Annotated in this window: 57 protein-coding genes and 1 tRNA gene (1 of these 58 running past the window's edge); 38 read left to right on the top strand and 20 right to left on the bottom strand. The window is 44.1% G+C overall.

All coding sequences use genetic code 11. The annotated features are described in order from the left end of the window. From gltA to amrB, 6 genes are all read right to left on the bottom strand, one after another. On the bottom strand, positions 1-352 hold the beginning of the coding sequence (gene gltA / locus NTX75_15530) for an NADPH-dependent glutamate synthase (GenBank protein ID MCX5817622.1). The gene continues 1,070 nt to the left of window position 1, outside the view; 352 of the gene's 1,422 nt are visible here — the first part of the coding sequence; its start codon is at positions 350-352; the stop codon falls past the left edge of the window. Then, a complete protein-coding gene (locus tag NTX75_15525; GenBank protein ID MCX5817621.1) occupies positions 349-1,206 on the bottom strand; it encodes a sulfide/dihydroorotate dehydrogenase-like FAD/NAD-binding protein in 858 nt (285 codons plus the stop codon). The genes gltA and NTX75_15525 overlap by 4 nt, the downstream gene beginning before the upstream one ends. A 120-nt stretch (positions 1,207-1,326) precedes the next feature. After that, positions 1,327-3,633 (bottom strand): 2Fe-2S iron-sulfur cluster-binding protein, encoded by a 2,307-nt coding sequence (locus NTX75_15520; GenBank protein ID MCX5817620.1) that lies wholly within the window; start codon positions 3,631-3,633, stop codon positions 1,327-1,329. Then, positions 3,630-5,510 carry an NADH-quinone oxidoreductase subunit NuoF gene (locus NTX75_15515; GenBank protein ID MCX5817619.1) on the bottom strand — a complete coding sequence of 627 codons (1,881 nt, stop codon included), beginning with the start codon at positions 5,508-5,510 and terminating at the stop codon, positions 3,630-3,632. Before NTX75_15515 ends, NTX75_15520 begins: the two co-directional genes overlap by 4 nt. Next, positions 5,503-5,952, bottom strand: a complete 450-nt coding sequence (locus NTX75_15510; protein MCX5817618.1) for an NAD(P)H-dependent oxidoreductase subunit E — start codon at positions 5,950-5,952, stop codon at positions 5,503-5,505. The genes NTX75_15515 and NTX75_15510 overlap by 8 nt, the downstream gene beginning before the upstream one ends. Before the next feature lie 257 nt (positions 5,953-6,209). Further along, positions 6,210-7,442, bottom strand: coding sequence for an AmmeMemoRadiSam system protein B (gene amrB, locus NTX75_15505; GenBank protein ID MCX5817617.1), 1,233 nt, complete (start codon positions 7,440-7,442; stop codon positions 6,210-6,212). A 207-nt stretch (positions 7,443-7,649) separates the two neighbouring features. On the opposite strand from amrB, the gene NTX75_15500 reads away from it, so the two are divergent. The 5 genes from NTX75_15500 to NTX75_15480 all read left to right on the top strand — a co-directional run bounded on the left by NTX75_15500 (position 7,650) and on the right by NTX75_15480 (position 11,176). Continuing rightward, positions 7,650-8,867, top strand: a complete 1,218-nt coding sequence (locus tag NTX75_15500) for an MFS transporter (GenBank protein ID MCX5817616.1) — start codon at positions 7,650-7,652, stop codon at positions 8,865-8,867. 86 nt (positions 8,868-8,953) lie between these two features. Continuing rightward, the gene (locus NTX75_15495) at positions 8,954-9,247 is read left to right on the top strand and encodes a hypothetical protein (GenBank protein MCX5817615.1); all 294 of its coding nucleotides are present in this window, start codon (positions 8,954-8,956) and stop codon (positions 9,245-9,247) included. Between the two features lie 91 nt (positions 9,248-9,338). After that, positions 9,339-9,722: a DUF948 domain-containing protein gene (locus NTX75_15490; protein ID MCX5817614.1), complete on the top strand. Its 384-nt coding sequence runs from the start codon at positions 9,339-9,341 to the stop codon at positions 9,720-9,722. Between the two features lie 23 nt (positions 9,723-9,745). Continuing rightward, positions 9,746-10,045 carry a YtxH domain-containing protein gene (locus NTX75_15485; GenBank protein ID MCX5817613.1) on the top strand — a complete coding sequence of 100 codons (300 nt, stop codon included), beginning with the start codon at positions 9,746-9,748 and terminating at the stop codon, positions 10,043-10,045. A gap of 99 nt (positions 10,046-10,144) precedes the next feature. Further along, positions 10,145-11,176: an AI-2E family transporter gene (locus tag NTX75_15480; GenBank protein MCX5817612.1), complete on the top strand. Its 1,032-nt coding sequence runs from the start codon at positions 10,145-10,147 to the stop codon at positions 11,174-11,176. 51 nt (positions 11,177-11,227) lie between these two features. On the opposite strand, the gene NTX75_15475 is transcribed toward NTX75_15480, so the two are convergent. Further along, complete coding sequence (locus NTX75_15475) at positions 11,228-11,938, bottom strand: Crp/Fnr family transcriptional regulator (protein MCX5817611.1); 711 nt, start codon at positions 11,936-11,938, stop codon at positions 11,228-11,230. Positions 11,939-12,060: 122 nt separating this feature from the next. Between NTX75_15475 and purE the strand changes: the two genes are divergently transcribed. The 6 genes from purE to NTX75_15445 all read left to right on the top strand — a co-directional run bounded on the left by purE (position 12,061) and on the right by NTX75_15445 (position 17,782). Further along, the gene (gene purE, locus NTX75_15470; protein MCX5817610.1) at positions 12,061-12,561 is read left to right on the top strand and encodes a 5-(carboxyamino)imidazole ribonucleotide mutase; all 501 of its coding nucleotides are present in this window, start codon (positions 12,061-12,063) and stop codon (positions 12,559-12,561) included. 31 nt (positions 12,562-12,592) lie between these two features. Next, the gene (locus NTX75_15465; protein ID MCX5817609.1) at positions 12,593-13,570 is read left to right on the top strand and encodes a P1 family peptidase; all 978 of its coding nucleotides are present in this window, start codon (positions 12,593-12,595) and stop codon (positions 13,568-13,570) included. A 53-nt stretch (positions 13,571-13,623) separates the two neighbouring features. Continuing rightward, positions 13,624-14,364, top strand: a complete 741-nt coding sequence (locus NTX75_15460) for an NAD-dependent deacylase (GenBank protein MCX5817608.1) — start codon at positions 13,624-13,626, stop codon at positions 14,362-14,364. Positions 14,365-14,421: 57 nt separating this feature from the next. Next, positions 14,422-15,525 carry a mannose-1-phosphate guanylyltransferase gene (locus NTX75_15455; GenBank protein MCX5817607.1) on the top strand — a complete coding sequence of 368 codons (1,104 nt, stop codon included), beginning with the start codon at positions 14,422-14,424 and terminating at the stop codon, positions 15,523-15,525. Positions 15,526-15,616: 91 nt separating this feature from the next. Continuing rightward, positions 15,617-17,152, top strand: coding sequence for a YifB family Mg chelatase-like AAA ATPase (locus NTX75_15450; protein ID MCX5817606.1), 1,536 nt, complete (start codon positions 15,617-15,619; stop codon positions 17,150-17,152). A gap of 126 nt (positions 17,153-17,278) precedes the next feature. Then, the gene (locus NTX75_15445) at positions 17,279-17,782 is read left to right on the top strand and encodes a DUF6125 family protein (protein ID MCX5817605.1); all 504 of its coding nucleotides are present in this window, start codon (positions 17,279-17,281) and stop codon (positions 17,780-17,782) included. Positions 17,783-17,829: 47 nt separating this feature from the next. Here NTX75_15445 and NTX75_15440 read toward each other — a convergent pair whose 3' ends face one another. Both NTX75_15440 and NTX75_15435 read right to left on the bottom strand, forming a co-directional pair. After that, positions 17,830-19,869: a DctP family TRAP transporter solute-binding subunit gene (locus NTX75_15440; GenBank protein ID MCX5817604.1), complete on the bottom strand. Its 2,040-nt coding sequence runs from the start codon at positions 19,867-19,869 to the stop codon at positions 17,830-17,832. Positions 19,870-20,209: 340 nt separating this feature from the next. Then, positions 20,210-20,288, bottom strand: a tRNA-Pro gene (locus tag NTX75_15435). Between the two features lie 94 nt (positions 20,289-20,382). Between NTX75_15435 and NTX75_15430 the strand changes: the two genes are divergently transcribed. Together NTX75_15430 and NTX75_15425 are read left to right on the top strand one after the other, a co-directional pair. Continuing rightward, on the top strand, positions 20,383-21,762 hold the full coding sequence (locus NTX75_15430) for a pyruvate carboxylase subunit B (protein ID MCX5817603.1): 1,380 nt from the start codon (positions 20,383-20,385) through the stop codon (positions 21,760-21,762). 73 nt (positions 21,763-21,835) lie between these two features. Continuing rightward, positions 21,836-22,009: a 4Fe-4S binding protein gene (locus NTX75_15425; protein ID MCX5817602.1), complete on the top strand. Its 174-nt coding sequence runs from the start codon at positions 21,836-21,838 to the stop codon at positions 22,007-22,009. An 85-nt stretch (positions 22,010-22,094) separates the two neighbouring features. Here the strand turns inward: NTX75_15425 and NTX75_15420 are convergent, their stop codons facing one another. Continuing rightward, positions 22,095-24,095, bottom strand: a complete 2,001-nt coding sequence (locus NTX75_15420) for a heterodisulfide reductase-related iron-sulfur binding cluster (protein ID MCX5817601.1) — start codon at positions 24,093-24,095, stop codon at positions 22,095-22,097. 208 nt (positions 24,096-24,303) lie between these two features. Here NTX75_15420 and NTX75_15415 point away from each other — a divergent pair, with 208 nt between their 5' ends. The 4 genes from NTX75_15415 to NTX75_15400 all read left to right on the top strand — a co-directional run bounded on the left by NTX75_15415 (position 24,304) and on the right by NTX75_15400 (position 28,158). Further along, a complete protein-coding gene (locus tag NTX75_15415; protein ID MCX5817600.1) occupies positions 24,304-25,293 on the top strand; it encodes an NlpC/P60 family protein in 990 nt (329 codons plus the stop codon). Between the two features lie 59 nt (positions 25,294-25,352). Continuing rightward, positions 25,353-26,546, top strand: coding sequence for a hypothetical protein (locus NTX75_15410; protein ID MCX5817599.1), 1,194 nt, complete (start codon positions 25,353-25,355; stop codon positions 26,544-26,546). Between the two features lie 101 nt (positions 26,547-26,647). Then, complete coding sequence (locus NTX75_15405; GenBank protein ID MCX5817598.1) at positions 26,648-27,112, top strand: tetratricopeptide repeat protein; 465 nt, start codon at positions 26,648-26,650, stop codon at positions 27,110-27,112. Beyond that, positions 27,112-28,158, top strand: coding sequence for an aminotransferase class I/II-fold pyridoxal phosphate-dependent enzyme (locus NTX75_15400; GenBank protein ID MCX5817597.1), 1,047 nt, complete (start codon positions 27,112-27,114; stop codon positions 28,156-28,158). The genes NTX75_15405 and NTX75_15400 overlap by 1 nt, the downstream gene beginning before the upstream one ends. 57 nt (positions 28,159-28,215) lie before the next feature. On the opposite strand, the gene NTX75_15395 is transcribed toward NTX75_15400, so the two are convergent. The 3 genes from NTX75_15395 to NTX75_15385 are packed head-to-tail and all read right to left on the bottom strand — an operon-like array spanning position 28,216 to position 29,951. Then, on the bottom strand, positions 28,216-28,962 hold the full coding sequence (locus NTX75_15395; protein MCX5817596.1) for a nucleoside phosphorylase: 747 nt from the start codon (positions 28,960-28,962) through the stop codon (positions 28,216-28,218). After that, positions 28,946-29,437 (bottom strand): HIT domain-containing protein, encoded by a 492-nt coding sequence (locus NTX75_15390; protein ID MCX5817595.1) that lies wholly within the window; start codon positions 29,435-29,437, stop codon positions 28,946-28,948. The genes NTX75_15395 and NTX75_15390 overlap by 17 nt, the downstream gene beginning before the upstream one ends. 1 nt (position 29,438) lies before the next feature. After that, positions 29,439-29,951, bottom strand: coding sequence for an HNH endonuclease (locus NTX75_15385; GenBank protein ID MCX5817594.1), 513 nt, complete (start codon positions 29,949-29,951; stop codon positions 29,439-29,441). Positions 29,952-30,048: 97 nt separating this feature from the next. Here NTX75_15385 and ydiK point away from each other — a divergent pair, with 97 nt between their 5' ends. Beyond that, positions 30,049-31,191, top strand: a complete 1,143-nt coding sequence (gene ydiK / locus NTX75_15380) for an AI-2E family transporter YdiK (protein ID MCX5817593.1) — start codon at positions 30,049-30,051, stop codon at positions 31,189-31,191. A gap of 81 nt (positions 31,192-31,272) precedes the next feature. On the opposite strand, the gene NTX75_15375 is transcribed toward ydiK, so the two are convergent. From NTX75_15375 to NTX75_15345, 7 genes are all read right to left on the bottom strand, one after another. Then, positions 31,273-31,914 carry a SprT family zinc-dependent metalloprotease gene (locus NTX75_15375; GenBank protein ID MCX5817592.1) on the bottom strand — a complete coding sequence of 214 codons (642 nt, stop codon included), beginning with the start codon at positions 31,912-31,914 and terminating at the stop codon, positions 31,273-31,275. Positions 31,915-32,288: 374 nt separating this feature from the next. Further along, the gene (locus NTX75_15370) at positions 32,289-33,671 is read right to left on the bottom strand and encodes an MBL fold metallo-hydrolase (protein MCX5817591.1); all 1,383 of its coding nucleotides are present in this window, start codon (positions 33,669-33,671) and stop codon (positions 32,289-32,291) included. 73 nt (positions 33,672-33,744) lie between these two features. Continuing rightward, complete coding sequence (locus tag NTX75_15365; GenBank protein ID MCX5817590.1) at positions 33,745-34,095, bottom strand: hypothetical protein; 351 nt, start codon at positions 34,093-34,095, stop codon at positions 33,745-33,747. A gap of 382 nt (positions 34,096-34,477) precedes the next feature. Continuing rightward, positions 34,478-35,911 carry a radical SAM protein gene (locus NTX75_15360; GenBank protein MCX5817589.1) on the bottom strand — a complete coding sequence of 478 codons (1,434 nt, stop codon included), beginning with the start codon at positions 35,909-35,911 and terminating at the stop codon, positions 34,478-34,480. A 70-nt stretch (positions 35,912-35,981) separates the two neighbouring features. After that, positions 35,982-36,440, bottom strand: coding sequence for a hypothetical protein (locus NTX75_15355; protein ID MCX5817588.1), 459 nt, complete (start codon positions 36,438-36,440; stop codon positions 35,982-35,984). Between the two features lie 66 nt (positions 36,441-36,506). Continuing rightward, positions 36,507-37,631 carry a 4Fe-4S binding protein gene (locus NTX75_15350; protein MCX5817587.1) on the bottom strand — a complete coding sequence of 375 codons (1,125 nt, stop codon included), beginning with the start codon at positions 37,629-37,631 and terminating at the stop codon, positions 36,507-36,509. Then, entirely contained in the window at positions 37,625-38,257 is a 633-nt protein-coding gene (locus NTX75_15345) for a sulfite exporter TauE/SafE family protein (protein ID MCX5817586.1), read from the bottom strand. The genes NTX75_15350 and NTX75_15345 overlap by 7 nt, the downstream gene beginning before the upstream one ends. Positions 38,258-38,356: 99 nt before the next feature. Between NTX75_15345 and selA the strand changes: the two genes are divergently transcribed. The 20 genes from selA to NTX75_15245 form a co-directional block, all read left to right on the top strand. Then, the gene (selA, locus tag NTX75_15340) at positions 38,357-39,751 is read left to right on the top strand and encodes an L-seryl-tRNA(Sec) selenium transferase (GenBank protein ID MCX5817585.1); all 1,395 of its coding nucleotides are present in this window, start codon (positions 38,357-38,359) and stop codon (positions 39,749-39,751) included. Positions 39,752-39,798: 47 nt separating this feature from the next. Beyond that, entirely contained in the window at positions 39,799-40,944 is a 1,146-nt protein-coding gene (locus NTX75_15335; GenBank protein MCX5817584.1) for an RluA family pseudouridine synthase, read from the top strand. Positions 40,945-41,094: 150 nt separating this feature from the next. After that, positions 41,095-41,805 carry a peptidoglycan editing factor PgeF gene (gene pgeF / locus NTX75_15330; GenBank protein MCX5817583.1) on the top strand — a complete coding sequence of 237 codons (711 nt, stop codon included), beginning with the start codon at positions 41,095-41,097 and terminating at the stop codon, positions 41,803-41,805. A 37-nt stretch (positions 41,806-41,842) separates the two neighbouring features. Then, positions 41,843-43,969: an ATP-binding protein gene (locus tag NTX75_15325; GenBank protein ID MCX5817582.1), complete on the top strand. Its 2,127-nt coding sequence runs from the start codon at positions 41,843-41,845 to the stop codon at positions 43,967-43,969. Between the two features lie 12 nt (positions 43,970-43,981). Further along, a complete protein-coding gene (locus NTX75_15320) occupies positions 43,982-44,881 on the top strand; it encodes a ParB/RepB/Spo0J family partition protein (GenBank protein ID MCX5817581.1) in 900 nt (299 codons plus the stop codon). Continuing rightward, positions 44,868-45,809: a hypothetical protein gene (locus NTX75_15315; GenBank protein MCX5817580.1), complete on the top strand. Its 942-nt coding sequence runs from the start codon at positions 44,868-44,870 to the stop codon at positions 45,807-45,809. The genes NTX75_15320 and NTX75_15315 overlap by 14 nt, the downstream gene beginning before the upstream one ends. After that, positions 45,806-46,591 (top strand): SDR family NAD(P)-dependent oxidoreductase, encoded by a 786-nt coding sequence (locus NTX75_15310; GenBank protein MCX5817579.1) that lies wholly within the window; start codon positions 45,806-45,808, stop codon positions 46,589-46,591. The genes NTX75_15315 and NTX75_15310 overlap by 4 nt, the downstream gene beginning before the upstream one ends. Position 46,592: 1 nt before the next feature. After that, positions 46,593-47,258: a DUF4013 domain-containing protein gene (locus NTX75_15305; protein ID MCX5817578.1), complete on the top strand. Its 666-nt coding sequence runs from the start codon at positions 46,593-46,595 to the stop codon at positions 47,256-47,258. Between the two features lie 133 nt (positions 47,259-47,391). Continuing rightward, complete coding sequence (gene rplU / locus NTX75_15300; protein ID MCX5817577.1) at positions 47,392-47,721, top strand: 50S ribosomal protein L21; 330 nt, start codon at positions 47,392-47,394, stop codon at positions 47,719-47,721. Next, positions 47,711-47,965, top strand: a complete 255-nt coding sequence (gene rpmA / locus NTX75_15295) for a 50S ribosomal protein L27 (protein MCX5817576.1) — start codon at positions 47,711-47,713, stop codon at positions 47,963-47,965. Before rplU ends, rpmA begins: the two co-directional genes overlap by 11 nt. Then, entirely contained in the window at positions 47,962-48,939 is a 978-nt protein-coding gene (obgE, locus tag NTX75_15290; GenBank protein MCX5817575.1) for a GTPase ObgE, read from the top strand. The genes rpmA and obgE overlap by 4 nt, the downstream gene beginning before the upstream one ends. Positions 48,940-48,949: 10 nt before the next feature. Next, entirely contained in the window at positions 48,950-50,053 is a 1,104-nt protein-coding gene (gene proB, locus NTX75_15285) for a glutamate 5-kinase (GenBank protein MCX5817574.1), read from the top strand. Next, entirely contained in the window at positions 50,050-51,294 is a 1,245-nt protein-coding gene (locus tag NTX75_15280; GenBank protein MCX5817573.1) for a glutamate-5-semialdehyde dehydrogenase, read from the top strand. The genes proB and NTX75_15280 overlap by 4 nt, the downstream gene beginning before the upstream one ends. Then, positions 51,291-51,929 carry a nicotinate-nucleotide adenylyltransferase gene (gene nadD / locus NTX75_15275; protein MCX5817572.1) on the top strand — a complete coding sequence of 213 codons (639 nt, stop codon included), beginning with the start codon at positions 51,291-51,293 and terminating at the stop codon, positions 51,927-51,929. The genes NTX75_15280 and nadD overlap by 4 nt, the downstream gene beginning before the upstream one ends. Further along, the gene (gene rsfS, locus NTX75_15270; GenBank protein MCX5817571.1) at positions 51,930-52,319 is read left to right on the top strand and encodes a ribosome silencing factor; all 390 of its coding nucleotides are present in this window, start codon (positions 51,930-51,932) and stop codon (positions 52,317-52,319) included. It abuts the gene before it with no gap. Next, a complete protein-coding gene (locus NTX75_15265; protein ID MCX5817570.1) occupies positions 52,300-52,653 on the top strand; it encodes a TraR/DksA family transcriptional regulator in 354 nt (117 codons plus the stop codon). The genes rsfS and NTX75_15265 overlap by 20 nt, the downstream gene beginning before the upstream one ends. A 3-nt stretch (positions 52,654-52,656) precedes the next feature. Beyond that, positions 52,657-54,024 carry a tetratricopeptide repeat protein gene (locus NTX75_15260; GenBank protein MCX5817569.1) on the top strand — a complete coding sequence of 456 codons (1,368 nt, stop codon included), beginning with the start codon at positions 52,657-52,659 and terminating at the stop codon, positions 54,022-54,024. Continuing rightward, positions 54,024-55,220: a 2,3-bisphosphoglycerate-independent phosphoglycerate mutase gene (locus NTX75_15255; protein MCX5817568.1), complete on the top strand. Its 1,197-nt coding sequence runs from the start codon at positions 54,024-54,026 to the stop codon at positions 55,218-55,220. Before NTX75_15260 ends, NTX75_15255 begins: the two co-directional genes overlap by 1 nt. Beyond that, positions 55,201-55,908 (top strand): ComF family protein, encoded by a 708-nt coding sequence (locus tag NTX75_15250; GenBank protein ID MCX5817567.1) that lies wholly within the window; start codon positions 55,201-55,203, stop codon positions 55,906-55,908. The genes NTX75_15255 and NTX75_15250 overlap by 20 nt, the downstream gene beginning before the upstream one ends. Further along, on the top strand, positions 55,905-57,671 hold a 1,767-nt coding region (locus NTX75_15245; protein MCX5817566.1), incomplete at its 3' end, for a hypothetical protein. The genes NTX75_15250 and NTX75_15245, both read left to right, overlap by 4 nt.

Below are 57,671 nucleotides of genomic sequence, written 5' to 3'. Positions count from 1 at the left end.
CCTTTTTATTCGCAAGGATACACTGCGATTCACACTGTGCCTCCTGAGGGCAGACCCTTCCGCAGACAGCGGGGAGACAGTTCTTCTCTTTAAGCTTCTTAATCCCTGATGAAAAATCTCCTTTCACAATGCAGGAAATAAAATCAGGAATATCGATCTCCACGGGACAGCCCGTTTTACACTTCGGCTTCTTGCATTGCAAGCACCGCTTTGCTTCTTTAACGGCAATTTCCTCCGTGTAGCCGAGGGCCACTTCGTTGAAATTATGACGCCGAATTTCAGGAGACTGTCTCGGCATATCATTACGGTTCAAATCGATTTTTGATGTTTTTTCAGTTTTTTCAGGATTCATGCTTGACACTTCCCCTCTTTATGGACTGCCTGTTTTGGTTCACTGCGCCTGAAAAAGAGCACTTCTTCCTCGAGATAAGCCTTTCTGCGAGAGAGAAATTCCTTCCAATCCACTTCATGACCGCTAAATTCAGGACCATCGACACATGCAAACTTCATTTTCCCGTTTATTGTGACACGACAGACGCCGCACATCCCTGTACCATCAATCATTATAGGGTTAAGATTCACAACCGTCGGGATGCTAGGGTCCCTTGTCATCTCCGATGTGCGGGCCATGAGAAAGGTACACCCGTTTACGATGACCCTGTCGGGAGGGTTGGGCAGGCCGTTGATGATGTCCGGCAGACGGCTTATGTGCCCCTTCAAACCAAGGCTTCCATCCCGCGTAACATTGAAAATCTTATCAGCCAATTTGATATATTTATCAACCCAGTAAATGAGATAATTGCTCCTGGCCTCGAAGACCATGATGACCCTGTTCCCGGCCTTTTTCAGCGCCTTTACAACAGGATAGAGGCTTCCGATGCCGTAGCAACCCCCTACACACATGACCGTGCCGAAGTTACCTATCTCTGTTTCATTTCCCAGCGGACCAACGCATGTTGCCACAGAATCCCCCGCAGCAAGGCAGGCGAGGGCGCCCGTTGATGCACCCACCTCCATGAAGATAATGGTAACCGTGCCCTTTTCTTCGTCCCAGTCAGCAACAGACAAGGGGATACGCTCACCCTCATCATTTGCCCGGACAATGACAAACTGCCCCGGTTTCACCTTGGAAGCTATATCAGGCGCCTCAAGGGTGAGAAGGTGCATATTGGGAACAATCATTTTACGTTCAATAATCTTGTTCATCTTACCCTCCCTTCAATCACTGGGGCTCACGTCGCCCCCTCTTCGAGCAAAGCCCGAAGAGACTTCCCCTCTCGCACGCTGTGCGTGCTAAAGGCTTACGTCATATTTACCTGTCACGCGTCACCGATCACGCATCACGGCATCACTGGGACACCCGCAAGCGGGGTACCCGGCCACCCTCTCTCGCACACTGTGCGTGCTATTTAACTCTATGACCTTTATTCCCGATACAACCTCCCCGAGGGGTATGCCCCTGTAACTACTTTTCCATGCTGCAGGTTTCCCCTTCCCGTGGGTCTTAACATTGCCCTTTACCTCAATTTGCTTGAATTCAATCCGCTTTTTCACGGCGGGGAACCCTTTTATTATTTTTTTAATCTCCCCCTGGATTGAAGACACATCATTGAACTTCATCTTTCCCTTGCTCATCTTTTCGGCAATACTCTTCAATATCCACCAGTCAGGCTTTGAATCCATGTACGGTGCTACCGCCTCTTTCACCTGCAAAACCCTTCCTTCAGCACTGATAACCGTCCCCGATGCCTCGGTGAAAAGACTCACCGGGAGTATTAAATCAGGTTGACGGGAACATTGTGGAGGCAGTGCGTTCTGGTAAATGAGGAACTCGCATTCAGGAAGGGAATCAAAAGAAGCATCGCCAATAAGGTAAATGAGTTTCCGTTTTTTCCTGAGGTCAATATGTATCAGTTCAGCCTTGATAACTACGGCCTTGTCTGCTGAAGCCTCTTTAATCATTTCGCCCGGTTTAATGCCCGGACAGGCGCCCATTGCAAACATCCCTGCGAGGTTTGTATATTGATGGGCAACGACAACCTTCCATGAGTACTCATTTTTCATTCTTTCAATGCTTCTCAGAATCTTTCCCCTGTCAGGTGAATCGATGATCCCTGGTCCCACAATCAGTACATTATGTGATGAACGGGAGAATGTTTCGCATGTCTTATCAATGTCACTCCCCCACATCTCCATAAGGTCGGCAAAACGTTTCTCCGCCTTACCTTTTGACATGCGGCTCATCGTGAGGTCTAACACATCGGCCCATCTCGATGAATCTACAACAAAGGCCATCCCTGAGAGAAGATCAAGGTTGGATTCAAAGGAATTGAGACTCATTAGAGAGGCTCCTGCCTGGGCGGCCTGTTTGGCCTTTACCCCGATAGGGGAATAGCCATAGGTAGAATCAAAACCAACGGCCAGGATGCCCTGCGCCTTTTCAATTGTTTCAAAGGGCTCAGAGGCAAGGGCCAGATTTATGAAAGATGCAGCATCTCCATCAAGGTCAAAGATAAAGGATGATGCTACTTCTTCAGAGCCTGTGACCTGCCTTATAAACTGCTGCGCTATAAAAAGATCCTCATTCAGGAGTTGCGGTGAAACCACAATCAGGCAATCATCGGGTTTCAGACCTGATAATTTCCCGGCAGCTTTTGCGATAGCCTCTTCCCAGGATATATCATTGTATCCTGCTGACGTCATTTCTTTGGGTGTGCCATAGCGGAGTGGACTGTGAACATATTCAGTGATTCCAAACCTCCCTTTTACACAGATAATACCGTGCTCCACTGCCGAATCGTAATCTGGCAGGGCATCTATGACATCGGTTTTCGTCGTCTGGAGGATTAACCTGCACCCTGCAGAGCAATAATTGCAGGTCGTTGCGACCTGTCCTTCCGGCTTTCCGTACCATTTGCTTACCTTTACGCTTAAAGCCCCTGTGGGGCATGCCGTAACGCAGGCGCCGCAGAACTCGCACCCGGCATCAATATGGGAGCGATCAAAGGCAGGGCCTATGGTGGTCACCCTTCCGCGCTGCTTGAAGCTCAGTGTGCCGTTGAGACGTACGTTGTTGCAGACACGGACACAACGCCCGCACAGGATGCAGAGGTTATAATCACGGTCATAGAAGGGGTCATATTTTTCAACAGGAAAATTGCGGTAATAGACGGGATATGAAGTCTCCGTCAAACCGATATTCTCTGCAATCTGCTGAAGTTCGCAACGATGATCGTTGGGACAGTATCGGCACCCTGTCGTTGCACCCACTTTGCGTATTGTCCCCATATACTGTTTACATTCATCCTGTTCGGTACAGAAGAGACAGCTTGCCGGGTGTTCGCTCAGGAGCAGTTTAAGCACTTCCTGCCGCAGGCTCTTCACTTCAGCAGTGTCAGTGCGGATAACCATCCCCTCTTCAACAGGTGTGGTGCATGATGTAGGGAAGCCCCTTAAACCGTCCACCTCTACCACACAAAGACGGCACGCGCCGTAGGAAGATAAATGTTCCATGGCACACAAAGAGGGAATATAGATCTGATGTTCCCGTGCGGCCTGCAATATGGTCTGATTCGGCCGGGCATCTACCTTTTTGTTGTCGATTGTGATTTGGATTGTCTTTTCTTTTGTCATGATCTCTTCTCCGCAGTCCTAATAACGATAGCATCGCCGGCAATGGCTTCAAAACGGCAGATTTCATAGCAGGAACGGCACTTGATACATTTTGTCTTATCAAGATTGTGCGGTTCTGATCTCGGTCCCGATATTGCCCCTGTGGGACAAGCCTTCACACAGGATTGACACCCTGTGCATTTCTCTTTTATCACACGGTACTCGATAAGGTCTTTACAGACAACAGCCCTGCATAGGCCATCCTTGATGTGTTCCAGATATTCATTCCTGAAATACCTGAGCGTCGTAAGAACCGGATTAGGGGCTGTCTGACCAAGGCCGCAGAGCGAACCTTTTTTGATCGTGTCGCCCAGTGTCCTTAATGTTAGCAGGTCTTCAGGAACACCTTCACCGTGGGTTATCCTCTCCAATATCTCCACCATATGCCTCGTTCCCACACGGCACGGTATGCATTTGCCGCATGATTCCTTCTGTGTAAAATCGAGGAAATATTTCGCTACATCAACGACACAGGTATCTTCGTCCATGATGATGAGGCCGCCGGAACCCATAATCGAGCCTGCCGATGCAAGCGATTCATAGTCTACGGCAAGGTCGAGGAATTCTTCAGACAGGCATCCGCCGGAGGGCCCTCCTGTCTGTATCGCCTTAAAAGGTTTCTGCACACCTCCGCCGATATCAAATATGATCTCCCTCAACGTTGTGCCGAGCTGGACTTCAATAAGACCAGTGCGGCGTATCTTTCCGACTAATGAGAATGTCTTGGTCCCCCTGTTTCCTTCCTTGCCGAATCTGTTGTACCACTCGGCGCCGTTCCGCAGGATGTTGGGGAGCGTTCCGAGCGTTTCCACATTGTTGATGATTGTGGGGCATCCGAAAAGACCCGATATAGCCGGAAACGGCGGACGTGAACGGGGCATACCCCTCTTGCCTTCAATGGATGCGATAAGGGCTGTCTCTTCGCCACATACAAAGGCGCCTGCCCCCTCTTTTATCGTTATATCAAAATTGAATGTTGACCCGAGAATATTTTTTCCGAGGAGTCCGTATTCCTTCATCTGTTTTATGGCAGTCTTCAATCTCTCTATAGCAAGGGGATATTCGGCCCTGATATAGACAATGCCTTTGCTTGCCCCTATGGCATATCCGGCAATCATCATGCCTTCAAGCACCGCATGGGTGTCAGACTCGATGAGTGACCTGTTCATGAACGCACCGGGGTCGCCTTCGTCGGCATTGCAGATCAGATATTTTTGCTCACCGGGTGTATTCCTGCAGACAGTCCATTTTTTAAAGGTCGGGAATCCTGCGCCTCCCCTGCCCCGGATGCCAGCCTGGCGGACAACACCTATAACATCCTCAGGGGACATCTCTAAGGCATTCATCAAACCCTGATAGCCTTCCATGGCAAGATACTGGTCAATATCCTCAGGGTCAATAAGACCGCAGTTTCTGAGTACGATCCTCACCTGGGGTTTCAACATGGGGAGTTCATAAAAGGGAGGTATACCGTTGAAGGCGCTGCTCCCGAAATTACCAATAGCGGCCTTTGTAAAGGGAACCCCTTCGAGCAATTGAGATTTCAAGATGTTATTGAGCGTTCTGACATTCACGTTGGAGTAGCTCACCCTCGGTTGTCCCGGCATCTTGATATCCACAAGGGGCTCGAGGTAGCAGGGGCCTATACACCCGACCTGAATCACCCTTGCAGAAATGTTATTTTCTTTTATGAACTTTTCAGTCTCCGATATCAGCTCAAGCGCCCCGGCAGCCCTCCCGCAGGATGCAGCGCCAATATAGACGATGGGCTCTTTATTGTTCTCTATCCCTTCCCATTTCTTCTTTGCCGATGTGATTTTCTTTTTTAGTTTATTCATATTGTTTTAATAGCTCCGATAATTTGTTTACGGTCATTCTGCTGTATATATCGGCATCAATTTGAACAACAGGAGATAATGCGCAGCATCCAAGACATGCAACCCGCTCCAGGTCGAAACGTCTGTCCGGGGTGGTTTCCCCGCAAACGATCTCCAATTCACGCTCCAGCATTTCAAGCAAAGTGGCACCCCCTCTCACATGACAGGCTGTTCCGAGACATACCCTTACGGAATGGCGCCCCGGAGCAGTGAAACGAAACTGGGCATAAAAGGAGGAGACACCAAAAATCTGGTTTTCAGAAATACGGAGGTATCTGGAGATGTGTTTTACTGATTCAGGAGTGATGTAGCCAAATTCCCTCTGAACATTCTGAAGAATCGGTATGAGTTGATCCGGCTTACGTTGATACTTCTCGAAGATCACTTCAATAACTTCGGGCATAAAATTCCCCCTGACATCACGCTATACGCGTATATTTTGATACTGCAAACTTTGATTTTTTCTGAAGAGAAAATGGGGGGAATTTTGATAGATTACACAAAAAAAATAATTCTCCTCGCTTCTTTCATAATCCCCTTGTATACAATATTTAGGCAAAAGATAAAGCTTTGTCAAGCATAATTTTTAAAAAAATTGTAATCGCCCGGTCACAATCCTGAATGCTTGATGTTGGTTCAAGGAAGCATCCGGATAAATTACTATCTGTAAAAAATCCCCCCTGCAAAGCTTACTGATGATTGGCCATCAGTCCACTGTTTATAACTTACAATCCGGCAAAGGGAGTCATTCAGCAGTCTTAGCTGGAAATAAATGGGCGTTAAGCCGCATATCCTTCTCCTGTCCTTCTCATTTTGTATCGTTTTGATAAAGGTATCAGCATCAATGTTTTTTATGTCTTCAAGGATTTCTTCGTCTTTTGACTTCGATTCGCTGAGTGTGAATGAATTGAGTGGAAACGTATCGCCAAACTGGGCGCCAATATGTGCAAGATCAGCGCCTGATATGATAATATAAGGTTTTCCATGCTGAGCAAGCATATCTTTAAAATTCCCGATAATATCTTCTATTTCCTGATCCGGTAAATCTTTTTCGCCGGCAATATATTCGTGCATTGAACCTGTAAGGATAGGGAGAATCTCAATGTCTTTCTGCATAACAAATTGCAGGAGAGGCAACTGTAATTCTATGGAGTGCTCATTTCTGTGGGGCCATTCATCAATGTATTGTCGCAGGATTGTATTTTCTTTTATACGTCGGATCAAATCTCTTGAACCGGGGATCACATCGAGAGGTGTTGAAAAATCTTTAGCTGATATGCTCCATATTTTTTCCATGTGGTGGTGACAGGTGCCCAGTATGATTATGAGGGTCTTATCCGTATTTTTTAAATACCGGTAAGTTTCCTGATACACTTCCATTCCCCTTGCGTAATCAATATGGGGGGCGAGGATGCCGGTTATATTGACTGACGACTCCCCTATTTTCTTGAACATTTCATCGAGAAACGCAAGAAATTCAATCTTATTTGATGCATAACTCTTACCCGCCAGGCATGCCTTTCTTACGGGTTCATTTCCATATTCTTCCCTTAACTGCATGAGGTGGTTTTTGAAGTTGTCGTTGAATAAAAGATAATGTGCATCCAATGTTTCCATAAAATTCTGGATATGTTCAATATAAATGAGGTTTCCGAGTGTCCTCATGTATTCTGCCTGAATATCTCTTAATGACCTTGTCCCGTCCATTAAAGAAAGAAGAAACAAAGCGTCCTTCGACACAACAAGAGAGTTTTCCATGATCCCCTCAGTGTCCCTGAGCAATATCATTTCCCTGCCTTCCTGTCTTATGGGTAATGCCTCAATATACCGTATCCTGGGGTAATCCATGACAATGTTTATAACATAAAAGGGTTCAAGGTAAAAGCTGAACAAAAACACTTTCTGTGAATGCTTAAAACTGTTGACAATATGCACATGAAATATAACAATGAGATAATGTCAAAAGTAACATGAAAAAAGGAAGCGGCAATAACCAATAACCGGATAACAATATCCGGACTTTTCTGCCTATGCCTTGGACGAGGCAGACAGGTGTAATTTGAAAGATTGATGATTGGTTATTGAAAAAAGGAGGGGTATATGAAAAAGTTACATTACGCATGGGGTATTGCATTTACAGGGGCACTTGTTACAATCCTTGCCCATGGCTTCGGGAGGATGTCATATTCTGTAATATTGCCGTCTATGAAGGATGGTTTGACGCTGAGTTATACACAGTTAGGCTCTATTGCAACGGGTAACTTTATAGGGTATCTCTGCCTCGCCATCATCGGAGGGTTTCTTGCAGCCCGTTTCGGGATAAGGAGGGTTGTCTTCATATCTCTTCTTGTAATAGGTGTAAGTCTTTTTCTTACAGGGTTTTCAAATTCTTTCATTTACGCATTTTTTATGAGACTCATCACAGGAACAGGAAACGGAGGGAGCTATGTTCCCATTATGGCGCTCCCTGCTGCCTGGTTTGTTATGAAAAAAAGAGGTCTTGCAACGGGCATAGTTTCTGGTGGTATAGGAACCGGACTCTTTTTTTCAGGGATCGTTCTCCCGCCTGTCATATCGGCCTTCGGGAAGGAAGGATGGAGATATGCATGGTTCTTGCTGGGAATTACTGTATTTATTCTTGCATTCGTCTGTTATGCGTTTTTAAGAAATAACCCGAAAGAAAAAGGTCTATCTATTTATGGTGGAGAAGAGGAACAAAAAGGCGGACCAAAGGTTACCCTGTTTTCTGCATTCAAGGATGTAGTGGTAGAACCGGAGATATGGAAGCTTGGCTGTGTTTATTTCATGTACGGGTTTTCCTATATCATTTACCTCACATTTTTTGTCGCATACCTTACAAAAGAAATGGGCGTAGCTCCTGTTGCCGCAGGAAGGATATTTGCTGTGCTCGGCGTTTTCAGTATCTTTTGCGGCGTTATTTATGGCTGGATATCAGATGTGCTCGGCAGGAGGTACGGCTCCATGATTGCATATCTCACCCTCACGCTCTCATACATCATCTTTGCCTTCTGGAAGGATTACACAGGTTTTTATATTTCTGCAGTGGTGTTTGGCATTGCTGCTTTCTCAATACCCACAATTATGGCAGCAGCCTCTGGTGATGCGGTAGGCGGCAGATTGGCACCGGCAGGCCTCGGCTTTATCACGCTCTTTTTCGGCATAGGCCAGGCGTTGGGACCGGCAATAGGTGGATATATAAAGGATGTGACGGGCACTTTCACAAATGCTTTTATCCTGTCTGCAATAGTCTCCTTCGCAGGCGCACTGGGCTCTCTGATTCTGAGGAAAAAGACATAGCTTTTCTCAATAAAGGTCAGTTGACAGGTAATGTATACTATATATCAAGATATCAAGAGAAAATTTATTAACGAGGTGACAGTGCCATGGAATCGACAGTCTCTTTTTTAGGTTTTTTTTCAGGCAAAGAGTTTGCTGTGCCGTTGTGGGAAGTGGTGTTGCTTGTGCTTCTTAATTCCGGATGTCTGCTCTTGGGCAGACACAAGCTTGGACTCATCATTTCTTATCTGTTTGTCTTCTACTGGGGCTTTATTTTTAACAGGGGGGTCTTTACGGACATCTTTGGTAATATGACATGGGGGTTGTATTTGTATGCCATTTCCGGTATCGGGATGGCAATTATTGCCGTTTTCGGGTTTTTCATCAAAGCGAGGGAATAAAAGAAAATTATCCACAATGCATCCGGTTAATGGTATAATAAAGGATTATGACAACGCAGCCAGTGAGGATTAAACGAACGGGGGAGCCATCATGAGTAACTTTTTTCTCGGTATCATTGCCCTTTCAACCATTGCCTTGGTTTGTGCATTGATATATGTCCTGATGGAGCTGAAAGAAACGATAAAATCTTTAAGGCAGTTTATCAAGACCTCGGACGACACATTGAAACCTACGTTTGAAGAACTCCAGCAGACCTTAATAAGCGTGAGACGGATCACTGATAACGTTGGTATTGTTACGGATGATGTGAAGACACTATCGGGTTCCGTAAAGGAAATCGGTCAAAATGCACAGCAGGTGAGTAAATCGATAAACGAAATAACAACAACCTGCACCCTTCGCGCATCCTGTTTGAGGGCCGGCATAAGGGCTGCTTCGGCAGTATTGTTGAAAGGACTTTTTTCAAAAAAATAAAATTAAAGAAAAAGGAGGCAAATATGGGACAGGAAGAAAAAGGTTGCAGTACCGGTTCAGTACTTCTTGCATTTTTCCTTGGAGGAGTGGTTGGTGCAGGGATAGCATTATTAACGGCACCTAAATTGGGGCAGGAAACGAGGGAACAGATAAAAAAATTAGCCGATGAAGCTAAACAAAAGGCAGAGGTTTACATTGAAGATGTGAAAAGCAAGGCATCCACCGTAGTGGAAAAAGGCAAAGAGCTGCTTGAAAAGGAAAAAACTGTCATATCTGCTGCAATCGACGCAGGCAAAGAGGCATACGAAAAAGAAAAGGGATAAACCCCGAGGCCTTGTCGGCAGATACAACATACTTAGCTGTAGAATAGTTTTATAACAGGATAAAAGGGTATCTATATAGTTACAAACAGATTTTATACCATTGCGCTTTTTTTTCTTGTTTTGCTTCTGGGGTATTTAAGCTATCAGATATTAATGCCTTTTATATCCTCGATTGCATGGGCTATTGTGCTTTCAATAGTTTTTTATCCGGTTTATGCCTTTCTTCTTAAATACCTCAAGTGGCAACCTCTAACATCGCTTGCAACACTTTTCCTGATAATGCTTGTTATATTCGGGCCATTTTCATATTTATCGTACTTGCTCACCCAGGAGTTAAACTCTTTGATTGAACATTTAAAAAACGGGCATTTTGATACTGTTGAGAAACTATTCGAACATCCGGTTATCAGCAATATCCTCGATAAGCTATCGCCTTTTTTCAATATGAGCAGCGCAGAGCTTCAAAAGACTGTTTCTCGTAACATCTCTCTACTGGGCAATGAATCTATGGGGATTATCAAGAGCGGTCTGGGAAATGTTGCCTCTGCCGCATTGAATTTTATTTTTATGTTCTTTTCGATCTTTTTCTTCCTTGAAGATGGTCCGAAATTTCTCGACAGATTGAGCGGCTACATGCCCTTTGGAAAAAGAGAGCGTGATAAGCTCATTAAGCAGGTAAAGGATATTGTTATATCAACCATTTATGGTGGGGTTACCGTTGCGCTTGTTCAAGGGGCCATCGGAGGCATCGTCTTTTCTATCCTCGGCATCCCCTCTCCGGTTTTATGGGGGCTTGCAATGTTCATTACTTCTTTTGTCCCCATGCTCGGGACATTTATAATATGGGGGCCGGCAACGGGTTACCTCTTATTAAATGGTAGTTATATCAAGGCTGTTATCCTGATTCTCATCGGCATATTTGTCATCAGTATGGTGGATAATATCTTGAGGCCGCTTATCATCAAGGGTAAAATGAAAATGCCTATCCTCGCCATTTTCTTCAGTATTCTCGGAGGAATAAAGCTTTTTGGCTTAATAGGTTTCATCATGGGTCCACTTGTGCTCGCCCTCTTTGTCTCGGTTGTTGAAATCTGGCGGTATACCGAGGAGGAGCGGGTACAACCAAAATGAAACAGATTGCGGAAACGTTTCTCCATCGTGCACCATGAAACGTGCATCGCCTTACAGCAGGGTCTTTTCCCCGGTTACAACCTCTTCGAGCCCCTTTTTATCAATGAGCTTTATCGTGCGTCCCTGAACGCGGATAAGGTCTTGATTCACCATTTTGCTGAGAATACGTGAAAGTGTCTCAGGGATCGTGCCAAGGATGCTTGCCAGTTGTCCCTTTGCCATGTCTAATTCCACGGAATCCTCATTTTCCCTGCTGCTTACAAAAAGAAAATACGATGCAAGCCTTTGTGGCACCTCTTTGAGGGATAGGTTTTCAACGAGCTTGGTAAATTGTTTCAGCCTCCGTGACAGGATGGCAAGCATATTCAGGGCAATGGAGGGATCTTTTTTAATCAATTCCATAAAGGCCTTTTTTGAAAAGAAGATTGTCCTGCTTTCCTCTAACGCCTCGGCATGGGCAGGGAAAGTCTCGCCTGCGAAGACCGGTACTTCTCCAAAAGGCTCTCCCGGCACAATGATATGAAGGGTCTGCTCTTTCCCCTCAAAGGAAAGCTTAAAAATCTTAACCCGGCCTGATCGTAAAACGTAAAAACCGTTAGCTTCATCCCCTTCAGAGAAGATTGTTTCGCCACGTTTAAAAAGAGAATTTGTTGCTATGTGAGATAATTCTTCGAGTTGTTTCTCGGGCAATCCATTGAAAAGAGGGGCTTTTTCGATAAATGTATCAATGATTTTGCACGGTTTAGCATCGCCCTCTTTCATTTCCTTAGAATTATATATCAAAATATGTATTTTATGAAAAATACTTTATTTATTGTTGTAGCAAAAAAATAGACTTTCATGTAAATTAAATAAAAGCTGAATGTTGCATGCAGGGAGATTTTATGGAAAAGGCAAAAATACTTATTCTCGTGGGGAGTGACAGCGATCTTCCCGTAGTAAAGGATGCAACAACTTTCCTGAAGGAAATGGGTATATCCTTTAAACTGGATATATCTTCAGCTCACCGTAATCCCGAAAAAACCATAACGTATGCAAAAAATGCGCAGGAAGAAGGGTTTGAGGTCATTATCGCTGTGGCAGGGATGGCAGCGCATCTCCCTGGCGTGATTGCATCTCATACAATATTGCCGGTTATCGGGGTACCCACCGGTAGCGGCTCACTCAACGGCATCGATGCACTTCTCTCTATCGTGTCAATGCCGAAAGGTATACCTGTTGCAACGGTCGGTATTAATGCCTCAAAGAATGCCGCAATCCTTGCATGTGAAATACTCTCCATTAAACATGATGGAATCAGAGAAAAGCTCGTAAAGATGAAAGAGGACCTGAAAAAGCAGAACGATGAGGGTTCTTTAAAGATAAATCAACATTTACAGGGTTGACAATACATTTTCCTTCTGTTAGGTTTTTCAAATGTTTAATGCGATTACAGACGTCCCGGGGATAAAAGTAGGTCATGCTTCCGACTTAACAGGGTACACCGGTTGTACTGTTGTCCTCTGTGAAAAAGGCGGGGTTTGTGGTTTAGACGTCAGGGGGAGCGCCTCCGGTACACGACAGGTTGACGCCCTGAATATAAGCCATATCGTGGAACAGGTTCACGCGATCCTCTTAAGCGGTGGAAGTTCCTTCGGTCTTGATGCCGCTTCAGGAGTAATGAGATACCTTGAAGAAAAAGGGGTTGGATTTGATGTAGGTGTCGCAAAGATACCCATCGTTCCAACTGCTGTAATATTTGACCTCTTTTTTGGCGACCCTAAAGCAAGACCAACACCGGCAATGGGATATGAAGCCTGCATTAATGCCGGCGAACACGTGGAAGAAGGGAGCGTCGGCGTAGGCGTAGGCGCAGCGCTGGGTAAACTCTTTGAAGTCCCCAGGTCAATGAAGGGCGGCACAGGAACAAGCAGCATTGTTTTGCCTGACGGGTTGATTGTGGGAGCCCTTGTTGTGGTAAATGCGTTTGGTGATATAATCGACAACATTACAGGCAAGATCATTGCCGGCGCACGAGTTTCAGAACAAAGTCTTGAATTTGCCCACACCGTTGAGACTCTGAAAAAAGGATATACAAAAAAACAATTCGGCCCGGTAAACACTACACTCGGCGTGGTTGCAACAAATGCAAAATTTAACAAAAGGGACATAACAAAAATTGCTCAGATGGCGCAGGGAGGCCTTATCAAAACAATCATCCCCGTCCATACCACCTTTGATGGAGACCTGATTTTTGCTGTCTCGGCAGGCGAAGTGGAAGCGGACATCAACAGAGTAGGGGTTTTAAGTGATTTTGTTATTGGCGAAGCAGTGAAGAGGGCTGTCAAAAAGGCAGACGGCTTCGGCATTATCCCTGCCTTCAAAGATATTAATAAGGGATGGAAAACGAACTGACAGTTTAAGCGGTTTGAACGGTTTAAACAGTTTAAACGGTTCAAAGGGAAAAAATGATAGATGATTACCAAAAAGTAGCGGACCTTATAAAAGAGAAGGGTTATGTGGTGGCATTTACAGGCGCTGGCATATCTGTAGACAGCGGCATCCCGGCCTTCAGGGGCGGGCAGGGTCTGTGGGAAAAGTACGATCCCATGGAATATGCCCACATCAGGGCGTTCAATAATAATCCGGAAAAGGTCTGGGTAATGCTCCGCGAGATGTCACAGGTTATCCTTGATTCTTCACCGAGCCCGGCCCATCTTGCCTTGAGTGAATTACAGAGGAAAGGGTATTTAAAGGCCGTTATAACTCAAAATGTCGATGGCCTGCATCATATTGCAGGTAACAGCAATGTTATTGAATACCACGGCAATCACAGGTGGCTTATCTGCATGAGCTGTTCAAAAAGAACCCCTCTTTCACCTGAAATAGTAAGCATTCAGCCATATCCAAGGTGCGAGAAGTGTAACAGTGCCTTAAAACCGGATGTAGTGTTTTTTGGCGAAGGAATCCCCATGCTTGAGATGATCAGGGCGAGCGATGCGGCAAACAAATGTAAAGTAATGTTCATAATCGGGACTTCAGGAGTAGTGTACCCTGCGGCGGAGATACCTTATACATCGAAATCCAACGGGGCAACAATAGTTGAAATAAATCCGGAGAACACACCCTTTACTTCCTCCATTTCTGACTACTTTTTCAAAGGAACGGCATCGGACGTATTGCCGAAGATAATTAAGTATATCGAGTAATTGAGTAATTATGTGAATGTGTAATTAACAGTGATTAACTAAATGAGAAACCCGAAAGTGAAAGTTTCTAACTCAAAACTCAAAACTCAAAACTCAAAACTATTACAACATGTATATGTCGTAATCATGGCTGGCGGCAAAGGGGAAAGGTTCTGGCCTTTAAGCACAGAGTCTGTCCCAAAGCCCTTCCTGAAAATTATGGGTGATAAGACCCTCATACAGCTTACTGTTGAGCGGGCAAGCAGAGTAGTACCCCTTGAGAGGGTATTAGTTGTACTCGGCCAACACCACCTTGATGTGGCCCGGGAACAGCTTAAAATGCTACCCGATGAAAATTTCATTGTTGAACCCGAAGGAAGAGATACGGCACCCTGCATCGGCTATTCTGCGCTCTCTGTTTTAGAACGGGATAAAGAGTCTGTTATGGTGGTTCTACCTGCTGACCAGTATATCCCCGATGTGGATAATTTCGTTAAAACGATTTCCAGGGCAGTTGAATGTGCAAAAACAGGTGATCACCTCATTGCAATCGGTATAAAACCCGTGAGACCCGAGACCGGTTATGGCTACATAAATGCATACGAGGCATTCAATGTCATTGGAGATGATGTCTGCTACAGGGTAAGCAGATATGTTGAAAAACCGGACAGAAAAACTGCAATAAAATATATTGATGAAGGAAATTATTACTGGAATGGCGGTATTTTTATCTGGCAGGCAAAGGCTGTAATGGCGGGTATAAAAAGACATATGCCGGAGTTATACAGCGGGCTTATGAATCTTAAAAATACCATGACATCAAAGGATTCAGAGAAAATTGCCGGTATCTATAGAAGCCTTCAGAGAAAATCCATCGATTACGGGCTTATGGAAAAGGCGGATAACGTTTTAATGTTACCGGCACAATTCATCTGGGACGATGTGGGAACATGGTCATCACTTCTGAGGGTTCTGGAGCTTGACGAGAACGGGGATTATGTAAAAGGCAATGTCATACGTGTGGACACAAAAGATTGTGTGATATTCAGCGAAGATTTGCCAGTAGGTACTATCGGTGTATCAGATCTTGTAATCGTCGTTTCAAAAAAGGGTATTCTTGTGTGTAATGCAGACAGGGCGCAGGAAGTAAGGGAAATAGTAAAACAGCTGTCTGAAAAATAGCGTAGAGCGTAGAGCACATAGCATAGAGAATATTTATTGCGTGGGTAAGGGTTAAACGCTATCCGCTAAACGCTAAGAAAACTGGGGGTCTATGATTTCAAAAATTTCCACAGCTACAATTTATGGTATTGATGGCATAAAGATAGACGTAGAGGTCGACATATCGTTCGGGTTGCCTGCTTTTAATATTGTGGGTTTACCTGAAACATCTGTGAAGGAGAGTAAGGAGAGGGTAAGGGCTGCCATAAAAAATGCAGGGTTTGAATTTCCGAACGACAGGATTACCATAAATCTTGCCCCTGCAGATGTCAGGAAAGAAGGTTCCTCCTTTGATCTTCCCATTGCCATCGGTATACTCGTGTCATTGGGTGTCATAAAAGAAGAGACTATAAGAAGTTATCTTATCGCAGGCGAACTTTCTCTTGACGGAAGGGTGAAAAGCATTAAGGGTGTCTTGCCAATCGCCATGCTGGCAAAAAGGGCGGGTATAAAAAACCTGATTGTGCCGCAGGAGAACGGGAATGAGGCATCAATCGTAAAAGGCGTTAAAGTACAGGGAGCAACCCATCTTCTTGATATCGTCCATTATTTCAGGGGCGAATGCGAACTTCAGGAATTCACTGCCGGTGACGACTTTTTATTGAATCAACATGTGATAAGCGACAGGCTCAATTTTTCAGATATTAAAGGACAGGCACAGGCGAAACGTGCCCTGGAGATATCAGCGAGCGGGGGGCATAATGTCCTTATGATCGGCCCACCCGGGTCAGGCAAGACTATGCTTGCAAGGGCGATACCCACAATCCTCCCTCCACCTGGTTACGAAGAAGCAATTGAAACAACGAAGATACACAGCATTGCCGGTCTTTTGGATTCAAGCAGATACCTTGTACTCGAAAGGCCTTTCAGGTCACCCCATCATACCGTCTCCGATGCAGGACTGATAGGAGGCGGTCACGTTCCGAAACCTGGTGAAGTGAGCCTTGCCCACAATGGTGTTCTGTTCCTCGACGAATTTCCTGAGTTTAAAAGGAATGTTCTCAATTCTTTGCGTCAGCCCCTTGAAGATGGTTATGTGACGATTTCGAGGGTTACCCATACCATCACATTTCCGGCACGGTTCATGCTTATCGCTGCAATGAATCCCTGTCCATGCGGCTATTGGGGTAATTCCCGGAGGACATGCAGTTGCAGCGGCACGCAGATTCGCAAGTACAGGTCAAGAGTTTCCGGTCCACTCCTCGACAGGATGGATATACACATTGAAGTACCGCCTGTTACGGTAAGGGAACTTTCTATCGAGCGGGAGGAAGAGTCATCCGAGAAGATACGGGAAAGGGTGCTTGGTGCGCGTAAAGTTCAGGGAGAAAGGTTTCAGGGGAAAAAGATATATTCAAACAGCCATATGCCTCCACGGTTAATCAAGAAATACTGTGTCTTAAATGAAGGCGGAAAAAACCTCCTCGAAAAGGCCGTAGAAAAGTTTGGTCTCTCGCCCCGCGCCTATCACAGAATACTCAAGGTTGCCCGCACTATCGCCGACCTTGAGGCAAAGGAACACATTGAGGAGTCGCATCTCGCTGAAGCGATCCAGTATAGGTCGCTGGATAAGAGGATGACAGTATAGTAGATTTCACGGGCAAGCCCGCTGGAATCTACACAGCGAGCACCGCGAGCATGAGGGGAAGGCTCCGCGGGCTTAGCCTGTGGAGGGGGCGACGCAAGCCCCAGTAATTGTATTTTAGAGGTAGCTATGGACATAGGCATACTTGAACATTTAGAAGCAACGGAACTTAAAAGCTATCTGAGATTTCTCCTCTGGCACTACAGGGTCGTCGATGGATTCTGGTTCCTTTCTGTGGAAGAAAAATATGACCGCATGGCAGCGGAACATCTCGATGAGACAGTGTGGGGAAAGATTGCCGGCATATCGGCAAAAGATATTATACACCGGTTTCACATTAAGGAAAAAGGGTTGAAAGGATTTGCCCGGGCTATGCAGTATTGTCCATGGACGATGATTGTGGGCTATCAGATTAAAGAAAATGAGGACGAAGTTATCATCACGGTGCCTCAATGTGTGACACAGGTTGCACGGGCAAAGAGCAGCTTGCCTGAATTTTTCTGTCGTGATATGCACCAGACGGAATTCGAATCCTTTGCCCGCGCAGTCGACAAAGGGATTAAAGTGGAATGCATCTTTGCGCCGCCCGACCACCCGGCTGACTGTTTCTGTAAGTGGAGATTTAGCTTATAAACCCGCAGCCATTACATTTAAACAAAGAACGGTTTTGCATTACAACGTTATTTCTTCCCGGAATAGGGGTCTATCTTACTCATGAAAAAATCATACCAGTCCGCCCCGCAGATACCTCTATATTTATCAAGGAGGGGCTTCACCGCTTTTCTGAAGATATCCCGTTCTGCACCGGTTAATCCTGTAATTTCGACGAGCTGAGTCTTTGCCTTAATGAAGACTTCAGCCATATCTTTTGCGCTCTCTTCCCTGTTGACCTTCGCCTGGATCTCTGCCGCTTCTATGAAAATCTTCTGTTGTTCGGGAGAAAGTGTCTCCCAGTATTTTTTATTTACCACAACAAGACGTACTGTCAGGATATGGTTTAATAGTGTTGCATATTTATTGACCTCAAAAAATTTCATAAATGCGGCAGCGGATAAGGGGTTGTCCTGTCCATCGATCGCACCTTGCTTCAGGGCATAGTAAATTTCCTGGGAAGGTAGGTAGGTCGGGTTTGCGCCGAGGGTTTTGAAGGTGTCAATGAAAATAGGGGCCTGGATTGTTCTGATTTTCATTCCCTTCAAATCATCAGGTGTTTTAATGGGTCTTCGTGAATTCGTAATGTCTCTGAGCTCAGCCTCTGCATAGCCGATGAATACAAAGCCATGTGCATAGCAAAGTTTTGAAATTCTTTCTTTCACTTCTTTATCATCGAGCACCCTATGGGCAGTTGTTCTATCGGGGTATATGAAGGGCAGCTCAAGGATATTCAACTCTGGAATAAAGTCTCCGAGAACATCGGCGGTAACAGCAGTTATGTGGAGCGTTCCGTTTTTAACCTGGTTTGCCATTGAACGTTCACCACCGAGCTGTCCCCAGGGAAATACCTCAACAGTGATGTCCCCCTGTGAACGTTCACGTATATAGTTTGCAAATGCAAGCGCACCAAGGTTCTGGGGGTGTGAGGACATTTCGTAATGTCCATATTGTATCTTTCTTAAGGCGCTTGCGCGGTATGGCTTTGGCGGGTCTTCTTTTATTACATTTATTACATTGAAAGGATAGGGTTGAGACGGAAGGCCTTCAAGCCCTATATTATCAATACTCTGAGATAAAAGATAGTATGGGCCGTCAGGAATACTGTTGATGTCCATTGCTTCGCCGGATTTGATTATCCGTTCATGATATAAGTCCTTCCCTTCTTTGTCTTTCGCCACCATAACCCTGTATGAGGTTGCACCTTCAACCGTACTGAAGGCAAATCTGACAGGAGGGTTGTACTGGGGTTCAGGATCAACCGGCGCTGGAGGAGGGAGAAGTTTTTTAGGGTCCAGAGGGGGTTCACCTTTTTTGGTCATCGTACCTTCTTCACGTTGTAATGCAATTTTCTTCTGCATGGCATCTACAGCAACATGTCCATCCAACACTTCTGTGAATGTCTTCTTCTCCTGGTCCACGGCCACCCTGAATTCCGTTCCCCGAACAGCAGCGGTAGATGATGGTGTTTTAATCTTGAGACGGGAGCCTGCGCCCGTCGCTTCTCTGACTTTGGTAAGAACACGCCCGGCCTGAACAGAGAGATCGCGGATCAAATGGGAGGTAATCTTCCTCTGTACAGTTGTCAGGCCGAGTTCTGTATTGGGTCGTAAAAAGAAAGAACTGCCATCTTCGAAAGTAACCTCAAGCGCACTCTCTTCTCCGGTCTTAATAAAGCTCTTCTGCTTTACCTTGTCATCAAGCTTGAGAGGTATCCATGCACCCTTGCCTCCGTCCTGCAACTGGGCATCGCCTTTTATGAACGTAACTTTTCCATCTAATGGCGTTCCCTTTAACAGTTCAATGGGAATATTCAATTTTTCTTTCGGATAGATAAGATGAGGGTTTTTCAGATTATTTATCCTTGCTATCTCGCGCCATTTTTTCGGATACTCAAGGTATTTATTACAAATTTTTATGAGCCAATCCTTCTTTACGACAGTGAGTTCTATCATATCCTCAGGACTGTAAAAAACACCGGGGGCTTTTTCTTTGCTCTTTGCAATGCATTGAAGTGGATACGGCAAAAATAAAAAAACTGCTATGAGGATTAATAAGATTTTTTTCATTTCACATACCTCTCTCTATCTCATTATCCCGGATTTATCATTAGAATCATATGGGTGTCGGACCATCCCTCTCAAACACGCTCATTCCGTTCCAGCGGCTTCAATCGCTCGCGTTCGGCTTCGGAACTTTTGCATACGCAAAAGACCAAGCTTCCTCGCTTCTCGACGGTTTGCTCCGGGATACCCCGACACCTTCCTAACGACATATTTGGGTTTATCCCTTTGTCTTTAATTACATAGTATACACAAGTCAAGTATTTTGAACAACATTTCGTAACATTGAGAGATTTATGCAATAGTTTAACATATTGCAAAAGGTTATGCAGGGTTGAATATAGAATGGTCGGGATGACTGGATTTGAACCAGCGGCCTCTTGCTCCCGAAGCAAGCGCTCTACACCATGCTGAGCTACATCCCGAAGTTCTTTAGAATAACAGACTCACACAAAAAATTCCATTGATTTTTCTATATGGACATGATAGTTATTCACACTTTTTCCGAGGAGGTTAACTATGGTAGAGAAAAAACCCGTTAAAATTACCGATCTCACTTTGAGAGACGGTCACCAGTCACTCTTCGCCACACGCATGAAGACAGAGGATATGCTACCCATCGCAGAAAAGATGGACAGCATTGGTTTCTATTCCATGGAGGTTTGGGGTGGGGCCACCTTTGATGTAATGACAAGGTTTCTCAATGAAGACCCCTGGGACAGGGTAAGACTCCTTAGGAAAAAGATGCCGAATACAAAATTTCAGATGCTTTTACGTGGACAAAACCTTGTGGGCTATAGAAATTATGCGGATGATGTAGTGGACGCATTTGTTGAGAAAGCTGCTGAGGTGGGAATTGACATATTCAGGGTATTCGATGCCCTCAATGACGAAAGGAACTTTATCGCTGCCTTTAAGGCAATACAGAAATGCGGCAGGCATGTTCAGGGTGCCCTCTCTTATTCGCTCACGGAAAAAAGGCTTGGGGGTCCCATCTTCAACATCGACTACTATATCAACAAGGCCAAACGCATCGAGGATATGGGTGCGCATTCCCTTTGTATTAAGGACATGGCTGGTATCATTTCCCCTTATGACGCATATGAACTTATATCAGCCCTAAAAAATAGTTTAAAGATACCCGTTCACCTCCATACCCACTATACAAGCGGCATGGCTTCCATGTCCTGCCTGAAGGCGATTGAAGCAGGTGCAGACGGGATAGATACATGCCTTGCACCTTTTGCCCTGCGCTCTTCACATCCTGCAGTTGAACCATTTGTTATCACACTGAAAAACACCCCTTATGACACCCACTTTAATCTTGAAACAATAGCAGAGATTGATGAATATCTTGAAACAATTGTTCCCGACTACATGTCCTTTGCCGATACAACGAGGTTCTCCGTTATTGACATAGGGGTTCTCATGCACCAGATTCCCGGCGGCATGATAAGCAACCTTGTGAGCCAGCTAAAACAGGCAAAGGCCTTGAACCGCCTCAAAGAAGTCTACGAAGAGATACCGAGAACGAGACAGGATCTGGGCTTCCCTCCCCTTGTAACACCTACAAGCCAGATCGTCGGTGTTCAGGCAGTCTTCAATGTTATAGCAGGGAGATACAAGATGATTTCCAAAGAGGTTAAAGATTATTTTTATGGCCTTTACGGAAAGCCGCCCGTTGAGGTAAGCGAAGAAATCAGTAAAAAGGCTTTAAAGGGTTACGAAAGGGGAGAGACACCAATCAAAACAAGACCGGGAGATATCCTTGAGCCGGAATTGCCAAAGGCAAGAGAGGCGTTAAAGGGGATAAGCGCCAGGATGGAAGATATCCTTATCTATGCGCTTTACCCGATGACAGGACTGGAATTTCTAAAAAAGAAATATGGGATTCAATAATCCCTCAATTTTTTTATTGACATTTTTTGTTTATTTGTTTAGGAATTTTTAAAAAGAAAGGAGGTAATAGAAAATGCCAGCAAGAATTGATGAAGATGCCTGCACAGGATGTGGAGCGTGCGCAGAAGTATGCCCTGCCGATGCTATAACCGTTGACGATACGGCTAAGGTCGACTCTGAGCTCTGCACGGAATGTGGTGCATGTGTAGAAGAATGCCCGGTTGAGGCAATTTCCCTGGAAGTATAATTTTACTTTCCCGCAATAAATAAAAGGGTGAGGCGTTTTGCCTCACCCTTTTATTTATCGGGCTCGATTGCCTGTTTTTTAAGCTTTACAAAGATTTTACCAATATCTCCGACAAATCCAATGCCTTCATCGTTTCAATCTTTTCCTTATCCTTGATAGCATCTTCCATCATAATCAGGCAGTAAGGACAGGCAGTAACAACGGTATTTGCAGATACGTTTATGGCCTCATCGATTCTTGCGTGGTTAATCCTCTTATGGTGTTCCTCCATCCATATCCTGCCGCCGCCGCCGCCGCAGCAGAAGCTTCTGTCATGGTTTCTTTCCAGTTCAACATAGTTGCCCTTTTTCACTTTATTGACAACATTTCTTGGCTGTTCGAAAACCTTGTTGGCACGACCGAGATAGCATGGGTCATGGTATGTGATAGTCCCTTCGATTGAAGGATTGACTGCGATTTTACCCTCATTGATAAGTTTCCAGAGAAATTCTCCTTGATGATATACCTCGAAGTTTCCACCGATCTGGGGATACTCATTCTTTAATGTGTGGTAGCAATGGGGACATGTGGTAATTATCTTCTTGATGCCAAGTTCATTGAGAAGTTCAACATTGCCCTGTGCGATGCCAAGATACAGGTCTTCGTTCCCACATCTCCGTGCAGGATCGCCGCAGCATGTCTCATCCTGGCCGAGGGTACCGAACGAAATGCCAGCCTTATTGAGTATTGTGGAAAATGCCTTGGCAACCTTCCTGTTCCTGTCATCGAGGGATGCAACACACCCTACCCAGTAGAGGTATTCCACCTCTTCTGCACCGGCATTTTTTATCTCAAGGTCTTCTATCCATTCTGTCCTCTGTCTCTTTCCCATCCCGTAAGGGTCACCCTTCTGCTGCAGGTTTTTGAAAAGAAGTCTTGTTTCAGGGGTTGTCTTGCTGAGTGTCAATGTCAGGTATCTTCTCATCTCAATGTTTTTGTCAAAGGTAGGTATTGAAACAGGACAGTTTACCTGGCAGGCAAGACATGCAGTACATGACCAGAGGGTTTCTTCTTCAATAACTTTGTCAATTAAGCCATCCTCATTTTTTACCCCTGCCGCTGCCCTCTCCCATTCGGCCTTCAGGTCCTGGATGAATTTCTTCGGTGAAAGCGGTTTTTCGGTTGCATAGGCAGGGCACAGGTCCTGACACCTGCCGCACCGTGTGCATGCATCGAGGTCAAATGTTTGTCTCCATGTAAAATTTTCTATGGAATTCACACCAAATTCTTCAGCATTCTCAAAATCTTCAATGGGTACAATAGCCCCGCGCGGGCTATCTTCAACGCCCCTGAACATCATGTTCAGCGATGATGTAATGATATGGAGCAGCCTTGAATAGGCAATATATGCGATGAGTCCGAAGGATATGAGCATGTGGAAATACCAGAAAAATTTGTGAGCAGCCTTAATCCCGTCCTGACCAAGACCAAGGAAAAGATAGGATGTAATCCAGCCTACGAAGCTCCATACCTCGAAATCCGGCCTTGATGATGCAATCCTTGCACCTTCCACGAGGAAGCCCGTTACGAGAACCGCCAGTATCCAGACTAATGTAATTGCATCATCGGGTTTATTATCAAGCCTTGAAGGTCTGGTAACATACCTTCTCCATATTGCCATCATGATGCCGATGATGGCCACAAGGCCTGCTGCATCGAGCACTGCAGAGAAGATCAGATAAAAACTACCCTGAAGGATGTTCGCTTTAAAGAGCGGCCTGATGACATCATCCTGAATAGCTACAAGTGCGGTGCCTATAGCAAGAAAGAGGAAGCCCCAGAAAATGAAAAGGTGCATTGAGCCGGGGAATGACTCACGTAAAATGGATTTATGAAAAATACCATTATCAATGAAATAGGCTATTCTTTCCCCCAGCCTCTTTGAAAAATCGAAAGGGGCGCACTTGCCTTTCGCAATCTTCCACATGGCGTACCTCTTTTTCAGACCCACGATGAGAACAATAAAGGTAACTACCATTAATGCATATGATAACCATCTTGCCCCTTCTCCCACATTCCAGAAGATTTCTCTCCCGATGATTTCCATTATATGCCTCCTAACAGTTTTGATTTGTTATAATTTTCACAAATGAATATAAAATAAAAAAGATCACATAATCAATAAAAATATATCGTTCGCAAAACTGCGGCTTGCAACACATTGAGACATTTGTCATCTGTTTTACCAAAAATTTACCAAAAAAACTTCTTGACACATATTTAACCATTCTGATAAAAGGTGTATACACTCTTACATGAAAAAATCCATCCTGACCATAATCGTAGCCACCTTCTTAATCACAATCACATACGGCCTCGCATTCTCTGCGCCAATAACATATAAGGTAAAATCAGGCGATAGCTTATGCAGCATCGCAAAAAAGCATCAGATCCATGTCGATAAACTGAAAAGCCAGAACAATTTAAAAACAAACAAACTAAGCATCGGCCAGCAAATCACTATAAAGAGCGACTCAACAGGGGCTACAGGGACAACAAAGGCAACAACAAAAACAAAACCAACAACAAAAACAAGAAAAGAAGTGAAAAATACCCAGCCGGTTGAGGTCGTTATCACGGAGAACGATGGCGAGTTTATCGAATACAAGACAAAAAAGGGCGACACCATTGACAAAATCGCCACGCAGTTCAACATCGACACAGAAGATATCCTGGAAGCAAATAACCTGACAGATAAAAAGTTTAAACCCGGAAAAGTCATTCTTATTCCGAAGATCATTGAAGATAAAGACGATGAATTTGTAACCCTTGCCGGCAAAACAATTAAACCATGGAAAAGTAATGATGAAAAATACATGCTGGTAAAGGTGGCAAAGAGTTTCATGGGAGCGCCGTACAGGTATGGTGGGGAGAGTGTCAGAGGTCTCGACTGTTCTGCCTATGTAAAAAAGATCTATGACATTTTTGATGTTCCGCTTCCGAGGAGTGCGCGGGAGCAGTTCAACGTAGGCGAAAAAATCACAAAAGACGATCTTGCCGTTGGAGACCTCGTTTTCTTCAGAACAAAAAGATATATAAAATACCCCACACATGTCGGTATCTATATCGGGGAAGGTAATTTTATCCACTCATCCTCGGGGTATAACAAGCTTGGCGTTAAGATCGATTCGCTTTTATCTGATTTTTATGGCAGGACATTTATAGGGGCTGTAAGGGTAAAAAAAACATCTGAGGAAAGTGCTGATACGACAAAAGCTTCTGAAAAAGCTACTAACAATTCCTGAAACCAAAAGTTCTTTTCTGCTATAATTAAATCAAACTTCTCAAAAATACAGGGTGTTTTATGGTTACCGCCCGGCAATGCGTATCGCTGATTATCTTTTCTTTTCTTCTTCATTTAGCGGGGTATTATGTACTCCTCCATAAAATAGAGCCATTTTTGTATTACTTCTATCTCACCGCATGGTGGTCTTATATATTTTTCATTGATGCAATTCTGGCAATGAAAACAAAAAGGCTCCTGGTCCTGAACAGGCGCCTTCCTTTCCTTATCGTTATCTCCTGTGGTTTCTGGTGTCTTTTTGAAATTATCAACATACGTTTGCAGAACTGGTTCTATATTAATCTCCCGGGCAAAATGTATTACAGGTATACCGGGTATCTCCTCGCATATGGAACCGTAATTCCTGCTTTATATGTCACAAAAGAATTCATCAGAACTATGCTTGGAGAAATAAGGATGAAGCCTTTTCATGTAAAAAACTACACTTTTTACTCCATATTGCTCGGCATTATTACATTTTTCTTTACCTGGTTTTTTCCTGACTATTTTTTTCCCCTTACATGGATTTTTCTTGCTTTGATTCTGGATGGTTATAATTATCGAAAGGGTTATGCCTCATTTATGAGGGACTTTGAAGAAGGGAATGCAACCCATTTTGTTGCCACAATAATATCCGGGCTTGTCTGCGGTCTGCTGTGGGAAGCTTGGAATTCCCTTTCGGTCTCCAAATGGGTATATTCGGTCCCATTCCTTGAAGATGTAAAGATCTTTGAAATGCCGGTACCAGGTTATATAGGCTTTCTTGTATTCGGACTTGAAACTATAACCTTTGTAAGCCTCCTTGATGGCATAAAATCATATAGAGCATCGATCCCTGTCATTGCCTTGATCAGCATTCTCTTCTCCGCCCTCTCCTTCACGCTCATAGATAGATATACTGTTTTTTCCTGCGCACCTGAAATCGAGGATATTGCCTTCATCGGGAAAGAAAAGCTGAATTATTTGAAAATGATTGGTGTTCGGACAAGCTTCGGGATTAACATGAACCTGCTCAGTCTCCAGGAAAGGGAAGACCTCAAGCTTCTCCATCTTAAAGGGTTAGGGTTACAAAAATTTTTAAAACTGAAAGACCAGGGGATACAAAACATCGGCGATCTTTCGAGACTCGATGACACAGCGCTCTCGAAAATTCTCGATGAGGATAACATGCGAAGGGTAAGGTTATATATAAAGGCCGCAAAAAACAGTGAATAGTGAATAGCTGTTAGTTAAAAGAACTTGTTCACTGTTCACTATTCACGATTGAGCAGTATTCATGTTGACATAGATTAACCTTATATGGTGAAATACCTTTCATGACAAAGAGAAAAGTAAAGGAAGAGATAAAAAAACCGGATATCGTCATCAGGACAGTCACCTTCGCCATCGACTGGATTAAAAATAATATGAAGGCTTGCATTGTCGGGCTCATCATCGTATTTGTCGTCTGTTCATCCCTTTTTGGATATAGTTTCTATGCTAAAAGACAGGACGACAAAATGCAGTTCATGTTATCGCAGGCCATACAAGCCTTTGGCGAATCCATGGCATCCGGCAGCGTGGAAAAGATGAACATCGCTGAAACCTTATTCAATTCAATTCTCAAGGAAAATCATAAAAAAATAAGTATTATTGCACGGCTTTACCTCGCTAAAATCAGTTATATGAAAGGAAAGCCTGAAGAGGCAAAAAAACTTTATCAGGAAGTCCAGAGTCAATCCAATGACCCTGTCATTATGTCAATCTCCGAGAAAGCCATCCAGCAGATTGATAAGAAATAATGGATATTCACAATTACGCTGAAAGCAAAAGGCTTTCTCTCAGGCAGGTACTTGATTTTACCTCAAGTGTTAACCCTCTGGGCCCTTCAAATAAAGCAAAAAACGCCATAAGAAAGTCCATTAAATTCCTCGAATTCCCGCCTGACGAGAAAATAAGGTATCTAAAACGTTACATATGTAAGCAAGAACGGATAGAGGAAGGCTGTATCGTTTTCGGGCAGGGCTCATCTTCGTTGCTCCATAGTCTTCTCAAGGCAACAGAACCAAAGACCATACTCCTCGTTTCACCGGTTTCGAAAAGGTTTAGAGATATCTTGCATAATTACCGGATGGATATTCAGTTGTTCCCTGTGGAAGAGAAGCATCCTCCTCAATTTTCAATAGACATCACCGGACTCATCGATCGTCTCAAAACTGTTGATATGGTTATTCTGCCAAACCCGCACGATGTGACCGGCACCATAATGCCTGCAGAAAACCTTGGTTCTCTGATTGAAGCAACAGAGAAAACCGGAAAGATATTAGTCATCGATGAGAGGTACATGGATTTTGCCCCTTATAGATCTTTCGTTAAACTTGTCACAGAATCACAAAACACCCTTATACTCCGTACATTTTCCGTATTTCATGCGCTGAAGGGACTGCCCTTGGGATATGGAGCAGGTTCCCCGGCGCTGATGAAAAAATTGAGTAACAACCTGATCCCGCCGCAAGGCAATGCACTCGTTTATGCTGCTGCTATAGTATCCCTCAAAGACAAGGGGCACAAAACGAGAACCATGAAACTTGTCAAAGAAGAAAAGAAATACTTCATTGAAAAACTGAAGCAGATTGATGGTCTTCAAATATTTGATACAGCCTGCAATTTTCTCCTCCTGAAAATCGAAAGGCAAATACCTGATCTGGCAAGCCTTTTTATCAAATACCACATCATAATCGACGAATATTCAAGCGAATCAGCCAACACCTATCTGAAGGTGCCTTTAAAGAGACACAAGTTGAATGCACAGTTTATAAAAACCCTTAAAAATATTCTTAAAACATAAAGACTCACTCATACGGGGAATATGGGTACAGATTAAAACTAAAGCCTCTCACTATCCTTATTTCACGACCATTTCCTGCATAAACTTCGACATTTTTTTTACACCTTCCCGAAAGGGTTTTGTATGGAAACCGCCTGTCCATCCCTCATCGTTCAGAAGGTCAGAAACAATTAAAAGGGCAATGCCTTTTACCCCTTTGAATGTGCATACTGCATAGAAAGAGGCCACCTCCATCTCTACGGCAGAGATACCTGCTTTACGATATTTTCTGATTTTTTCCCTGGTCTCCCTGTAGATGGCATCGCAACTCCAGATTATGCCTTCTCTGAAGCCCCACTCTTTGGTATGTTGTTCCCATTCTTCGAACCAGTCCGAATAGACAAAATCATCTTCATCGTCAACGTAGTGATAGGATATCCCATCCTCCCTTAACGCACCCTTTGCCACAATCACATCGCCAATCTTTAACTGGTTGTCAATTCCGCCCGCATAGCCCCAGATGACAAATTCTTTCACGCCGAAAACCGCAAGTTCTTCCACAAGGGCAGCGATATTGGGACCGCCGAAATATGATCTTGTAATTATGGTATTACTCTCTTCGATCCTGTATAGCCAACGGAAATTCAACCACGCATCAATAAGTCTATGTTTTTTCTTGTTTAAGACACGCTTTAAATCGCCTGAATCGAAGACGATGATTACCCTCTCTGGGAGGGCAAGCTCCTCTGCTGTCCTTCCTGTGAAAGCTGATACCAGATCAACAGGATTTAAGAGAGGGGGGGATGAATCAAAGAATCTTCTCAATAAACTTACTCTTCAATTTTTGGTATGTTGCCTCTATATGTTCCGAAATGACCCTCGTTTCACCTACAACGGTCATGAAATTCGCATCCCCGAACCACCGCGGGACCATGTGAATGTGTATATGTTCTTCAAGCCCGGCTCCGGCAGCCCTTCCCACATTTATGCCTACATTAATACCGTCTACCTTGAACTCCTCTTTATAAATAGTAGTCATAATCTTTACAAGCCCCATCATATCCATGGTCTCTTCATCGGTCAGCTCTTCAAGTAACCCTGTATGTCTTACCGGTACAACCATTACGTGTCCGTTCGTGTAAGGGAACCTGTTCATGATAACAAATGCCGTACCCTTTCTGCCGACAACAAGCAATTTCTCGTCATTCTTACTGTCAATGCAGAGGAAACACTTTTTATCACCCTTAACGGTGGTGCTGCTGATATACTCCATTCTCCATGGCGCCCATATTCTATCCATCTCAATCCCTCATAAAAATATAATCTTTCCAATGCTCCGGGAATATCTTCACGCCTACATGGAGCATGAGTAAATAAAATCCATTCGGCCGTGATGGCCTCTTCCTCGGGTACATTTCAATCTCATCCGTCAGCTTATCACCCTTTTTCAGGTTACATCGGTTACATGAAGTCACAATATTTGACCATTCCGTTATCCCGCCTCGCGATTTTGGTATGATGTGGTCGCAGGTAAGATATTTCGGGTCAAATCTCTCCCCGCAATACTGGCAGACATAATCGTCTCTCAAAAATATATTCCTTCTTGAAAACTTAACGTTCCTGTGGTTACCCCTGACAAGCCTCAGAAGCCTTATAACAGACGGCTGTCGTATAGTGATCGAAACCCCCTTTATCTCTTTCTCATACTCTTTTACAACCGCAACCTTGCCAAGATAAAGAAGGGTCACTGCCTTTTTCCAAGACAATACATTTAAGGGTTCAAACGTTGCATTCAAAAGAAGGGTTCTATCCATAAACCATTAGAAAATAACGTTTATTTATCTTGATTGTCAACGCTTTTCGTATCAGGGACCTCCTATAGGCTGCAATAACTTTGTCAGGATTTTCCCCTTGAAATCTACTCTCGATTACGAGAAAATAGATTCACGGATGGAAAAGTCAAACAAAGAAAGGAGAATCATGGAGAGACCGACTTCTCGTGACATCACACGCACAACGCTGAGTGTTTTGCTAATTGGCATTCTCATCGTCGCCGTCTTCTGGATCATCCACCCTTTCCTGCCCTCATTAATCTGGGCAACCATGATCGTTGTAACAACCTGGCCGTTCATGCTACGAGTTCAGGCACGGCTGTGGGGTAAACGAGGGCTCGCTGCCCTGGTGATGACAGTGGCGCTGGTACTCGTTTTTGTCATACCATTCTGGCTCGCGGTGGCAACCATCATAGACAATTATGACAGGATCGGTGCCTTGGAGGAATCCTTCCATAAAAGCACCTTACCATTGCCCCCTCACTGGGTGGGGAAGCTGCCAATGATAGGTCCCAGGCTTTCAGGGGCATGGCAGGATGTTTCCTCTGCCGGCCCACAGGGGCTAATCCTGTGGCTCAAACCCTACGCCGGAAAGCTGGCCGAATGGTTTGTGGCTCAGGCTGGCAGCGTCGGCAAAATATTCGTCCAGTTTCTGCTGACAGTGGTCATTGCCGCGATACTGTATGCTAAAGGAGATGCTGCTGCCAATGCTATACGCCGCTTCGCACGGCGGCTTGCCGGCCATCATGGCGAAGAGGTTACCATCCTCGCTGCAAAGGCAATCCGGGGCGTTGCACTCGGTGTGGTCGTTACGGCCCTGGTACAGTCCCTCCTGGGTGGCATCGGTCTTGCGGTGACCGGCGTGCCGGCTGCATCCATCTTCACTGCCGTCATGTTCATGCTCTGTGTAGCACAGCTTGGACCGGGGTTCGTGCTGATTCCATCCATCATTTGGCTCTATTGGAGCAACCACGCTGTGGCTGGGACAGTATTGCTCGTATTGACGGTCGTTGTCGTGAGCCTTGACAATGTGCTCCGTCCCGTGCTTATCAGGAAAGGGGCAGACCTGCCGCTCCTGCTCATCCTTGCCGGTGTCATAGGAGGTCTTATCACCTTCGGTATCGTAGGCATATTTGTTGGTCCGGTGGTACTGGCTGTAGCCCTCACTCTGCTTCGTGCCTGGATCGAAGAGGGAGGTACTGATGTCCAGAAGAAAACGTGAATTGCTTGATTCTCTCGATAATTCAGCGAACTGGTAAACCTCCACATAATAATACTAACCAAAAATTTCAAATGTGTTTGGTTAGAGTTTCAGGGAGTGTCCGTTCTCTTTCAGCCATCGTTTGTGCGTCCTGAAGTCGGGGATTGCAATCCTTACCGATTCCCAGAATTCCTTCGAATGATTCTTTACTTTGATATGGATGAGTTCATGGACAATAATGTAATCAATCACGACAAGCGGGGCCATCATAAGTCTCCATGTAAAAGAGAGGTGGTTTTTTGGTGAGCAGGAACCGTAACGGGAGAGTGCACTCGTTATCTTGATGCCCTCATGAAAAAGGCTGAGTTGCCTGCTGTAATGGGCAACCCTCTCCACGAACAACTCTCTTGCCCTCTTTTTATACCAATTTACAAAAACTTCCTCCGCTTCACCTGCCCTCTTTTCATCAAATAAAAATTTCCCGTACGACAGAATAAGGGCATCTCTCCTCCCGTTCATATCGCACAATTCCAGGGGATATCCCTCGCCCAGATAGAGGAATGTTTCGCCGGAGATAAACTGTTTTGGCCGAGCTGTCTCGCCCTGCAACCGCCTTTCCCGCTCCATCAAAATTTTATGAACCCATGGGGTTTTCTCTTTGAAAAAAGCATCTATCTCTTTTTGAGGAGTTTTATAAGGTGCTCGAATCTCAACTGCCCCATCCGCCTTAATCCGGATGGTCATGGTTCTCTTTCTCTTTTTACTCCGAATCAAACGATAATCCATATTTAATTCCAAGTTGCTATCATAATGCTCCTATGCGTAAGGGGAAAACTGTTTCTTGCAGCGAACATCGAGGACGGATTGGGACCCTGCCGATAAGTCGCAATGTGCCACGCGGCTAGGCCGCGGCTTGGCCAATTTCCGCTGTTTGAAGCCCCGTGGCAAGTTCGGAAATTGAATGGAGGCGAATCGCTGTAAGGGTAATCCGCCCGGAGTGGAAGCAAAAGGAATGGTTTTCCATATTTGTATCAACTTGATCGCACATTAGAATAAACCATTGCGAATTTCAATTCTTAACTCTTCATTCTTAATTCTTAATTTGGCTCTGAGCGTTCCTATATCTCCAACTCTTCCCCTTTGTGCGGGACATGTGTCTCAAGGGCAAGCTTTTCCTGAACAATCTTCTCAAATTCAAGACAGACAGATTCCTCACCGTGGACTATAAATACCTTCGGTTTATTCGTAAATGTGCCAAGCCATTCAAGCAATTCCTTCTGGTCGGCATGTGCTGAAAATCCACCGATGGTGTAAACCTTCGCCCGTATAGCCATTTCCTCGCCGAGAATACGCGCGCTCTTTGCACCATCTACAATATGCCGTCCCAAGGTTCCCTTCGCCTGAAAACCTGAAAAGATAATACTGCTTTCCGGTCTCCATATATTGTGTTTGAAATGATGCTGTATCCGTCCACCATCACACATCCCGCTTCCTGCAATGATGATTGCCCCCGACTTTATTCTATTTACCTTCTGTGATTCTTCGACCGTGGTTGTAAAGTGGAGCTTCATCCCTTCACTGCTCCTGAATTTGAATACCGTCACTGCCTCGGCGTCAAAATACTCCGGATGTGCCATATAGATTTTTGTTGCCTTATCGGCAAGGGGGCTATCCACATAGACATCAAGGTCATGGAGTCTCCCTTCCTTTACAAGCTTATTCAATATGTAGAGAATGTCCTGTGTTCTCCCGATAGCAAAGGCGGGTATAAGGACATTGCCTCCCCTCTTAAAGGTCGTCTTAATGGCCTGCACCATTTCCTCTATGCTCTCCTCCACGCCCTTATGTAACCTGTTGCCATAGGTGGACTCCACAAGCACATAGTCGGCCTCTTCTATATGCTGCGGGTCATTAATGATGGGGTTGTCGTTTTTACCGATATCGCCTGAAAAAACAATCTTTTTCTCCTTGCCTCCGCTACTATACCAAACCTCCAGCGAACCGGAGCCGAGGATATGACCTGCATCTACAAATCTGTATCTAACGCCCTCGCCCAGTTGTCCTATCTCCCCGTAATTCGCTTTTTTGATAAAAGGGGTAACCTTTTTCGCATCTTCTTCGGTGTAGAGAGGCTCAAATACCTGGTCCCTTCCGGTCCTGAAGGATTTTTTCGTCAGCCACTCTGCATCTTTTTCCTGGATATGTGCAGAATCGAGGAGCATGATTTCAACAAGTTCAGCAGTGCCGACAGTGGTTATTATCTTTCCTTTAAACCCATCCGCAACGAGCTTCGGCAATAAACCCGAATGGTCGAGATGCGCATGGGTGAGGAGGAGATAATCTATCTGTCCGGGGTCAAATTGAAAAGGAATCCTGTTCACATCGTCAGAATTACGTCCCTGATACATTCCGCAATCCACAAGCATCTGTAAACCATCCGCCAGCATATGATAACAAGAACCCGTTACTGTCCTTGCCGCTCCTAAAAAACGTATCTTCATAATCTCGCTCTCCTTTTCATAATTTTGTCACTGCTGCAAATTTAGGGCTTCTTGCAACTCTACAAACATATAGTCAGATACTTTTTAGCCATCCTTTATGCTTATTGTCAAGGGAATGTTTTTCTGAAGTTTCCTGTTTTTGTTCATTCTGTATGGCCGGAACACTGTTTCCCTCGCTGCTCCGCTGCGCTTCCTTACCCTTGCAGCGGTCCGCATCCATTCGGCCTTCTAACTTGTAGCTGGGCTTCGAACAAATCAGGCCGGCCCAGACGCGGCACTGACCGCGGGCACGTTTCTGCTTACCAGCAAGGTGCCCAAGGCATGCTTGAAGTCGAGAATCAAGACCTTTGCACGGCATTTCCCCCATCTCATTTCGGATTGTTGATTTCAGATTGCGGATTGCAAAAAGCTGTTCAAGGTTCAATGTTTTCTGATTGCCATTCACTATTCACTATTCACTGCTTTTATCATTTGTCTTCATCACTGTTTCGCCGATACACCGTCTCGCCGGTTCGGCTCTTCTTGCCTGCTCTACGCTCTATACTCTACGCTCTCCGCTCCTTTCACACCTGAGGGGGCTTTTTCTTGACCAGCTTTTCCTTACGGGTGCGGGCATTGGTAAGTGGAAGTTTTAAGTTTTAAGTTAAAAACAGACAAAATCACTGATGCTGATTTGAGATGGTTAGTATTATTATGTGGAGGTTCAACTATAAACTATTCACCATTCACTACCTTCATCCGCTCTTCCCTTCATCCGCTCTTCCCTTCCCCCATCTTCGCATCTTCGCAACTTCGGTCTTTCCCCTTCAGCCTTCTGTCATCTGACTTCTGTCTTCCGCCCCAAGTTGCGCCCTGCAGTAGTCTCTGAAGTTATTGACACCGACAAAGAATTCACGCATCATAAGAACCCAGTAATATTGTCCCTTTTTAGTGAGTGTAAGGAGATTGCCATGTTTTTCCATCCCGCCGGTGAGTCTGAAAAATACAATTTCAGGCCATAAGTACCTGTATATATTTACGCCATGCTTTGCGCTAAGCTGTTCAATATCGAGACTCAAGCCAAAAAGCTTCATTAAAAGATCATAGCAAAGCCTCTCCTTCATGGAAAATGCCTTTTTTGCAGCTACCGGCAGCAGCCCTTCATTTATTCTCTCGATATATGCCCTGATATCAAATGTATTAGCATATGCGCTCCCGCCGAGGTATCCGATGGAACCGCTCCCGAGACCCGCATATTCCTCATAATTGACTACATACTCGTCTATTACCGGGGCTTGCGCCTGTCCCCGTAAGGGGGTCGCCCCCTCCGGCAGCCAAGCTGCCGGAGCCTCCCCTTCTCGCACGCCTTGCGTGCTAAGGATTTCGCCTACCGGGGCTTGCACACCGGCGAGGTTGCCGCGAGCAGGGTTGCGGGAATCCGCTATCTTGTTGTTCCGTGAAAAACACCATGCGGTAGATGCCTTATATTGGGCGGAAAACATCTCTGTTATCTTTTGGTAAAAATCCTTCCCTCTGTCGTAATCCACGCTTCCAAGCTTACTATTCATTATGTCCCGCGTAAAGGAGGATACCATAAGCGGGTAATATGTCACCTGGTCTACCTTTAATCCGATAAGCGTGGACAGGTCTTTTTCAAGTATTTCCATCGTCTGTGTGGGGAAATTAAATATCATATCCACATTAAGCGTCTGGAAGTTTCCCTGCGTATATTGCAGCCTCTCTGCTATCTCCTGGCCGCTTCCGTATTTGTGATACCGTTCAATCGTCTCAAGAAGGCCGTCATCAAAGGTCTGAACCCCTACAGAAAGTCGATTTACCCCCATTTTCTTCAACATTTCAATGTTATTAGGCGTAAGGTGATTCGGGTTTGTCTCTACAGAAACTTCAATAATATTGAATTTTTGTCTGGTCAGATTGATTGTCTCTTCGAGTTCGTCAATCAATACCGTTGGTGTGCCCCCTCCTACATAAAGGGCCTTAAAGTCATATCCCAGCTCTTTGTACATTATAATCTCTTTGCGTAAGGCGGCGAAATATGACCGGGCAAGTCCCTCCTGAAATGTTACCCTGTTAAATGAACAATACGGGCAAAGCTCCTCGCAAAAAGGAACATGCATATAAAGAAGTGTCGGCATATCGCCTGAACTGCGGGGGATTGTAATGGATGCAGAAGGAGCAAACTGTAGATAGCTCTCATTTTTTTTACGGGCATAATTGGCAATAAATCGTTCTATCAGCATAAAGTATTGTCGAAGTAAAACAGTAGAGAATGTTAAGGCTTAGAGGTTAAAAAATCAAGGGTATAATCGGCTACGGTTTTTTCTTTAGCAGGACCCTTACTGCCCAGCCCTTTGTCAACTTGTATGTGTTTTCAACAGAAACAACATCAGGGCTGTATGCAACAAGAGAAGCGTTGCCCGTTGTGGTATCAAGTTTAACGAGAAAATCTTCCTGTCTGTCTCCGTTGTAATCGATCCTTTCTTCAACAACCGGCGGCAAGCCGGAAAATGGTTCCCAGTTGATCTGTATAAAACCGTTTTTTCTATCCCATATCAAGCCGTCAAAAACAGGGCGGTGTACAAACGTTTTGTATGAACCATGGTCCACTGTCATTGCAATTTCGCCGCCGGAGTACCATGGGGAAACCGTGACGCCTGTGGCGTTTGCCAATGTACGGCTGAAATACGCTCTTCCCATAAATGTGGCAAGCACTATAAAGATGGCAAGGAATCCCCAGGTATAACCCAAAACTGTTTTTAATTTATTCATTGCCTTTTTCACTATTCACTATTCACTGCCTTCCTTGCCTTCAGCCTTCATACCTTGGTAGTTACATTAAAACATACTCCCTGTTGTCAAAAGCTTTATCGTTTTTACTATTGCGTCCTGAATATTACCGCCAGCCATCGTAGTGAGGAATAAAAATGCAGGATAGAGAAAAAGCACCCGGTATCTATCGAAAGTACTGTTCAAGGGTGTACATTTTACATGGAAAAATATCGCCTTTTTTGGACATGCATCTACACATTTTCCACATTTTGTGCAGGTTATGCGCATCTTTCCTTCATCAATGCTTCCTTCGTCAACAGAGAATGTTGGGCATACCTGTAAACATCGTTTACACTTCACGCATTTTTCCTGATCGATCCGCACTTCAAAGGCATTCACCTTGTTGGTGAAAGACTGAAAGGCGCCGAAGGGGCAGAAAAGGCCGCATTGTGTTCTTCTTTTCGTGAGGAGAGGCAGAACGATGACAAGGGCGATAAAGAGAGAGACAAAGATGATGGTCTGCATGAGAATCTTTACCGATGTGACCTCAGCAAATTCTGTAACGGTTTTATAAGGGCACAACCATTCACAGTAGGTCGGCGAAAGGGTAAGCGCTGCCGTCACAACCACCACAAAAAGAACTGCATAAGGTAAATATGTCCACTTCAGGTTAATATTTTTAATGAGAGGTTTTTTAAAGATTCGGGAAAACCCGTCATCAAGACCTCCAAAAAAACATGCCCAACTGCAAAAACCGCGACCAAGCGCCAGAGATGCGCCGATCCACAGAACAAACATGCTTGCAATGGAAGCAAAACTGCCGATAATGGTGCCCGGAAATATTATTGTTTTCGTAAGCGCTGCAGGGATCAGGGTCATGGGTATGACAATATGGCAGAACGGTGTCCGTCCATCGAGCATATTTGCCTCGCTTATTGCCATACTGCCTCTGAGCTCAATCAGGTGAGTAATAAAGGATATTATAAAACAGACGGCGTAACTTATAAACAGTATAGACCTATACTTATCGGTCTTTCCAGTGCGGATCATCAAAAAAAATAAAATATTGACAAAGAGAAAAGTGATGGCAAAGGCAAACATTTTTGCCGGGTCATCCGACATCTTGCCGCCGGAAAGCATCACAAAAGTCAAGACCATCATGGGAAAGGCAAGCAGAAAAGATTTTACCATTTCACGCCTCTTATCAGCATTATAGCACCTGAATAGAAATAGTAAATACCTATTATACCTGTTGCCATCTTTCCGATTATCGGGAGAACAGAGAACCTCCGCAATACCCCGATAAAAGGTATGGGAATAAAAAAGAGGGAAGTGCCGAGGAAAAATGCAAAAAAGAAATACATGCTTCCCAGCAAACTGCCTTTTTCAATGGCGCCGGCTACGGCAAGGAGAAAGGGCGGACAAAAGCTTAAGCCTGTTGCAAAACCCATGAATGCAGGGAGGAAAATCGGATGCATATTTATTGCTTTTTGGAGAGAACCCTTTAGAAATCCGGCCGAACAAGATGGCCTTATATGAAAAAAACCATAGGCAACCAGAAACAACGAAAGAATTACATAGGCAAATCCGATAAACAGCTCGCGCTGGCCCCCTGCATGAATTATCGATTTGTTGATTCCCCAGGCCAGCCCAGCAAAAACAAGATAGCCTACAAACCTCCCGGAGAGAAACTGCCCGATTAGCATGAAGTTCCGCCGGATATTACCCCCTTCTCCTACCAGATAAGGGATAAGGATAGGCGAACAATACGCCACGCATATCGCTCCGTTACTTATGCCAAGAATAAAGGCCTGCATATCTAAAGTTATTATATGAAAACCGCCTGAAAAGAACAATCAAATCCGGTGCAGCTAAACCCGTTGATTACATTTTATTTGTATGTTACAAATGTATCAATGGCAGACAAACAACTTCTCAGAAACATACCAAAAGTTGACGAGATATTAAAGCACGAAGAGTGGGGAAAACTCACAACGATTTATCCTGAAAGCATAGTGAAGGACGCTCTCAGAAATTATCTCGATGAACTGAGAACATCTATAAAAGAAAACAGAATCGCCGCCATACCCTTATTGAATGAAATCGTCGAAAATACACGAAAGCAGGTCATTGCATCCACCTCCCCGGGATTAAAAAGGGTGATAAACGGCACAGGCGTGATAATACACACAAATCTCGGACGCTCTTTGCTTGCAAAATCTGCCATAGAGGCCATTATCAATGCAGCCACCCATTATACAAACCTCGAGTATGACCTTCAAAAAGGCTCAAGAGGGGACAGGTACGACCACTGCACCTCTATCCTGAAAAAACTCACCGGCGCCGAGAGCGCCCTCGTCGTCAATAACAATGCCGGGGCAGTCTTTCTCATACTCAACACCCTTGCAGACGGGAAAGAGGCGATTATTTCAAGGGGTGAACTCGTTGAGATTGGAGGCAGTTTCAGGGTGCCCGATGTTATTAAAAAAAGCGGGGCCATATTGAAAGAGGTTGGCACAACAAACAGAACATACGCAGGAGATTACGAACGCGCCATCAGCGACTCCACAGGTCTTCTCATGAAAGTACATACGAGTAATTACAGGATTAAGGGCTTTGTCCATGAAACAGTAGCAGAAGAATTGATCTCCCTCGGAAAGAGGCATAACCTGCCAACAGTTTACGATGCCGGAAGCGGCCTCCTCTTCCCCATTCAAGGAATCGGTGTGCATGATGAGCCCTGCATTACCGTGGAACTAAAAAAGGGGTGGGATATCATATCCTTCAGCGGAGATAAACTCCTTGGGGCTCCACAGGCCGGTCTGATCCTTGGAGAAAAATCTTATATAGATGCAATGAAAAAAAACCCCATTACAAGGGCATTGAGACCCGATAAATTCACACTTGCAGCACTTGAAAGCACGCTCCTGCTTTATCTCGACGAAGAAACTGCAAGGCATGAAATACCAACGTTAAGAATGATATACGAAAACCAAAAGACTCTCAAGACGAGGTCTCAGCGAATTGTGAAGGTCTTGAAACACTTATCCGAAAAGGTTACTGCCACACCTGTGGCAATGCTTTCAGAGGTTGGCGGCGGCAGCCTCCCTGATGTATCTATCCCTTCATACGGTGTTGCCATCACACCACATGCAATAAGCGTTGAAATCCTTGAGCAAAGGCTAAGAAACCTTGAAATCCCCGTTATCGGAAGGATCGAGAAAGACCGGTTTCTCCTCGACATGAGGACAATACTCAGAGAAGAAGAACATATTGTTGTTTCAGGTATAAAAACTGCCCTCCAAGAATGAGTCCGGAAAGACAATTCCATATAATATGTAATGAGGAAGGGAAGAGGTTGGATACATATCTCTCGGAAAAGCTTTCCATTACACGGACAAAAATCAAGAGTATGATCGAGGGGGGACATATACGCATTACAGGCAAACCGCCGAAACCATCGACAAAGATGAAGAAGTTCATCGAGATTGATGGTGAAATCCCGGAGGAAGAGCCATTAATGCTGGAACCACAGGAAATTCCTCTGAACATCCTCTATGAAGATGAATATTTCCTTGCCATTAACAAACCGAAAGGGATGGTAGTACATCCATCATTCGGGCACAGGGATGGAACGCTGGTAAATGCGGTACTGGCGTACCTAACAAAGCAGGGTTCGAGGGTTCGAGGGTTCAAGGGGTCAGGAGAGAGGAGCAAAGAGCGTAGAGGAGAGAGTGTAGAGGGGAAGGAGAAAGGCCGAAGTTGCGAAGTTACGAAGATAGGGGAAGGGGAGGCTAAAGATACAGAGGCGAAAAAGGGGTCGGATGGGTCAGAAACGGCGTATCGGCGTATCGGCGTATCGGCGATAGAAGACAGGAATGATAGAAATCCGAAATCCGTACGGTTTAATCCCGACAGCGGAGGGACAATCCGAAATTCCGCGTCAGCGGCTCATCGTCCCGGCATTGTCCACCGGCTCGACAAAGACACCACCGGTGTTATTATCGTCGCAAAAGATTCCAGGACGCAGGAGATGCTTTCTGCTCTTTTTAAAGAGAGAAGTGTCCGCAAAACGTATAGAGCAGTAGTAGAAGAAATTGTTATGAAAAATGAGGGCATAATCGAAGGGAATATCGGGCGACACCCCACGAACAGAAAGAAGATGGCTGTGCTGAAAGAAGGTGGAAGGGATGCCTCTACGGCCTTCAAGGTTATAAAAAGATTGAACGGTTTCACCTATATTGAGGCGTATCCGAAGACGGGGAGAACCCATCAGATAAGAGTCCACCTGACACACATGGGTCATCCCATCGTCGGCGACGAAGCATACGGTAAAAGGGCAAAACATGTCACCGAAAGACCGCTTTTACACGCACACAGGATAGAGTTCATACATCCGGTCACGGGCATGCCGGTTTTCATTGAGGCGCCAGTACCGGCGGATATTGAGGAGTTTATAGACTCCCATGGGGTTTACCAGTGGGAGTCAACCCTGCGAGCATAAGCGAGCATGAGGGGGAGGCTCACACGGCCATGAAGAGGAGAGAAGAACTGTCTTGGCCGGGCACCCGCGCCCCCCTGACTGAATATCGGAGTGATATACCATTCCGCGGGTGGCAAGAGGGGGCGACGCAAGCCCCGGAAATGGAAAAACATGCAGTTTAAACTGAAAAATATCAATAATTGGTCCTATTACTACGTCCCTGAGCTTGAGCAGGGGGGGATAAAGCACGGTTTTTTTACAGCACAATCGCCATCGCATACATTACAGGGAGATGAAAAAGCTGAGTTCCTCGGGGCCTTTGGTCTTAATGATTTCGTTATCATGAAACAGGAACATGGGGTTGATGTGCATGTTATTCAAGACGGACACAGGCCGGTATCGGGGGATGGCCTTATTATTATCTCAAAAGGCATAGCAGGCATAGTGAAAACAGCAGACTGCCTCCCCATCATCATATGTGGAATGGACTGTCCTGTCGTATCTATCATCCATGCGGGCTGGCGTGGAACCGCAAAAAAGATTGCCAAAAAGGCGATCGATAAAATGTCGGAATTCGGGGTTAACAGAAAAAAAATAAAAGCCATTCTGGGTCCCTCTATTGGCCCGTGCTGTTATGAGGTAAAAAACGACGTACGCAATATTTTCATGGAGGAGGGGTTTTCCGATGACATCTTTAAAAGGAAAAATAACACCCTGTTTTTAGATATCAGACAGGCGAATATGGAGATATTGAATAATGAAGGTATTGAGGATATATACGATATTAATCTGTGCACCCGGTGCAGCAGAGATATTTTCAACTCTTACAGGGGTGGAGAAAAAGAAAAAAGGCAGATAAACTTTGTTTCCTTAACAGGATGAAGTATAATAAATACCGTGTCTTTAAACGGAATTCACAATGAAATATAAAAAAGAATGGATTTTTTCTGCACTGATTTTATTAATATTCGGTCTTTTTATCTACCTCGAGACACATCTCCCGTTCTTTAAAAAATTCCTTCCCATTGAAGAAAACAAACTCATCGTCATCGTATTAAATATCAACCTCCTCTTGATTTTACTCCTCATTTTCCTTATAACGAGGACACTTTTTAAGGCATATATCGAAAAAAAGAGGGGAATATGGGGCTCCGGTCTTAAAACAAAATTAACGGTCACAATGCTCATTATCTCCATTGTACCATCCTTTACGCTCTCCATACTTGCAACAGGTTTTTTCCATATAAGTATGGACAAATGGTTCGGACAGAAGATTGAAGACACAATGGACAGCGCCTTAATCCTTTCCCATTACTATTACGATGATCTCTTTCAACGGTACGAAAAAACCGGGAAGTTGCTTGCAGGCAATATTGACAAGAGAAAACTTCTCGAAAAAGAAAAGGAACTCAACACATACCTCCGGAGCGACAGATATGCAAAACTCAATGAATATTTCTCAGTACACGATCTTTCCGGTAATGTAGTTGTAAGCAATCTTCCGCAAGGGATAGACGGCAGGCTTTCCGGCAAAATAGAGTCAGCCTTGAAAAAAGATAACATAATAAGGGAAGTAATCCCCATGAAAGACGGGGAAATCATCGTCGCCGGCACGAGGATACCGAACGAATACGGTAACACTCAGGCTATCCTCTTTACGGGGGATATACTAAAAATTCAAAGCACAGCGAGAATAAAGGAGATAACCTCCACGCACAAGGAATTCAAAGAATCCCGGGCATTTAAAAAGATTTTGAAATACAGCTTTTATATACCCCTGTCCCTCATTACCGTTATGACGATATTCTTTTGTGTCTGGGTAGGGATAAAGATGGCTACGGAGATAACAATCCCCATCGAAAGGGTGAAGGAAGGTGTCTCCATTATCGCAAAAGGTAAATTTGACGTAAACCTCGAAGACAGAGGGAAGGATGAGATAGGAACCCTGGTGAGCGCCTTTAACAGCATGGCAAAAGAGTTAAAGGTAACAAAAGACGAGATTGAAGCAAAAAGAAGATATATGGAGATTATACTCGACAATGTTACAACAGGGATCATATCTACGGACAAAAGGGGGGATATTCTTTTTCTGAATAAGGCAGCACAGAACATTCTCGGGGTCGAAAAGGAAACATTGGAAGGAACGCCTCTGAAGGAAGTTCTGGGTGGTGATTTTAAAAAATATATGAAGTCTTTCCTGAAAGAAGCCAGAGGCACGGGCGACGGAAGCGTTACAAAGGATATGAGGCTTAATTTACAAAAAGATATTAAATATATAAGGGCTTCTCTCACAATCCTGAAAGATGATACAAGCAAAACAGAGGGCTTTATCATCACTTTTGACGATATTACACACGTTGTCCGGGCTGAAAAACTTGCCACATGGAGAGAGGTAGCAAAAAAATTAACCCACGAGATAAAAAACCCTCTGACCCCCATCATCTTATCGGCAGAGAGAATACGGCGAAGGTTGCTTACACGTATGACAGACAGCGACAAGGAAATCCTCGACGAGACAACATCGGTCATAATCAAATCGGTAGGAGACATAAAAGGGATAGTCAACGAACTTACAAAGTTAACACACAGTTCGCAGACAATGATCATCGAAGATATCAATTCCGTTCTTGAAGAGACAATCTCTATATATAAGAACCTCTATCATAATATCACGTTCAGATTCGAGCAGTCTCTCATCCCGATGTTCCGGATGGACAGAGACGGGATAAAAAGGGCCATGATAAACCTCATAACCAATTCGGCAAAGGCGCTGAACAACAAAGAGGGCATCATCACCATTAGCACAAAATTTGATGCCGATAAGGGGGTTGGCATTATTGTGATAGCAGACAATGGGAGCGGCGTTGCCGATGAAGATAAGGGAAAGGTTTTCGACCCTTATTTTACCAGGGACAAGGACGGCATGGGCCTCGGGCTCGCCATCGTCCATTCCATCATTCTGGAGCACCATGGACGAATATATGTGGAAGACAACATTCCTGAAGGTGCAAAGTTCATCATTGAGCTTCCCGTTGTGGGGGCTTAGTCAAAAGGTTATATGCAAATCATACCGATTACCCGGATAAACGTCAGCGACAAAAGATTTTGTATATCTTATCCGCTTGAAGACGGCATACTCCTCGCATCCATCAAAAAAATTGGTATCATCCAGCCCCCGATACTCCTCGCTCCGCCACCCTACACGATTGTTGCAGGCTTTAAAAGGCTCGAGGCTGCATTACGTCTGGGGCTTACACATATCCCCTGCATCATTGTAAATATGGATGAAAAAGATGCCCTCCTCCGCTCCATCCACGACAATATGGGGCGGGCGCTGAATATTATTGAAAAGGCAAACTGCATCGAAAAGATGCTGCACATGGTCTTTTCAACGGAAGAGGTGTACGATGTAATGACGCTGCTCTCCCTCAGCAGACACGAAAAGATCACAGGGAGGCTCCGGGATATAGCAGGTTCTGATGAGACCATGAAAAATTTCATATTAAAAAAAGACCTCTCAATGCAAAATATCGAAACCCTTTTACGATTCACCTCTGAGGAGAAAGACCAAATAATTGGAATACTTACCCCTCTTCACACCACAGAGAGCACCATACGCGAGATTCTCCGGATGCTCCATTTAATAAAAGTGAGGAACGGTGCCATCGATTTCTCTATAATGGTCGGAGCAGACGATGCGTACGACCTGAAAACAAGGCTTAAAAATCTCACATACCCCATACTCTCCTCACTCGAAAAGGGGTTAAAAGATATAAAAATCAAGTGTGCGCTCCCGCCTAATATAGACATAAAAGTAGACCCTTTTTTCGAAAAGGAGTATATTGATATACTTATAAGAGCAAAAAACCCTGATGAAATCAGAGAGGCATTGTTAAAACTCAACGGAGTTTTTGATGCCGGACACATAAGGAGCATATTTGGGCTTGCAAAAGATTGATTTTGTTGAAACAAGGGGAAACATCGTAAGGAATTGCCCGGGCACAAAAAATCACATATGCTGTGGTTACAAAACGATTGATCTTATTGAGGGTTGTGTTCTTTCCTGTTCCTACTGCATCCTCAAAGAATACATCAATGCTCCGAATATCAAAATAAACCGGGATATGCCATACATCCTGTCACAGATAAAGGAGACAATTGAGGCTGAAAAAACACATATCCTGAGATTTGGAACCGGCGAACTTTCGGATAGTCTTGCCCTTGACAGGAGATACGGCCTTAACCGACCGCTCATAGAATTTTTCGGTGAAACAAAAAAGGCCCTCCTGGAGCTGAAATCCAAATGGGCATCCATTGATCATCTTGTTCCATACCTGAATCCTTATACGGTCATCTCATTTTCCCTTGCGCCTCAAAAGATAATTGACAATGAAGAAAAAAGGACAAGCCCTCTTTATAAAAGATTAAAGGCTGCAAAAAAGGCACAGGATTCAGGGTGTTTTGTCGGGTTGCATTTCGACCCCGTTATTATTTACGAGGGGTTTGAGAAGGACTATGAATATCTCATTGGAGACATAGGCAGAATACTTGATCTCAAAAAGGTCCTGTGGGTAAGCCTCGGCCTCTTGAGATTCCCGCCACGGCTTTTTGACCGGTTTCTGGAGGAAGGGAGAAAAAACCTCCTTTATGGGGAGTTTATCAGGGGCGAAGACGGGAAATACCGATACATAAAAAAAGAACGGATGAAGATATACAGCATGCTTTACGGGCTTTTAAAAAGACAGGACGAAGATCTCTTTATATATCTCTGCATGGAAAGGGAAGACATATGGAGAGGTGTTGCAGGCCTCACACTGGAGGATAATGAAGCCCTCACTGGGCTCTTTGATAACAGAATAAAAAACCTATACGGAGGGAACATATGAAATTCAAAGACAAAGTTATATTCATAACAGGCGGAGCAAAAGGCCTCGGGAAGGCAACGGCAATGGCATTTCTCGAAGAAGGTGCACGGGTGGCTGTGTGCGGCACACACAAAGAGGCCGTATTAAAATTTGAGGAAGAGTTTAAAGGAAAACCTGTCCTTGCCTTTCATGCTGATATTACAAATTACGAAGAGATGGAGAATGTGCTGGGAAAGACCATAGAAGCATGGGGTAAAGTAGATATACTCTTTAACAATGCCGGCGTTGTAAACCCTCTTGTCCCATCGGAAAAGATGAAAAAGGCTGATTTTGACAAGGTAATTGATGTTAACCTGAAAGGCACCTTTTATGTCACACAGATCTTTGGCAAAAAGATGATTGAGCAAAAATCAGGCCGGATCATCAGCGTTGCCTCGCAGGTAGCACTCTTTGGAGAAAAAGGCTTTTTACCCTATTCTATCAGTAAATCGGCAGTAATGCTTATGACAAGATCTCTGGCTTATGAATGGTCAAAACACGGGGTAACCTTATGTGCTATCGCTCCTGGTTTTATAAAGGGCGGTATGAATGAGGGCCTTATCAGAAAAGAGATATTTGTTGATTACCTCTCAAAAAGGACACCTATCGGGAGGATGGCCAAGGTTGAGGAATTTGTGTCCTGCATCTTGTTCCTTGCTTCTGACGGCGCCCAATACATAAATGGTGAGACCCTCACCATGGATGGCGGCATGACAGGATATACACCGGAATCGCTCGTGGATTTCATCATGAAAGGAAAATAACATGGATATTATCCCTTTTATCCAGTTTACCCTTAACACCCGATACGTCCTGAGATGGGTCGCCGGTGGGATAATTTTCTTTATCCCTGTTGCAAATTTCCTGTCTCTGGGCTATCTGTCCAAGTCATCACGACTTCTCACTATTGGAAGTATCGGCCTTCCCACATGGGAGCAGAAAAACGAAATCTGGATGGAAGGGGTTAAAATTCTTTTCATATTCATCCTCTATGAAGCAATTCCATTCTTTCTTTTCTCTTTCGGGTTCTTTCTGGTAGCCCTTCATAGCGTCACCGCCTTTTTCGGTCACATTATCAAAAACGTTGCCTATATTGCGCTTCTGATCTTTTCTTTCTTCCTGCCATTCGCATTTGCAACCTTTGCCGAGTATATGGATTTAAGAAAGGCGCTGGAATTCGAAAAGATAACAAAAGGTATTAAGGAAGTATTTATCCCCTACCTCGGTGGCTATGCCGGAACCGGTTTTGTTCTGTTCGTCTTTTACAAAACAGTGCTCCACATACCTTTTCTTGGTTTCTTCATATGGATAGTGTTCACTTACTATGCACTACTGTTGGCCACGTATTACTTTACACAGCTTTACACAAAAACCTCTCTCTCAACGGAGAAAATATCTGGAGAGGCCATCCAGGAAAGTAACAAAGGCTGACCACCGCGTTTAGATAGTGCCCGACAATAAATTAAGCCGTTTCCACCCCATAACCCCAAAACACTATTGACTTTTACGGTGTGTTTATCATATTATAAGTAGTTTTTTCAAAATAAAGGTTCAGGAGTTTGTTATGTATGCCATTATTGAAAATGGAGGTAAGCAATACAGAATTACTGAAGGGGAAAAGGTAAAACTGGAGAAATTTGCAGCCGGTGAAGGCGAAGACATTCAAATAAAAGAAGTTCTTGCGTTTAGCGACGGCAGTAACACCCTTATTGGCAACCCCTACGTTGGCGGCGCGTCCATACAGGGTAAGGTTTTATCACACGGTAAGGCAAAAAAGGTGATCATTTTCAAGCACAAAAAGAGGAAAGATTACAAGAAGAAAAACGGACACCGGCAGCCCTACACAGAAGTTCTCGTAGAAAAGATACACATGGAGGCACCTCATGGCGCATAAAAAGGCAGGCGGAAGCTCACGAAACGGAAGGGATAGCGACGGCCAGAGGCTTGGAGTAAAGATATACGGTGGCCAGACAGTTAAGGCAGGAAGCATCATTGTGAGACAGCACGGGACAAAAATACACCCTGGAAACAATGTTGGAATAGGTCGTGACAACACATTATTCGCCCTTTCAGACGGAGTGGTGAAATATGAATTTAAAAGCGACAAAAAAAGGGCGAATGTCTATCCCCCTGAATGAAGTTTGTTGATGAAGCCAAGATACACGTAAAAGCAGGAGATGGCGGGAAGGGTTGCGCAAGTTTCAGAAGGGCAAAATTTATCCCCAGGGGTGGGCCTGACGGTGGTGATGGCGGCAAAGCGGGAGATGTAACCATAGTTGGTAAAAAAGGCCTCTCAAGCCTTTTAGATTTTAAATATAAAAAAATCTACAAAGCAGAAAACGGCAAAAACGGAAGCGGTAATAATAAAAAAGGCAGAGACGGAAAGGATATTTTTATTTCTGTCCCCCTTGGTACAATCGTGTATGATGTGAATTATTCAATACCTGTATGCGATATTACAGAGGATGAGGAAACGCATATCATTGCAAAAGGCGGCAGGGGCGGAAGAGGTAACACGCATTTTGCAACACCCACAAACAGGGCGCCTGTTCAATTTGATTACGGCGGAGAAGGAGAAGAGAAAGATTTATACCTCGTATTAAAACTCCTTGCTGATATAGGTATCGTAGGCCTTCCCAATGCCGGTAAATCAACCCTTATATCCAGATTAACAGATGCGAAACCACGGATAGGTGATTACCCCTTTACCACATTGACCCCGACCCTCGGTGTTATGAGGGACAACGACAGGACATTTGTTATTGCTGACATTCCTGGCATAATAGACGGTGCATCAAAAGGAAGGGGATTAGGCCTTATGTTCTTAAAACACATCGAAAGGACAGGGAAACTTTTGGTTTTGCTTGACCTGTCATCACCTTCAATAGAAGAAGATTACACAATGCTTTTAAACGAACTCACCTCCTACAACAAGGAAATGCTCAAGAAAGAAAGGGTATTAGCCTTAAACAAGACAGACCTTTCGTCTCCCTCAAAGGTCAGGAAATGGAAAGCATATTTTACAGATAAGGGCGAAGAGGTCGTTAAAATCAGTGCATTAACGGGTCACGGGGTTGATGTTTTAGGAAAATTAATAAGCAGGAAGGAATAAAAGGCAACGCATGCTCAACGTAAAAAGGGTTGTTATTAAAGTAGGAACATCAGTGCTCCTGGACAAAGAGAAAAAGATCAGCACAGACATGGTGAGAAACCTTGCAAAACAGGTAAAAAACATTAAAGACAAAGGGATCGAGTCAATCATTGTTTCAAGCGGCGCAATAGCGAGCGGCATGGAAACGCTGGGACTTAAAAAGAAACCGAAAGAGATTGAAAAAAGACAGGCCCTTGCATCAGTAGGGCAGATTAAGCTTATGAAGATGTATATGGATGCCTTTGAAAAGGAAAAATTGAAAATAGGGCAGGTGCTCCTCACCCACGAGGATATAAAGAGTAAAAGCAGATGCTTAAACCTCATGAATACGTTAAACTCATTGCTGTCCATGAATATCGTCCCTGTTATCAATGAAAACGATGCCCTCTCTTTCAAGGAGATCCGGTTTGGCGACAACGACAACCTTTCTGCCCTCATTGCGCAGATCTCAAACTCCGATTTGCTCATGCTCCTCTCCGACGTTGATGGTTTATGCGATAAGGATCCCCAGAAATACCCGGATGCATGTATCATCAGCGTTGTAAAAAAAATTGACGATAAAATTGAAAAATTAGCCAGCGGAACACGGAGCGAAAAGAGCATTGGTGGCATGGTGAGTAAGCTCGAAGCGGCAAAGAAGGCAGGTTGCTACGGCATCCCTACAAGGATTGTGAGGGGTGACATTGAAAATATCGCATGGCGGGTGATCAAAGGGGAAAATATAGGCACTCTGTTTCAGCCGGAGGCAAAACTGGCAAGGAACAAGTGGTGGACGGCCTTTGCCTTCAAAGTGAAGGGCAAGATATGGGTAGACGAAGGAGCAGAGGGCGCCTTAGTTCACAACGGAAAGAGTCTCCTGCCTTCCGGTATCACAACTGTTGAAGGCGATTTTTCAAGGGGCGAGTGTATTGAGTTGAATAATATGTCCGGACAGGTTATTGCCAGAGGGATAACAAACTACTCATCATCCGATATTAATAAAATAAAGGGCTTAAAAAGTGTTGCTATAGAAAAAAAGCTTGGGTATAAATATGCTGAAGAAATAGTGCACCGGGACAACATGGTAATCATATGAAACCGATAGAGCTTGCAAAGAAGACAAAAGAGGCATCCCATATACTTGCACATCTTTCTACGGAAAAGAAAAATAGTATTCTTAATACGCTTGAAAGGCTCATTTCGGAAAAAATGGATTACCTTTTTCTTGAAAACAAAAAAGATATAGAAGAGGCGGAAAAAGGAGGGCTTCAGAAAAGTCTGATAGAAAGATTAAAGATCGATGAAAAGGTCATAAAAGAGATGCAGACAAGCATTAGAGATGTTATCGCACTGCCTGACCCTGTCGGTGAGGTGATGCGACTCTGGAAGCGGCCAAATGGACTTCTTGTAGGAAAAATGAGAATTCCTATCGGGGTTATCCTTGTTATATACGAATCCCGCCCTAACGTCACCGTTGATGCATTCTCCCTCTGCCTGAAAAGTGGAAATTGCGTGATCCTCAAGGGGGGCTCCGAGGCCTACTACTCGAATATTGCCTTTTTTCATTTGATCATGGAATCCCTGAGGCAGGAAGGCATCTCCGAAGAGGTAGCCCAGCTTGTTGAAACGGGTGACAGGGCATATATTTACGAGCTTCTCAAGCAGGATCAGTATATTGATCTTATCATACCAAGGGGCGGCGAAGCCCTTATAAGGAACGTTGTTGAACAGTCAAGCATCCCCGTCCTGAAACATTATAAGGGTGTGTGTCACATCTATGTCGATGAGTGGGCAGATATTGACCTTGCATATAAGGTATGCCTTAATGCAAAGATACAAAAGCCTGCCACATGCAATGCCATGGAGACACTACTCGTCCATGAATCCATTGCAAAAGCCTTTTTGCCTGAGATGGCAAGAATACTCAAGAACAGCGGCGTCACACTCAGGGGCTGCAACAAAACAACAGAGATTATAGAGGGTATCGACGAGGCAAATGAGTTCGACTGGCATGAAGAGTATCTCGATCTTGTACTTTCCATCAAAACCGTAAAGGACATGGATGAAGCGATCCACCATATACGAAAATATGGCTCTGACCATACAGAGGCTATCATAACGGCAAATTACAATAATGCCTGGAGGTTTTTAAGGGAGCTTAACTCATCACTGGTGCTCGTTAACGCGTCCACCAGGTTAAATGACGGCTATCAGTTGGGCCTTGGGGCTGAAATGGGTATCAGCACGACAAAGTTACATGCCTTTGGCCCTATGGGACTGGAAGAGCTTACGGTAACAAAATTTATTGCCTTTGGTGACGGACAGTTGAGGGAATGATGAAAATAGGCTTATTCGGAGGAACCTTCGACCCGGTACATATTGGACACTTGAGGGCTGCAGAGGAAATACGGGAGTTTTTTCTGTTAGACAGAGTCTACTTCGTACCGGCTTACATCCCTCCTCACAAAAGAAGACAGGGGATTACCGGTGCAGATATAAGGCTCAGAATGATAAAAAGCGCCATAAGGGGCAACCCTTATCTGCGTGCTTCTGAAATTGAACTGAAAAGGGAGGGCGTGTCATATTCAATAGACACGGTAAGGGCATTTGAGAAACGTTTTAAGACATTGTACTTCATCATAGGCGTCGATGCTTTTTCTGAAATTGATACATGGCATGACTACAGGGAAATATTCCATCATACTAATTTCATTATCATGATCAGGCCCTCGAATGGAAAGACTTTTATCAAAGATATTTTCCCTGAGGATTTGAAGGTGAAAATGAAAAAGATGGACAACCGCTCGTTTCAGCATGTCTCGGGAAATAAGATTTATTTACATCGCGTTACTCAGCTCGATATCTCATCCACCAGGATACGGGAAAATGTAAAAAACGGGAAGACGACAAGGTATATTGTTCCTCAAACGGTAGAAAAAATAATCAGCGAAAAGGGATTATACAGGGTATAAATGGAAACACTGGAAAAAATTAAAACATGTGCGAGGTATGCGGAAGAAAAAAAAGCAAAAGACGTTCTGATGCTTGATCTTAAAGGCCTTACGGATATTACGGATTTTTTTCTGCTGGTGAACGGAACGAGTGAAAGGCATGTGAAAACCATATCCGAACATATCGAAACAAGTATGAAGGGAGATGGCATATTGCCTTACTCAGTAGAAGGATATAATGAAGGAAGATGGGTGATTATAGATTACCGGGACATAATTGTTCATATATTCATCGAGCCCCTGAGAGATTTGTATGACCTTGAAAGTCTCTGGATAGAAGCAAAAAGGTACAGAATGGAAAAAGAGAAAACAACCAATATAGAGGTGGACAATGGAAAAAGAGAAGCTTGAATATTTCAGGAAGAGATTGCTGAAGATGAGAGACGAGATACTGACCAAGGCAAAGAAGTTAAAAGAGGATTCATATACACTTGGGACAGACGGGATTCAGGATATGGCAGATGCCGCAAGCAATTCATATAATGCCGATATACTTATGAGTATAAGCAATAACGATTTAAAACTCTTAAAGGACATAGACAATGCCCTCGACAAGATAGTAAATGAGACTTACGGGATATGTGAAGAATGTGATGAAAAAATAAATGAAAAAAGACTTGAGGCAAATCCAGTGGCGCGTTATTGTATTACATGCAAGCGACAGATGGAAGAGAAGGGGCTATAAGCAATGAAATTTAAAATCTTCTTTTTTCTGTTTCTACTGTTTCTCCTGTTTTATCTTTACGTCGACCACCTTAACCCTGAAAACGTAAAGCTTTACTTTGGATATGGAAAGTTTTATGAAACGAGCGTTGCAACCTATGTGGTAGCATCGTTCATCCTGGGGGTAATTTTTTCGATTATAATAAGCTTCTTTTATGATCTCAAAAGGCTGATAGTTGGATGGAGGGAAGACCGGAAAGGGAGAAAGAAAGACGAGTTTAAGGAATTATTCGAAAAGGCAAAATCGTATGAGATGAGGGGAGACAGGGAAAAGGCCATAGAGAGCCTGAACAAACTGATCAGAAGGCTCCCGGATGTGGAAGACACATATATGCATCTCTCAGATTTATACGTTTCTGCAAAAGATTACAGTAAGGCAATAGAGACCCTGGAACTTGCAGAAACATATCTTGGAAAAAGAGAATCCATACTGTTGAAAAAGGTTAAGGTCCGGGTCATTGCGAAGGACACCCAAAAAATCGAAAATGAACTTAAAGAGGCATTGCAACTTAATGAATCGAATTTAGAAACCTTGACCATGCTCAGAGATTTTTATATCTCCGGCAAGAGTTGGGATGAAGCGTACGAGGTGGAAAAGAAGATAAAGAAGTTTATCAAAACAGAAGACGAAAATCTGAGGGTGCTGGGCATACGGTACGAAAAGACTGAGACGTTGTTCAACAACAAGTTTGAAGCAAACTCTGAAGCAATCATCAAGGAATTAAAGGAGATTATAAGCGAAGACAAGAGATTCATCCCCTCATACATACTGCTGGCTGAGGCGTACAAAAAAACCGGCAAATTAAATGAAGCCGGCAGGGTATACGGAAGAGGTTATTCCAAAACAGGTCACATCGTATTTCTTCTGAAAATGGAAGATTTATATATCGACAGAGGAAATCCTGAGGTTATATTAAAAATTTACAGAAGAATACTCGATATATCACCTAATAACTATCTTGTATCGTTTCTTTACGCACGGTTATGTCTGAGACTCGAGATGATCGATGAAGCTATAGATATGTTAAACACCTTGTTTGCAGAAGGATTAGATTTTAAGGGCTTGCATAAGGCAATGGCTGAAGCATACATCCACAGAGGCGAAATGGAAAATGCCGTTGAGGAATTCAAGAAAGCCTTTCCCGCAGAACACGTTTATATCCCCTTTATTTGCACCAATTGCCAGGCCAAGAAAGTGGAATGGGTCAATTTCTGTGAAAATTGCAACAGTTGGGATACAGTCAGCGTTAAGAAAGAAGATTTTCTTCACACCGAATCATCGGAACTGAAAATGTTTTATGAAGGAGAAGACTGGGACAGAGAAGGAGTATAATGATTAAAGACCTCTTATTAACAAATAGTAATAAGATTATATTCCTCATCCTCGATGGACTCGGAGACATACCGAATCCTCAATTTTCATTCCTTACCCCCCTTGAAGCGGCAAAAAAACCCAACATCGATAAACTTGCCTTGGAAACCGGTATTCTGGGGCGCATTATGCCCGTCGATATAGGCATAACACCGGGGAGCGGGCCCGGCCACCTGAGTCTCTTCGGGTATGACCCTGTAACATATGAAATCGGCAGGGGCGTCCTTGAGGTGTTGGGGCTCAATATGGATTTACAGGATGGCGACCTTGCGGCGCGCGCAAACTTCTGTACCGTAAAAGACGGAGTTGTCATAGACCGGAGGGCCGGGAGAATTGAAACAAAAGAAACGGAGCGCCTATGTGCGACAATTGCAAAAGCTATTCCCGAGATTGAAGGTGTCAAGATCATTGTAAAACCAGGAAAATCCCACCGTTTTGCACTCATATTCAGAGGCAAAAATCTCTCGGATAAACTAACCGATGCAGATCCCCACAAAGACAACAAGCCCCTTGCCTATTCATCCCCAAAATCGGGCGAAGCCGAATTCTCGAGTACAATAATTAACAGCTTCATAAAACGTGCTCTGGGGCTTTTAAAAGACGAGAAAATAGCAAACGGCGTTCTGTTAAGGGGTTTTTCCATGAAACCGGATATGCCGGCCTTTTCAGTGAACTACAACCTAAATGCCCTTGCAATTGCCACATATCCTATGTACCGCGGGATAGCAAAGGTGCTCGGCATGGATGTCAAAGAAGAGCCGAAAGACTATGAAGAAATGGTTAAGATTTTGAAGGACAATTACAATTCGTATCAATTTTTCTTCATGCATATAAAAGAGACCGACACTGCCGGAGAAGATGGAAATTTCGCTGCAAAAGTCGATGCCATCGAGAAGGTTGATAGAATAGTGCCTGCTATATACGATCTCAAGCCTCATGTTCTGGTGATTACCGGTGACCATTCAACCCCCTGCCCGCTCAAAGGTCATAGCTGGCATCCAGTGCCGCTTCTGATTGTTACACAAACGGGCGAAAAAGACGGGATGACCTTTCACGAAAAAAACTGCATTACCGGGAGTATTGGAACAATATACAGCAAACAACTCATGTCCCTCGTCCTTGCCCATGGGTTGAAGCTTGACAAATACGGTGCATAACTTATTTAATGCCGTTTCGGAAATCATATACCCCCTACACTGTGGCGGATGCGGTTCTAAAGGTGAAATACTCTGCAAGAATTGCGTCACATCATTTGCATTCGTAGAAGATGCGACGGCATGTCCCCTCTGTGGACGACGGATCGGAAAAAAGATCGTATGCGGTGAATGCATCGAAGAAGAAAGGGGGTTTCAGGAGGGTCGCTATGGTTTTTATTTTGAAAATCACCTTCGCGATGCAATCCATGCATTCAAATTTGACGGCAGGATAGACGTAGGCAGAAACCTTACCCGTCTCCTTAAAGACAATATTTTATATTTCTCTGAAATATTTGACTGCATAATCCCTGTTCCCGTAACAAACAAGAGGCTGAAAGAGAGGGGCTTTAACCAGTCATTCATTATAGGTGAAGAAATTTCTGCTATAACAAACAAACCATTACATCACTCCGTCCTCTACAAATCAAAGAGCACAAAGGATCAATACGCCCTCCACAGGGATGAGAGGAAAAAAAATATCAAAGGTGTTTTTTCGGTAAAAAATGGTGATAAAATAAAGGGCAAAAGGGCATTGCTTGTAGACGACCTTTTTACTACAGGCTACACGGCAAAAGAGGCGTCACGGATGCTTTTAAAGGCAGGCGCAGAAAGGATTATCTTTTTTGCCCTGGCGCGGACACCTTCATGAAAAAAGTTCTTATAATTTGCCTCATTATAGTCTTTCTATCCTTGCTCTTCATAGGAATTTTAAAAGGGAACATATCCTCTGTCGGTTCTTATGCGATAAGCAAAATCACCGGTTATGAAGTTCGCATATCAAAGATTGATTTTACGTACACGGATGGAATCATCATCTGTAGCCTGAACGATTTAAGCGTAAAAGGAAACGTTGAGGGGTATGTAAAAAAGTGGCTTTTTTCAGTAGCAATCAAAGAAGGATTCCATCTTAAAAATGTCGTCTTTTCCGATTTTGACCTTAAAATATCAGACCTGAAAGGAAAAATACGTTTTGTCCCCTTGTTCACCAAACTCTTAGAGATAAAAAATGGCAAGGTAGCATTCAGCAACCATACATTCATCGTCCATGAGATAAGAATAAACAACTTCAAGCCCGGAACACCTTTCACTTTTGAAATGGGTGTTGAAAATGATTACTGGTTTAAAAGTTTTAAGGCCTCGGGAGAAGGCATGTATAAGAGCGGGGGTCCTGATCTGAAAGGGCAGATTCATGTGACACAACTGAATTTGAATAAACTTTCAGATAACTTAAAAGGCAAGGCGAATGTTAATGGCCCCTTCATCTATACAAAAAAGGAGTTTTCTCTGAACGGCCCTTTTGAAATCTTCGACTATGAGGAAAGAGATAAGCCTTTCAGAAAGGCTCTTTCCGTTGGTAAGACGAGGGGGAATGTTCTTCTTACTTACGCGGGCACTGTAACAGATATTAAAATGAGTCAAATGCAGTTTAAGGGCACGCCCCTCACGCTGGATTTGAAATTCGAAAAAAATGATTTAGCACGGTTAGAACTTGGTTCTGACTTTCTCGACCTCCAGGATATAAAACACTACATAACGATTGACCGTCTCGCAAAAACACCGGTCGATATATGGAATTACCTCCATGAAGGAAAAGTAAAAATAAAGAAATTCATCCTCTCAAAGGGAAATATTGTAAATGCTGACCTTGAATTTAAGGACGGAGACATATCATACAAGAATCACCATTTTAAAAACGTGGAAGGGTCAATAACTTTCGACGACAAAAAGATAAATCTATCGAATTTCAAGGGGTGGTTCAAGACAAGTATGTTTCGTAATATATCAGGCGTTATACCCTTTACAAACGACAAAGAGATGAACATTAAAGGGGACTATGTTTTTAATCTGAAAGACGTCCCCTCCCTGCTTGACCTCGGTGAGCTTAGCTTCAGAAAAGGGGAGACCGATGGCACAATAGAATTCGGAGGGAATGAAAAGAAAGGATACACATTACGTGGAACGGGGAAACTGAATAATGCCGACGCAATCTGGAAAAAGGTTTCAGCTAACGCAAAAGGGTCCTATACATTCACCAACGATGAGATTGCCTTTGATCCGCTTACCTTAAGCAGGGGCGGCACGGACATAACGGTCAGAGGAAAATGGCATAAAAAATTTATGGACTTTAAGATAAAAGGAGATCTGGATGTATTCCATGCCAAGCCCTTTCTAACTGCCCTCCCTTTAGACATGGAGGGTACAACAGACCTGGACCTCGCGATTCAACAGGAGAACAAATGGACTAAATTGAGCGGGGATATTGTGATGGACAACCTCTCCTTCGAAGCCCCCGGCATTGTAAAAAAAAAATCCGGAATAAAAAGTAAAGCAAGTTTCGTATTTACAAAGGAAGATAGCACTATCTATATAGAAGAGCTCCTGTATAGCCTCGACGTAATCAACCTGAAACTC

Source organism: Pseudomonadota bacterium (genome assembly GCA_026388315.1).
Classification (GTDB): domain Bacteria; phylum Desulfobacterota; class Syntrophorhabdia; order Syntrophorhabdales; family Syntrophorhabdaceae; genus MWEV01.
This window is presented reverse-complemented; position numbering and strand designations above follow the sequence as displayed.

Excerpts from the sequence above, each read along its gene's own strand:
- NTX75_15475 (MCX5817611.1), bottom strand. The coding sequence starts at position 11,938 with ATGAAAGAGGGCGATGCTAAACCGTGCAAAATCATTGATACATTTATC.
- proB (MCX5817574.1), top strand. The coding sequence starts at position 48,950 with ATGCTCAACGTAAAAAGGGTTGTTATTAAAGTAGGAACATCAGTGCTC.
- NTX75_15255 (MCX5817568.1), top strand. The coding sequence starts at position 54,024 with ATGATTAAAGACCTCTTATTAACAAATAGTAATAAGATTATATTCCTC.
- selA (MCX5817585.1), top strand. The coding sequence starts at position 38,357 with ATGGCAGACAAACAACTTCTCAGAAACATACCAAAAGTTGACGAGATA.
- NTX75_15500 (MCX5817616.1), top strand. The coding sequence starts at position 7,650 with ATGAAAAAGTTACATTACGCATGGGGTATTGCATTTACAGGGGCACTT.
- NTX75_15260 (MCX5817569.1), top strand. The coding sequence starts at position 52,657 with ATGAAATTTAAAATCTTCTTTTTTCTGTTTCTACTGTTTCTCCTGTTT.
- NTX75_15445 (MCX5817605.1), top strand. The coding sequence starts at position 17,279 with ATGGACATAGGCATACTTGAACATTTAGAAGCAACGGAACTTAAAAGC.
- rplU (MCX5817577.1), top strand. The coding sequence starts at position 47,392 with ATGTATGCCATTATTGAAAATGGAGGTAAGCAATACAGAATTACTGAA.
- NTX75_15415 (MCX5817600.1), top strand. The coding sequence starts at position 24,304 with ATGAAAAAATCCATCCTGACCATAATCGTAGCCACCTTCTTAATCACA.
- NTX75_15355 (MCX5817588.1), bottom strand. The coding sequence starts at position 36,440 with ATGAATAAATTAAAAACAGTTTTGGGTTATACCTGGGGATTCCTTGCC.
- NTX75_15430 (MCX5817603.1), top strand. The coding sequence starts at position 20,383 with ATGGTAGAGAAAAAACCCGTTAAAATTACCGATCTCACTTTGAGAGAC.
- NTX75_15420 (MCX5817601.1), bottom strand. The coding sequence starts at position 24,095 with ATGGAAATCATCGGGAGAGAAATCTTCTGGAATGTGGGAGAAGGGGCA.
- NTX75_15320 (MCX5817581.1), top strand. The coding sequence starts at position 43,982 with ATGCAAATCATACCGATTACCCGGATAAACGTCAGCGACAAAAGATTT.
- NTX75_15345 (MCX5817586.1), bottom strand. The coding sequence starts at position 38,257 with ATGCAGGCCTTTATTCTTGGCATAAGTAACGGAGCGATATGCGTGGCG.
- NTX75_15515 (MCX5817619.1), bottom strand. The coding sequence starts at position 5,510 with ATGAATAAACTAAAAAAGAAAATCACATCGGCAAAGAAGAAATGGGAA.
- NTX75_15325 (MCX5817582.1), top strand. The coding sequence starts at position 41,843 with ATGAAATATAAAAAAGAATGGATTTTTTCTGCACTGATTTTATTAATA.
- NTX75_15525 (MCX5817621.1), bottom strand. The coding sequence starts at position 1,206 with ATGAACAAGATTATTGAACGTAAAATGATTGTTCCCAATATGCACCTT.
- NTX75_15400 (MCX5817597.1), top strand. The coding sequence starts at position 27,112 with ATGGATATTCACAATTACGCTGAAAGCAAAAGGCTTTCTCTCAGGCAG.
- NTX75_15460 (MCX5817608.1), top strand. The coding sequence starts at position 13,624 with ATGATAGATGATTACCAAAAAGTAGCGGACCTTATAAAAGAGAAGGGT.
- NTX75_15440 (MCX5817604.1), bottom strand. The coding sequence starts at position 19,869 with ATGAAAAAAATCTTATTAATCCTCATAGCAGTTTTTTTATTTTTGCCG.
- NTX75_15375 (MCX5817592.1), bottom strand. The coding sequence starts at position 31,914 with ATGACCATCCGGATTAAGGCGGATGGGGCAGTTGAGATTCGAGCACCT.
- NTX75_15425 (MCX5817602.1), top strand. The coding sequence starts at position 21,836 with ATGCCAGCAAGAATTGATGAAGATGCCTGCACAGGATGTGGAGCGTGC.
- NTX75_15520 (MCX5817620.1), bottom strand. The coding sequence starts at position 3,633 with ATGACAAAAGAAAAGACAATCCAAATCACAATCGACAACAAAAAGGTA.
- NTX75_15360 (MCX5817589.1), bottom strand. The coding sequence starts at position 35,911 with ATGCTGATAGAACGATTTATTGCCAATTATGCCCGTAAAAAAAATGAG.
- NTX75_15390 (MCX5817595.1), bottom strand. The coding sequence starts at position 29,437 with ATGGATAGAATATGGGCGCCATGGAGAATGGAGTATATCAGCAGCACC.
- nadD (MCX5817572.1), top strand. The coding sequence starts at position 51,291 with ATGATGAAAATAGGCTTATTCGGAGGAACCTTCGACCCGGTACATATT.
- NTX75_15490 (MCX5817614.1), top strand. The coding sequence starts at position 9,339 with ATGAGTAACTTTTTTCTCGGTATCATTGCCCTTTCAACCATTGCCTTG.
- obgE (MCX5817575.1), top strand. The coding sequence starts at position 47,962 with ATGAAGTTTGTTGATGAAGCCAAGATACACGTAAAAGCAGGAGATGGC.
- NTX75_15485 (MCX5817613.1), top strand. The coding sequence starts at position 9,746 with ATGGGACAGGAAGAAAAAGGTTGCAGTACCGGTTCAGTACTTCTTGCA.
- NTX75_15280 (MCX5817573.1), top strand. The coding sequence starts at position 50,050 with ATGAAACCGATAGAGCTTGCAAAGAAGACAAAAGAGGCATCCCATATA.
- NTX75_15495 (MCX5817615.1), top strand. The coding sequence starts at position 8,954 with ATGGAATCGACAGTCTCTTTTTTAGGTTTTTTTTCAGGCAAAGAGTTT.
- NTX75_15410 (MCX5817599.1), top strand. The coding sequence starts at position 25,353 with ATGGTTACCGCCCGGCAATGCGTATCGCTGATTATCTTTTCTTTTCTT.
- NTX75_15510 (MCX5817618.1), bottom strand. The coding sequence starts at position 5,952 with ATGCCCGAAGTTATTGAAGTGATCTTCGAGAAGTATCAACGTAAGCCG.
- NTX75_15385 (MCX5817594.1), bottom strand. The coding sequence starts at position 29,951 with ATGGATAGAACCCTTCTTTTGAATGCAACGTTTGAACCCTTAAATGTA.
- rpmA (MCX5817576.1), top strand. The coding sequence starts at position 47,711 with ATGGCGCATAAAAAGGCAGGCGGAAGCTCACGAAACGGAAGGGATAGC.
- NTX75_15350 (MCX5817587.1), bottom strand. The coding sequence starts at position 37,631 with ATGGTAAAATCTTTTCTGCTTGCCTTTCCCATGATGGTCTTGACTTTT.
- purE (MCX5817610.1), top strand. The coding sequence starts at position 12,061 with ATGGAAAAGGCAAAAATACTTATTCTCGTGGGGAGTGACAGCGATCTT.
- NTX75_15265 (MCX5817570.1), top strand. The coding sequence starts at position 52,300 with ATGGAAAAAGAGAAGCTTGAATATTTCAGGAAGAGATTGCTGAAGATG.
- NTX75_15370 (MCX5817591.1), bottom strand. The coding sequence starts at position 33,671 with ATGAAGATACGTTTTTTAGGAGCGGCAAGGACAGTAACGGGTTCTTGT.
- NTX75_15405 (MCX5817598.1), top strand. The coding sequence starts at position 26,648 with ATGACAAAGAGAAAAGTAAAGGAAGAGATAAAAAAACCGGATATCGTC.
- pgeF (MCX5817583.1), top strand. The coding sequence starts at position 41,095 with ATGCAGTTTAAACTGAAAAATATCAATAATTGGTCCTATTACTACGTC.
- NTX75_15310 (MCX5817579.1), top strand. The coding sequence starts at position 45,806 with ATGAAATTCAAAGACAAAGTTATATTCATAACAGGCGGAGCAAAAGGC.
- rsfS (MCX5817571.1), top strand. The coding sequence starts at position 51,930 with ATGGAAACACTGGAAAAAATTAAAACATGTGCGAGGTATGCGGAAGAA.
- NTX75_15465 (MCX5817609.1), top strand. The coding sequence starts at position 12,593 with ATGTTTAATGCGATTACAGACGTCCCGGGGATAAAAGTAGGTCATGCT.
- NTX75_15305 (MCX5817578.1), top strand. The coding sequence starts at position 46,593 with ATGGATATTATCCCTTTTATCCAGTTTACCCTTAACACCCGATACGTC.
- NTX75_15450 (MCX5817606.1), top strand. The coding sequence starts at position 15,617 with ATGATTTCAAAAATTTCCACAGCTACAATTTATGGTATTGATGGCATA.